This is a genomic window from Hubeiibacter jixunmingi (genome assembly GCF_041928215.1).
Classification (GTDB): domain Bacteria; phylum Pseudomonadota; class Gammaproteobacteria; order Pseudomonadales; family Moraxellaceae; genus Acinetobacter.
In genome coordinates this window covers 1-50994 of record NZ_JBHFHK010000010.1, presented here as the reverse complement: position 1 = coordinate 50994, position 50994 = coordinate 1, and the positions used below count along the sequence as shown (strand labels likewise).

Annotated in this window: 45 protein-coding genes, 1 tRNA gene and 1 pseudogene; 39 read left to right on the top strand and 8 right to left on the bottom strand. The window is 39.6% G+C overall.

Annotated features, from left to right (window positions below):
• The first annotated feature begins 249 nt into the window (after nt 1-249).
• From ACEYX7_RS02890 to ACEYX7_RS02855, 8 genes are all read left to right on the top strand, one after another.
• The gene (locus ACEYX7_RS02890; protein WP_374804472.1) at nt 250-984 is read left to right on the top strand and encodes a transferrin-binding protein-like solute binding protein; all 735 of its coding nucleotides are present in this window, start codon (nt 250-252) and stop codon (nt 982-984) included.
• A gap of 149 nt (nt 985-1133) precedes the next feature.
• Nucleotides 1134-2144, top strand: coding sequence for a surface lipoprotein assembly modifier (locus ACEYX7_RS02885; protein ID WP_374900188.1), 1011 nt, complete (start codon nt 1134-1136; stop codon nt 2142-2144).
• A complete protein-coding gene (locus tag ACEYX7_RS02880) occupies nt 2066-2470 on the top strand; it encodes a surface lipoprotein assembly modifier (protein ID WP_374804468.1) in 405 nt (134 codons plus the stop codon). Before ACEYX7_RS02885 ends, ACEYX7_RS02880 begins: the two co-directional genes overlap by 79 nt.
• Before the next feature lie 85 nt (nt 2471-2555).
• Nucleotides 2556-3542 carry a bifunctional riboflavin kinase/FAD synthetase gene (gene ribF, locus ACEYX7_RS02875; protein WP_374804466.1) on the top strand — a complete coding sequence of 329 codons (987 nt, stop codon included), beginning with the start codon at nt 2556-2558 and terminating at the stop codon, nt 3540-3542.
• A gap of 309 nt (nt 3543-3851) precedes the next feature.
• Nucleotides 3852-5690: a glutamine--fructose-6-phosphate transaminase (isomerizing) gene (gene glmS / locus ACEYX7_RS02870; RefSeq protein ID WP_374804474.1), complete on the top strand. Its 1839-nt coding sequence runs from the start codon at nt 3852-3854 to the stop codon at nt 5688-5690.
• Nucleotides 5691-5776: 86 nt separating this feature from the next.
• Nucleotides 5777-6376 (top strand): DUF1287 domain-containing protein, encoded by a 600-nt coding sequence (locus ACEYX7_RS02865; RefSeq protein WP_374806572.1) that lies wholly within the window; start codon nt 5777-5779, stop codon nt 6374-6376.
• Between the two features lie 120 nt (nt 6377-6496).
• On the top strand, nt 6497-7195 hold the full coding sequence (locus ACEYX7_RS02860) for an aspartate/glutamate racemase family protein (protein WP_374804462.1): 699 nt from the start codon (nt 6497-6499) through the stop codon (nt 7193-7195).
• Between the two features lie 16 nt (nt 7196-7211).
• On the top strand, nt 7212-7775 hold the full coding sequence (locus tag ACEYX7_RS02855; protein ID WP_374804460.1) for a hypothetical protein: 564 nt from the start codon (nt 7212-7214) through the stop codon (nt 7773-7775).
• Between the two features lie 127 nt (nt 7776-7902).
• Here ACEYX7_RS02855 and ACEYX7_RS02850 read toward each other — a convergent pair whose 3' ends face one another.
• Nucleotides 7903-8985: a zinc-dependent alcohol dehydrogenase family protein gene (locus ACEYX7_RS02850; RefSeq protein ID WP_374804458.1), complete on the bottom strand. Its 1083-nt coding sequence runs from the start codon at nt 8983-8985 to the stop codon at nt 7903-7905.
• Between the two features lie 536 nt (nt 8986-9521).
• Between ACEYX7_RS02850 and ACEYX7_RS02845 the strand changes: the two genes are divergently transcribed.
• From ACEYX7_RS02845 to gluQRS, 4 genes are all read left to right on the top strand, one after another.
• Complete coding sequence (locus ACEYX7_RS02845; RefSeq protein ID WP_374804456.1) at nt 9522-10130, top strand: NUDIX domain-containing protein; 609 nt, start codon at nt 9522-9524, stop codon at nt 10128-10130.
• Between the two features lie 37 nt (nt 10131-10167).
• Complete coding sequence (locus tag ACEYX7_RS02840; RefSeq protein ID WP_374804454.1) at nt 10168-10986, top strand: metallophosphoesterase; 819 nt, start codon at nt 10168-10170, stop codon at nt 10984-10986.
• A 154-nt stretch (nt 10987-11140) separates the two neighbouring features.
• Nucleotides 11141-11683: an RNA polymerase-binding protein DksA gene (dksA, locus tag ACEYX7_RS02835; protein WP_374804452.1), complete on the top strand. Its 543-nt coding sequence runs from the start codon at nt 11141-11143 to the stop codon at nt 11681-11683.
• 8 nt (nt 11684-11691) lie between these two features.
• Nucleotides 11692-12564 carry a tRNA glutamyl-Q(34) synthetase GluQRS gene (gluQRS, locus tag ACEYX7_RS02830; RefSeq protein WP_374804450.1) on the top strand — a complete coding sequence of 291 codons (873 nt, stop codon included), beginning with the start codon at nt 11692-11694 and terminating at the stop codon, nt 12562-12564.
• Nucleotides 12565-12807: 243 nt separating this feature from the next.
• Here gluQRS and ACEYX7_RS02825 read toward each other — a convergent pair.
• Nucleotides 12808-12883 (bottom strand) — tRNA-Gly (locus ACEYX7_RS02825).
• 198 nt (nt 12884-13081) lie between these two features.
• Here ACEYX7_RS02825 and ACEYX7_RS02820 point away from each other — a divergent pair.
• The 10 genes from ACEYX7_RS02820 to ACEYX7_RS02775 all read left to right on the top strand — a co-directional run bounded on the left by ACEYX7_RS02820 (nt 13082) and on the right by ACEYX7_RS02775 (nt 23910).
• Nucleotides 13082-13888, top strand: coding sequence for a M48 family metallopeptidase (locus tag ACEYX7_RS02820; protein ID WP_374806574.1), 807 nt, complete (start codon nt 13082-13084; stop codon nt 13886-13888).
• Nucleotides 13888-14199: a BolA family protein gene (locus ACEYX7_RS02815; protein ID WP_374804446.1), complete on the top strand. Its 312-nt coding sequence runs from the start codon at nt 13888-13890 to the stop codon at nt 14197-14199. Before ACEYX7_RS02820 ends, ACEYX7_RS02815 begins: the two co-directional genes overlap by 1 nt.
• A 118-nt stretch (nt 14200-14317) precedes the next feature.
• Nucleotides 14318-15595 carry a replication-associated recombination protein A gene (locus ACEYX7_RS02810; RefSeq protein ID WP_374804444.1) on the top strand — a complete coding sequence of 426 codons (1278 nt, stop codon included), beginning with the start codon at nt 14318-14320 and terminating at the stop codon, nt 15593-15595.
• Between the two features lie 125 nt (nt 15596-15720).
• The gene (locus ACEYX7_RS02805; protein WP_374804440.1) at nt 15721-18024 is read left to right on the top strand and encodes a hypothetical protein; all 2304 of its coding nucleotides are present in this window, start codon (nt 15721-15723) and stop codon (nt 18022-18024) included.
• Between the two features lie 121 nt (nt 18025-18145).
• Entirely contained in the window at nt 18146-19420 is a 1275-nt protein-coding gene (locus tag ACEYX7_RS02800; protein ID WP_374804438.1) for an ammonium transporter, read from the top strand.
• Nucleotides 19421-19576: 156 nt separating this feature from the next.
• On the top strand, nt 19577-20128 hold the full coding sequence (locus ACEYX7_RS02795; RefSeq protein ID WP_374804436.1) for a hypothetical protein: 552 nt from the start codon (nt 19577-19579) through the stop codon (nt 20126-20128).
• A 116-nt stretch (nt 20129-20244) separates the two neighbouring features.
• The gene (locus ACEYX7_RS02790; protein WP_374806575.1) at nt 20245-21729 is read left to right on the top strand and encodes a PepSY-associated TM helix domain-containing protein; all 1485 of its coding nucleotides are present in this window, start codon (nt 20245-20247) and stop codon (nt 21727-21729) included.
• A 167-nt stretch (nt 21730-21896) separates the two neighbouring features.
• Nucleotides 21897-22838 (top strand): glutathione synthase, encoded by a 942-nt coding sequence (gene gshB / locus ACEYX7_RS02785; protein WP_374805054.1) that lies wholly within the window; start codon nt 21897-21899, stop codon nt 22836-22838.
• Nucleotides 22835-23239, top strand: coding sequence for a hypothetical protein (locus ACEYX7_RS02780; protein WP_374805053.1), 405 nt, complete (start codon nt 22835-22837; stop codon nt 23237-23239). The genes gshB and ACEYX7_RS02780 overlap by 4 nt, the downstream gene beginning before the upstream one ends.
• A 56-nt stretch (nt 23240-23295) precedes the next feature.
• A complete protein-coding gene (locus tag ACEYX7_RS02775; protein WP_374805052.1) occupies nt 23296-23910 on the top strand; it encodes a LysE family translocator in 615 nt (204 codons plus the stop codon).
• A 111-nt stretch (nt 23911-24021) separates the two neighbouring features.
• Here ACEYX7_RS02775 and ACEYX7_RS02770 read toward each other — a convergent pair whose 3' ends face one another.
• Nucleotides 24022-24654 carry a DedA family protein gene (locus ACEYX7_RS02770; RefSeq protein ID WP_374805051.1) on the bottom strand — a complete coding sequence of 211 codons (633 nt, stop codon included), beginning with the start codon at nt 24652-24654 and terminating at the stop codon, nt 24022-24024.
• Nucleotides 24655-24822: 168 nt separating this feature from the next.
• Between ACEYX7_RS02770 and dtd the strand changes: the two genes are divergently transcribed.
• Both dtd and ACEYX7_RS02760 read left to right on the top strand, forming a co-directional pair.
• Nucleotides 24823-25260 carry a D-aminoacyl-tRNA deacylase gene (gene dtd / locus ACEYX7_RS02765; protein WP_374805050.1) on the top strand — a complete coding sequence of 146 codons (438 nt, stop codon included), beginning with the start codon at nt 24823-24825 and terminating at the stop codon, nt 25258-25260.
• A 156-nt stretch (nt 25261-25416) separates the two neighbouring features.
• Nucleotides 25417-26028, top strand: coding sequence for an OmpW/AlkL family protein (locus ACEYX7_RS02760; RefSeq protein ID WP_374805049.1), 612 nt, complete (start codon nt 25417-25419; stop codon nt 26026-26028).
• Nucleotides 26029-26249: 221 nt separating this feature from the next.
• Here ACEYX7_RS02760 and ACEYX7_RS02755 read toward each other — a convergent pair whose 3' ends face one another.
• Both ACEYX7_RS02755 and serB read right to left on the bottom strand, forming a co-directional pair.
• On the bottom strand, nt 26250-26573 hold the full coding sequence (locus ACEYX7_RS02755; RefSeq protein ID WP_374805048.1) for a hypothetical protein: 324 nt from the start codon (nt 26571-26573) through the stop codon (nt 26250-26252).
• Between the two features lie 308 nt (nt 26574-26881).
• Nucleotides 26882-27637: pseudogene (serB, locus tag ACEYX7_RS02750) on the bottom strand (phosphoserine phosphatase SerB); the annotation flags it as partial.
• A 532-nt stretch (nt 27638-28169) separates the two neighbouring features.
• Here serB and ACEYX7_RS02745 point away from each other — a divergent pair.
• The 13 genes from ACEYX7_RS02745 (at nt 28170) to ACEYX7_RS02685 (ending at nt 41926) form a co-directional block, all read left to right on the top strand.
• Complete coding sequence (locus ACEYX7_RS02745; protein ID WP_374806577.1) at nt 28170-29465, top strand: hypothetical protein; 1296 nt, start codon at nt 28170-28172, stop codon at nt 29463-29465.
• Between the two features lie 126 nt (nt 29466-29591).
• Entirely contained in the window at nt 29592-30722 is a 1131-nt protein-coding gene (gene ribBA, locus ACEYX7_RS02740; RefSeq protein ID WP_374805045.1) for a bifunctional 3,4-dihydroxy-2-butanone-4-phosphate synthase/GTP cyclohydrolase II, read from the top strand.
• 47 nt (nt 30723-30769) lie between these two features.
• Complete coding sequence (gene ribH / locus ACEYX7_RS02735) at nt 30770-31243, top strand: 6,7-dimethyl-8-ribityllumazine synthase (protein WP_374805044.1); 474 nt, start codon at nt 30770-30772, stop codon at nt 31241-31243.
• A gap of 50 nt (nt 31244-31293) precedes the next feature.
• Nucleotides 31294-31767, top strand: a complete 474-nt coding sequence (gene nusB, locus ACEYX7_RS02730; RefSeq protein ID WP_374805043.1) for a transcription antitermination factor NusB — start codon at nt 31294-31296, stop codon at nt 31765-31767.
• Between the two features lie 90 nt (nt 31768-31857).
• The gene (gene thiL / locus ACEYX7_RS02725) at nt 31858-32790 is read left to right on the top strand and encodes a thiamine-phosphate kinase (RefSeq protein WP_374900187.1); all 933 of its coding nucleotides are present in this window, start codon (nt 31858-31860) and stop codon (nt 32788-32790) included.
• Complete coding sequence (locus ACEYX7_RS02720) at nt 32791-33780, top strand: hypothetical protein (RefSeq protein WP_374805041.1); 990 nt, start codon at nt 32791-32793, stop codon at nt 33778-33780.
• A gap of 91 nt (nt 33781-33871) precedes the next feature.
• The gene (locus ACEYX7_RS02715) at nt 33872-34378 is read left to right on the top strand and encodes a hypothetical protein (RefSeq protein ID WP_374805040.1); all 507 of its coding nucleotides are present in this window, start codon (nt 33872-33874) and stop codon (nt 34376-34378) included.
• Between the two features lie 235 nt (nt 34379-34613).
• Nucleotides 34614-35213 (top strand): phosphatidylglycerophosphatase A family protein, encoded by a 600-nt coding sequence (locus ACEYX7_RS02710; RefSeq protein WP_374804881.1) that lies wholly within the window; start codon nt 34614-34616, stop codon nt 35211-35213.
• A 190-nt stretch (nt 35214-35403) separates the two neighbouring features.
• Nucleotides 35404-36771, top strand: coding sequence for a bifunctional UDP-N-acetylglucosamine diphosphorylase/glucosamine-1-phosphate N-acetyltransferase GlmU (gene glmU, locus ACEYX7_RS02705; RefSeq protein ID WP_374804882.1), 1368 nt, complete (start codon nt 35404-35406; stop codon nt 36769-36771).
• Nucleotides 36772-36911: 140 nt separating this feature from the next.
• Nucleotides 36912-37127 carry a hypothetical protein gene (locus ACEYX7_RS02700; protein WP_374804883.1) on the top strand — a complete coding sequence of 72 codons (216 nt, stop codon included), beginning with the start codon at nt 36912-36914 and terminating at the stop codon, nt 37125-37127.
• Nucleotide 37128: 1 nt separating this feature from the next.
• Nucleotides 37129-37482 carry a hypothetical protein gene (locus ACEYX7_RS02695; protein ID WP_374806579.1) on the top strand — a complete coding sequence of 118 codons (354 nt, stop codon included), beginning with the start codon at nt 37129-37131 and terminating at the stop codon, nt 37480-37482.
• Between the two features lie 85 nt (nt 37483-37567).
• Nucleotides 37568-39397, top strand: a complete 1830-nt coding sequence (locus ACEYX7_RS02690; protein WP_374804885.1) for an ATP-binding protein — start codon at nt 37568-37570, stop codon at nt 39395-39397.
• A gap of 228 nt (nt 39398-39625) precedes the next feature.
• Nucleotides 39626-41926: a heme biosynthesis protein HemY gene (locus tag ACEYX7_RS02685; protein WP_374806582.1), complete on the top strand. Its 2301-nt coding sequence runs from the start codon at nt 39626-39628 to the stop codon at nt 41924-41926.
• A gap of 312 nt (nt 41927-42238) precedes the next feature.
• Here ACEYX7_RS02685 and ACEYX7_RS02680 read toward each other — a convergent pair whose 3' ends face one another.
• Complete coding sequence (locus tag ACEYX7_RS02680) at nt 42239-45679, bottom strand: Rne/Rng family ribonuclease (protein WP_374806583.1); 3441 nt, start codon at nt 45677-45679, stop codon at nt 42239-42241.
• Between the two features lie 1088 nt (nt 45680-46767).
• Here ACEYX7_RS02680 and ACEYX7_RS02675 point away from each other — a divergent pair.
• Together ACEYX7_RS02675 and ACEYX7_RS02670 are read left to right on the top strand one after the other, a co-directional pair.
• Complete coding sequence (locus ACEYX7_RS02675) at nt 46768-47718, top strand: RluA family pseudouridine synthase (protein ID WP_374804888.1); 951 nt, start codon at nt 46768-46770, stop codon at nt 47716-47718.
• A gap of 38 nt (nt 47719-47756) precedes the next feature.
• Nucleotides 47757-48284 (top strand): hypothetical protein, encoded by a 528-nt coding sequence (locus ACEYX7_RS02670; RefSeq protein ID WP_374804889.1) that lies wholly within the window; start codon nt 47757-47759, stop codon nt 48282-48284.
• Nucleotides 48285-48533: 249 nt separating this feature from the next.
• Here the strand turns inward: ACEYX7_RS02670 and ACEYX7_RS02665 are convergent, their stop codons facing one another.
• Together ACEYX7_RS02665 and ACEYX7_RS02660 are read right to left on the bottom strand one after the other, a co-directional pair.
• Nucleotides 48534-49910 carry a glycerophosphodiester phosphodiesterase family protein gene (locus ACEYX7_RS02665; protein ID WP_374900185.1) on the bottom strand — a complete coding sequence of 459 codons (1377 nt, stop codon included), beginning with the start codon at nt 49908-49910 and terminating at the stop codon, nt 48534-48536.
• Nucleotides 49911-50410: 500 nt separating this feature from the next.
• Nucleotides 50411-50803 (bottom strand): hypothetical protein, encoded by a 393-nt coding sequence (locus ACEYX7_RS02660; protein WP_374804891.1) that lies wholly within the window; start codon nt 50801-50803, stop codon nt 50411-50413.
• Between the last annotated feature and the right edge of the window lie 191 nt (nt 50804-50994).

The following is a 50994-nucleotide window of genomic DNA, read 5'->3' as shown; positions in this document are numbered from 1 at the left end:
ATTGGCTGTCGCTAAAGCCCTTGATTGTTTCGTATCTCATCTTGTCATTATATCAAAACTTTCGCAAGAGGTCTAATGTAGATTTGGAATATTTAATGATAATCAGTTATGGCTTCTCTTTATCGGCAATCAACCGATGCAAGCAGCATATGAGCATCATTATAATAATTCTTAAGTTGGGTTTATTTTAGGAAATAATCATCAATTTTTGAAAGCATCAAAAATCATTTTTATCAAGGATTTAAATAAATGAAAACTCTAGCGATTAGTGCATTAACATTGGCTACAGCTCTACTTACTGCTTGTGGTGGCGGTTCAAGCACAACGAGTTCTACAACCACTGTGACCCAACCTCCTTTAGCTCCGCCTTCAACAGCACCTGCAAACACATCAATTCAAGGTCGCTCAGTGACTGTAGATGCAACCTCATTTGCACCGACATCTTCAGGTACTACAGCTGCTACATCAAATATCAATACTGTAGTGCTTAATGGTAAAAGTATTGACATCATTCCAACTGGTTTTACTATTGGTAGTCGTTTGGATTTGAACGCTGGCAATATGAATCGTCAAGTCATCAATAACTTGAGCAACGCACGTTGGGGCTTTGTACGTGAAGGTGACCGTAGCCAACCATCTTATTTTGTTGCACAAGGTAATGTAACGCCAGTATCTCAAATTCCTGGCTCTGGCACAGTGACTTATACAGGTAGTGCTTTGCACCAAGCTAAAGGTGCTGCACTTGCTGATGGTGATGCAACTTTATCAGTAAATTTTGGTAATAAGACACTTACAGGTAACATCAGTGCTGGTACGAGCACAGTTGCGTTAAATGCCAATATCACAGGCAATAGCTTTGCTGGTACAAGCTCTGCAGGTACAACAACTAACGGTTATTTCTACGGTAGCAATGCTGCAGAAGCTGCAGGGACTTATATCAACTCTGGTGCAGGTTATTCGGGTGCATTCGGTGTGAAAAAATAATTTTTGACATCAATCCCTAAAAGTAAAAGTAGCTTCAAATTAGAAGCTACTTTTCGTTTCTAAATCAATCATGGTAGATAAATTGATGGGTAAAATCCTTAAATCAACGGCTTTAATATTGATTGGTATTTCGTTTTATCATCCATCTTATGCTCAAGATAGCTTTTTTCAAAACTTACAAAATCAACAGCAACAGCATACCGACAGACTCGAAAGAAATTGCAACAACAAATACAAGTAATACTGCGATTCACGTTGATGCAAAAACATTATTAGCTCAGCCAGAATTACTACAGCAAGTTTTCTTTTCCAGTTTATATCAGCAGAATAGTGACGCTTTGATAGAGCTGTTGCCCCTATATCAGCAGTTGCCCGATGCGGATAAAATCAGTATTAAATATGCAAGAGCATTGATAGCACGCCAAGAAAAAAATTATAAAAAAGCGATCGATCTTTATCGTGATATCTTAAGTGAAAATGCAGATTTGAGTAATATCCGTATGCAACTGGCGATTGTTCTGTTAGATGATAAACAATTAGGCATTGCTGCAGAACAATTTTCAAAAGTTTTGGCAGATAAAAATACCCCTGATGCAGCACGACAAGATATCGAAAAATATATGTCATGGATAAAGCAGCAGTCAAAGTGGATGGTGAATACCCGTCTGCGTTATATTAATGATGAAAATATTAACCGTATTCCCAAACAACGACAGTATGGTTTTTGGCAATTGGACGCACCGCAGTCAGCTCAAGGCTTTGCCTATGGTTTTGCTTTAACGAAAAATCAAAATTTATTTGGCAATTGGTCATTACGCCCACAAGTTTATCTCGATGGTAAAAGCCACTGGAATAACCATACATTTGATGACATCACTGTGAGTACAAGTCTTGCATTAATCAATAGTGATGCAAAAAAAGAATGGTCTGTCGCTCCAATTTATGAAAAGCGTTGGTTTGCAACACAAGCTTTTTCAGACAAAGCATCTCTGCGTGGTCAGTTTTTTTACCGCTTGAATCCAACGCTATATAGTTCAAACTATATACAATATGGTGAAAAAAACATCAGTAACGATATTTTTTGGATGGACGTAGCCAACAGTTTGGTTCATCTTTACGCTATCTTGCTTCACCACAACAAGCACTACAAATCGGTATAGATGCTAGCATGGAAGATGCCAAAGATCCGAGCGAACGTTACAAACGTTATGGCACGTGGCTAACATGGGAGCAAGAATGGCAAAAAGGTATTTCTTCTGTTGCAAGTCTGGGTTATGCCGATAAACATTATCAGGGCTTAGATATTTTTCAAATCCAGCGTCATGATCAAGAATACTTTGCTCATTTGGCTTTGTGGCATCGTGCATTACATTGGCAAGGCTTGACGCCAAGATTAAATTTATTGTGGCAGAATAATCGGAGCAATCACTTTGCTTATAACTATCAAAATAAAGAAGCTTATATCGAACTGAGTAGAAGTTTTTAAGCTGTTTTTTGATAGATGCTGTAGTTTTGCTTAAGTTTTGTTTTTTATGGCATAATGGCTAAAAGTTTATCCTTTTATTTTTATCATGAATATTTATCGTCTTGATCCACAACAGCCTTTAAACTTACCGCCAAGTATCGTCACGATTGGCAATTTTGATGGTGTACATTTGGGTCATCAAGCGATGTTGGCACAGCTCAATCAAATTGCAAAGTATGAGAGTTTGCATCGTGCAGTGATGATTTTTGAGCCACAGCCTTTGGAGTTTTTTTTAAAGCATCAAGCACCACCACGTGTCAGTAATTTAAGAGAAAAAATTGTTGCTTTGAAAGACTATGGTGTGGACAGCGTAATTATTGCCAAATTTGATGAACGTTTTCGCAATCTCACCGCACAAGATTTTGCTAATATTTTAAAGCATCATTTAAATGCCAAAATTTTAATGCTTGGTGATGATTTTCATTTTGCCAAAAATCGTGAAGGCAATAGCGATTTTTTAAGACAATGTGGATTTGAAGTGCATAACTTGAACACGATAGATTGGGCTGAACAGCGTGTCAGCTCGACCCGTATTCGCCAAGTTTTACAGCACGGTGATTTTTCCCAAACCAAGCAATTATTAGGTCGCCCCTATCGCATGCAAGGACGTGTATTACATGGTGATAAAATCGGTCGCACGCTGGATTTTCCGACCATTAATGTCGCATTACAACGTCAAAAACCATGTCTGCATGGTATCTATGCGGTAGAAGTACAATGCTTGGACAGTGATATTTTCCAAGAACTCATTCAACAAGAGCAAGGCATTCAAGGTTATAGCAACAACAGTTTATTTGGTGCGGCACATGTCGGTACACGCCCCGCCATCGCCCAAGAGCAACCTGAATGGCGATTGGAAGTACATTTCCCTAAGTTAAAAGCTGACTTGTATGGACGTATGATGCAAGTGACTTTTTTACATTATTTACATGGTGAAAAAAATTATCCTAGCCTAGAAGCTTTAAAACAAGGTATCCAACAAGACGTACAGGATCTCATTGTTTATAGACAGACTACTTCTTCGCCTTTTTAAGATGATCAATACATTATGCTGATGAACAAAGCAAAACGCTTTATCTAAAATAATGATCAGCGTGCCTGATTTATAAATATATCTTTTTGTAAACTGAATTGTTTTTGAATAATTTAATGGCGATAATAACGACAGCCTTTCTAACGATTTGGGAAAGGCTTGGATTACATGGTTTGATTTAAACTATAGTAATCAAAAAGCATGCCAAGAAACTTTTTAAATAAAGAATCATTTTAAATATTTAAAGATGGATTTTTAATTTATGACTGTTTGTTGGCAAATTTTACTTTTGATACTAAGGAACAATTTATGTGCGGTATCGTTGGTGCAATTCGTGCACATCATAATGTAGTTGATTTTTTAACATCGGGTTTGACACGTTTGGAATATCGTGGTTACGATTCTTCAGGCATTGCAGTGCAAACCGAAACAGGTATTCGTCGTGTGCGTCGTGTAGGACGTGTAGCGTTGATGGAAGCCGCAGCCAAAGCAAAAAATGTCGTTGGCAATACAGGAATTGGTCATACACGTTGGGCGACACATGGTGGCGTCACTGAGCCAAATGCTCACCCGCATATTTCAGCAGGTCTGATTTCGGTGGTGCATAATGGTATTATTGAAAACTTTGAAGCTGAACGTACTCGTTTACAAGCTTTGGGTTATACGTTTGAATCACAAACTGACACCGAAGTGATTGCTCATAGCATTCATCATATTTATACACAAAATGGACACAAACTTTTTGAAGCAGTACAAAGTGCTTGTGCCAATTTTCATGGTGCTTATGCCATCGCCGTGATTGCCAATGACCAACCTAACCAAATGGTGGTCGCACGTATGGGCTGCCCATTGTTGATTGGTTTGGGTGAAGAAGAAGTTTTTATCGCATCAGATGTCTCTGCAGTGGTCGCATTTACTCGTAATATTATCTATTTGGAAGATGGTGATATTGCTCAATTAAGTACACAGGGCATTGATAAACTAATCGATAAACAAGGCAATGATGTTCAACGTGAATTAAAACAATCGAATATTTCTTTGGCATCATTGGAGCTTGGTCCTTATAGCCACTTTATGCAAAAAGAAATCTACGAGCAGCCTGTAGCAATCAGTGATACGGCTGAAATTTTCTTAGAAGGTGGTTTTATTCCAGAAAACTTTGGTGCTAAAGCACGTGAAATTTTTAATGAGATTACCAGCATCAAGATCTTGGCTTGTGGTACATCTTATTATTCGGCATTAACCGCAAAATATTGGCTAGAAAGTATCGCCAAAATCCGTACTGACGTTGAGATTGCCAGTGAATATCGTTATCGTGATGTGATCGCTGACCCGAAAGAATTGGTGATCACCATTTCACAATCAGGCGAAACCTTGGATACCATGGAAGCCTTAAAATTCGCACAAGCAAAAGGTCACAAATACAGCTTGTCGATTTGTAACGTCATGGAATCTGCCCTACCACGTGGTAGTGATTTGGTAATTTATACCCGTGCCGGTGCAGAAGTTGGCGTCGCATCAACCAAAGCTTTTACCACACAATTGGTGGCATTATTCGGTTTGACCGTGACCTTGGCACAGCTTAAGGGCGTGATCAGCCAAGAACAAATTGATGCCTACAGCACTGAGTTGCGTAGCTTACCAAACAGCATTCAACATGTCCTAAATCTTGAACCACAAATCAAAGCTTGGGCAAATAAATTTGCAGGTAAGCCAAGTGCTTTATTCTTGGGTCGTGGTATTCATTATCCAATCGCTTTGGAAGGGGCATTAAAGCTCAAAGAAATCACTTATATCCATGCTGAAGCTTATCCAGCAGGTGAGTTAAAACATGGTCCATTGGCATTGGTCGATGAAAATATGCCTGTAGTGATTATTGCACCAAAAGATGCTTTATTAGATAAAGTCAAAGCCAATATGCAAGAAGTCGGTGCGCGTGGTGGTGAATTATTTGTGTTTGCTGATTTGGATAGTGATTTTATCGAAGATGACAGCATTCATATTATCCGCACGCCACGTCATGCTGGGGTACTATCGCCAATTGTGCATACGGTACCTGTACAGTTGCTGTCTTATCATGTGGCATTGGCAAAAGGCACAGATGTCGATAAGCCACGTAATTTGGCAAAATCGGTCACTGTAGAATAACTGATTTATCTTAATAAAAATCAACTTATGGAAAGCACTGCAATCCAATTGTAGTGCTTTTTTAGTGGGCTAAAGCCGAATTAAATATGAAAAAAATTGCCATACTCAGTTGCTGTGTATTTCTCACCGCTTGCCAACCCGTCCAAACCAATGATCCTAATGCACCGCCTTTAGTCAAATCCACACGGCAACAAATTGGTGTGACGACCAGTTATGACCCCAGCTATCGCAAGCTGGATTTTCCAATGGGTGATGTACCTAAAGATACTGGCGTATGTGCTGATGTGATTATTCGGGCTTATCGCAATTTGGACGGCTCACAGCGTAAAGACTTACAACAACTTATTAATTCGGATATGAAAAAAGCATGGCAAGCTTATCCCAAACGTTGGGGATTGAAACAGCCCGATCCCAATATTGATCATCGTCGTGTGCCAAATTTGGAAGTATTTTTTAGTCGATACGGCAAAAGTTTATCTTTGAGCGATAAAAATAGTTTTCAAGCAGGAGATATTGTGACGTGGCGTATTCCACAGAATGGTGGTAAATTTCCACATATTGGTATTATTTCCGATAAAAAGACCATTTCGGGTACACCGCTGATTATTCATAATATTGGACGCGGTACAGAAGAAAGTGATATTTTATATCAATTTCCAATCAGTGGGCATTTTCGCTATGCTTAGTGCCATAGTAAAAGTGGCTTTGGTTACTTGATTGGCGTAAATGCATACCTTTGAGTGAAAAGGTGATTGATATGAGTAATGATGAATTCTATTTGTAGCAAGTCGAAAAAGGAAAAAACAATGACTTCAAAAACCCTAGGCATCTTAGGCGGTATGAGTACAGAAAGCACGATTAGTTATTATCAAGCCATTAATCGTGCAGTCAATCAGCGACTAGGTGGTAATCATGGAGCAAAATTGCTGATTGCAAATCTTGATTTTGCCGAAATTGTTGATTTGCAAAAATCGGGCGACTGGCATAGTGCAGGAACACTATTGGCTGATTATGCCAAACGTCTTCAAGGTGCAGGGGCGGACGGTATTTTAGTTGCTACTAATACGATGCACAAAGTCGCTCCACACGTACAGTCTGCGATTGATGTACCATTATTGCATCTACTTGAAGCCACAGCGACAAACATTCAGCAACAAGGTTTTGGCAAAGTCGGTCTATTAGGTACAATATTTACTATGTGCGATGGCTTTTATCAAGATTTTATGGCTAAACATAGTATTGAAATCATTGTGCCGAATAAAAAACAACGTGAAAATGTTCACAGTATTATTTATGATGAATTATGCGTGGGTAAAATTGATCCCCAATCACAACAAACATATTTGAAAATCATCCAAAATTTACATGAAGCAGGAGCAGAAGCAGTGATTTTGGGTTGTACGGAGGTTGGCTTGTTGGTCAAGCAAACAGATACCAATGTGGCATTGATTGACAGTACGCAACTGCATATTGACTATGCGGTAAATTGGTTATTAAATGAATAGGATTAAGGAGAAAACAATGACTGATTATCGTATTGCAACGAGTGCAGATATTGATGGCATCATGGCATTACAAAGTCTGTATCATGTTGATAGTATTAGTGAAAAAGACAAAGCAAATGGCTTTGTTACCACGTTATTTAGCAAAGAACAACTGAGTGACTTAATCGATAATCCTGACAATGCTTTGGTCATCGCTCTTAATGAACAAAATGTCGTTGTTGGATATGCGATGAATGCAGACTGGCATTATTGGTCACAGTGGACATTCTTTCAGCATATGATAGCGGATTTACCCAATGTGCAATTGGATGGTATTCAAGCGACCTTGGACAATTCTTTCCAATATGGTCCTGTATGTATTCATACGGATTATCGGGGTGGTGATGTTCTCAAAAACTTGTTTGACCGCTCATGTCAGCACATGGCAAAACGTTTTTTATTATTACTTACCTTTATCAATCACAAAAATCCACGTTCACATCATGCTCATGTCAATAAGTTAGGTCTGACAGTAATTAAAAATTTTGAATTTAATAGTAATCAATATTATTACCTAGGGTATAACATTGCCGAATTATGATGTATGTTGAGAGCTGTGACTCAAAAGAATTTCACAGCTTATCTGACATCATTCAATATGATGAGAACATAAGATTTATCACCATTAAACCTTGATTTAATGGCGATTTTTATACAGAAGTATGCTTTTAGTATTCAATCACGACTTTCATGGCTTTTTCTTGTGCCGCATGCTTGAACACATCGTAGGCTTTTTCGATTTCACTAAATTTGAAATGATGCGTTGCCAATTTTTCCATAGGCAACTTACTGCATTCACACGCTTTTAACAACATACCTGTGGTATTGGCGTTGACCAAACCTGTTGTGATGGTTAGATTTTTAATCCATAGATTTTGCAATTTAAAATCCACCGCTTGACCATGTACACCAACCACCGCAACATTGCCGCCCTCTTTGGCGACTGCTTGACAGATATCCCACGTTGCAGGAATACCTACCGCTTCCATAGCACAATCTACACCTCGCCCATCGGTGATCTCCAAAATACGCGCTACGGCATCTTCTTTTTCCGAGTTAATGATATGCGTTGCTCCCACACTCTTTGCCATGTGTAGGCGATTATCATCGACATCGACCATAATCATGGTTGCTGGTGAATACAATTGTGCCGTGAGCAATGCCCCCATACCAACAGGGCCTGCACCGACAATCGCAATCGCATCACCAGGTTTGACATCACCATATTGCACACCAATCTCATGTCCTGTAGGCAATGCATCAGACAAAAATACCGCCACGTCAGTATTGAGATTTTCAGGTAAATGATACAGCGAGTTATCCGCAAATGGTGTACGTACAAATTCAGCTTGTGTACCATCAATCATATAACCCATAATCCAACCACCTTGCTGGCGACAATGTGAATATAATTGCTTTTGACAATTTTCACAGGCACCACAGCGGCTGATACATGAAATAATGACTTTATCGCCTTTTTTAAAATTTTTTACTGCTGAACCTACTTCTTCAACGACACCAATCCCCTCATGCCCGAGAATACGCCCTTTCCATTCACCCGTTTTTTCACGTGCAGTCGCTTCGATTTCGGGGTTTTTACCTTTCCAAATACCTAAATCTGTCCCACAAATCGTGGTCTTGGTCATACGAATAATAGCATCTGTTGGTTCAAGAATTGTTGGAACAGGGCGGTCTTCAACTCGGATATCGTCTTTGCCGTAATAGGTCATGGCTTTCATGGTTTTCATCATTCTACGCTCTCTTCTGTTCGTTGAAAAATCATCAATAAAAATTATCAATATCAATGGGTAACGTTTCTCGCCACCATATTTAGACTAGCATATACGCTGTGAAATAAGTCATATTTTCATGTATTTACGGGTCTAAGATTATTTGTTTTGTTCATTCATTTTTATGTTAAAATATAATGCTATAACACCTTAATCATCTACTTATCGATACTATTGCTCACGTTTTTTAAAATTATTATTTTTCTGCTTTTTTTAGGGCTATTGTTTTGGTAGTCATTTTAAATATATCTTTATTTTGGCTAAATCATGCCAAAATGACTGCTAGTTATGTAAATAGCTATTGTAATGTTATAAATTAACATTATTTATTTTTGATTTCTAATTTTAGTATAATTAATTACAAATCAATTAATTAATATTTTTTTGACTCAAAAGATAAGATTTTTTATGTATTTTATCTCATAAAAAACTTGAGTAGATAAAATAGTCATGTAACAATAGTTTGACTAAAGTAGAATACCGCTTAAGAGTAAAAAATGTCTCCGCAGTCCCAGTTTGATTTACATGACGTAGAAGTGGTTTTTCGACAAGACTGCTATAAGGGTTTTGTGAAAGTTGAATGTGTGCAATTACGCCATCGTCTCTTTGCAGACCAATCATGGTCAGCACCGCTAAAGCGTGAAATTGTCAAACGCCGTAGAGCTGCTGGCGTATTGATCTGTGATGATACTTTGAAGCAATTTTTACTGATTGAGCAGTTTCGTGCTGGTGCTTTAAACCATCCTCAAACGCCTTGGCAATTCGAAATTGTCGCAGGTCTTATTGATGGTGATGAAACTGCCGAGCAATGCTTAGTGCGTGAAGCCAAAGAAGAAGCCAACTGCGATATACAAGATCTACAGCATATTTTTAGCTTTTATCCATCTAGTGGAGCGAGTGATGAAATTTATGATTTGTATATCGCACAAGCACATCTAGACGATGCTCAGGGTGTTTTTGGCGAAAAAACAGAGGGAGAAGACATTAAAGTACATATTTTTGATTTTGCTGACATCGATTTGTTACTCAACTCGGGGACGATAAGTAATGCTCCTTTGATCATTGCATTACAGCATTTAAAACAAAAATGCCATCAGCAATCTTAGTACTAGCACAACGTCTTCAATATATTAGAGTACAAATATGCACCATATCAACGTTACCCGCTCATCAAATCAAAAAATTATTCGTTTTGTACAACTTACTGACTGTCATTTGATGACTGACAGCGAAGCAACTTTTGGCGGTATTCAGCCCTATTATCATTTAAAAGCTGTTGTAGATGATATCCAACAAGATATGGATTTTGATTTTTTACTGGCAACGGGCGACTTAGCACAGCAAGCCACAGCTCAAGCTTATCAGCATTACTTTGATTTGATTTCTCCTTTAAATAAACCGCATTTTTGTATTCGTGGCAATCATGATGATTGTTTCGTCGATGACGAGCAATGTTGCCAAATTGACTGTGTCAATATTGGACATTGGCAGATTTTACTGCTCAACAGTCAAAAGTCAGCACACGCCTGCGGCGAGCTGAAAATTGAAGATCTTGAAAAACTGCATCAATGTTTGCAACATAATGCCCAACTTGCACAACCCAAACACATTATCATCACTTTACATCATCATGTCCTGCCCGTAGATTCAGCATGGCTTGATCAGCACATTCTGCTCAATGCCCAAGCATTTTTGGATATTATCAGCCCATTTAAACAAGTAAAATTAGTCTTGACAGGGCATGTGCATCAAGTCGCTGAAATACCTTATCAGCACTTTTCTATCATGAGTTGCCCTGCAACATCAGTACAATTTAAACCAAAACAAAAAGAATTCGCTTTTGATGATTTAGCACCAGGTTATCGTCGTTTTGAGTTATTTGATGATGGCAGTTATCAAAGCCAAGTCATTTATTTGTCACAGTTGATGGGTAAAATTGACCATCAAATCACTGAATATTGATACAATTAAATGCGTTTATGGGATTTGATAAGCTGATTGTGCAAATTAATACTATCATCTTAAAGAAAAAATCTATATGATAGTCTGCTTTTAAAACCAAGCGTGTTTTTTAATCTACACATTTTCTGGGTAGATCCAACTTAGGAATAAGATGATGGTCAACAAAACCGATGACATTACTGTGCAAGATGATTTGGTCGCTGAAAAATCACCAGTCAAACGCACTCGTAAAACAAAAGTAGAAAAAGCAACTGGCGTAGAAACAGCTGTGAAAGTCAATAACCAAAATTTATTTGGCTTTGAGCCATATCAAGAAAAGCCAGGTGAAATGTACATGTCTGATGCTCAGCTTGAGCATTTCAAAAACATTTTGACTGCATGGAAAAATGAACTTCTTGGTGAAATTGATCGTACGATTAACACGATGAAAGACGAAACCACTGCTCTGCCAGACGTGAACGACCGTGCCAGCCAAGAAGAAGAGTTTGCCATCGAATTGCGTACACGTGATCGTGAGCGTAAATTGATTTACAAAATCGACCAATCTTTGCAAAGTATCAAAGACGAAGACTACGGTTATTGCGAAACGTGTGGTGTAGAGATTGGTTTACGTCGCTTAGAAGCACGTCCAACTGCAACGCAATGTATCGACTGCAAGACGCTTGCTGAAATCAAAGAAAAGCAAAACAAAGGTTAATTTTCGATATGCAAACGTCCAACTATGTCGGGCGTTTTGCCCCTTCTCCAACAGGGCCTTTACATTTTGGCTCTTTGCTTACCGCTTTCGCTAGCTACTGTGATGCCAAAGCCAATGGCGGTGAGTGGCTGATCCGCATTGAAGATACAGATATCCCACGAATTGCGAAAGGTAGCACTTCCGATATTTTGGCATGTTTAGATGCATTTGCATTGCATTCCGATCGACCCATCATCTACCAAAGTCAACGTCTAGATATTTATCAAGATGTCATTGCACAATTAAAACAACAACATCTCGTCTACGCATGTCAATGTAGTCGCAAAATCCTTGGCTCAAACCATATTTACCAAGGAACATGCCGTCATCTTAATCTAGAATTTGAAAAACAAGCGATTCGACTCAAAGTCGATGATCAGCTGATTTGCTTTGATGATCGTTTACAAGGTCGTCAATGCAGTAATCTGCAACAGGATCTAGGCGATTTCATACTACAACGGCGTGATGGCATTGTCAGTTATCAATTGGCTGTTGTCGTAGATGATGCTCTACAGCATGTCACCGATGTCGTACGTGGTGCTGACCTATTAGACAACACCGCAAGACAAATTTGGCTAGGGCAACAATTAAACTATCCTAAGCTCAGCTATTTGCATCTACCCCTTGCAATGAATGTACACGGGCAAAAACTCTCAAAGCAGAATCTTGCACAAGCCTTAGATTTCAGCAATGCACCGTATTATTTAGCGAACATTGCACAAGTACTAGGGCAATTACCTTTGGATATCGATCATCCTGAGCAAATGCTCAAACAAGCAGTATCACAGTGGCAAGTTGAAAAAATAACTCAAAGTACGCAATTAGATGGTGTTTTTACCTAAACTTATTGCTTAATAAGATGCTCAATTATATTAAAGACCATATCAATACAGACAATATGCGGTTTAGATGAACTCCTCCATCACCACAACTATTTGAATTTAAAAAAATTATCGCTTATAAAAATTAAATTATGATTTTATTCGCTCGCAAGATGAAAAGCTATGCTTTTCATAGACTCGAACTCGTGTTTATTATTTTCTAAAATAAAAAAATCCAGCCTAAAAGACTGGATTTTTAAAATTTGGAGCGGGAAACGAGACTCGAACTCGCGACCCCAACCTTGGCAAGGTTGTGCTCTACCAACTGAGCTATTCCCGCATGGCGTGTATAATAGCTGATTTATAAAATAAGTCAAACTCTTTTTTCAATTTTTTTATTTTTTGTTTATTTATAAACCAACACATCACTTCGTCATTCTGAAACAAAAATTCATATTTTTACTGAATAGTAATTGAATTGTTGAGCTTTTTTCCGTTTTAATAACCAATACAAACATAAATATCGCAGGATATGCAAATGAAAAAACTAGGTTTGGCAATTTTGACCAGTAGTCTGGTACTGGTAGGCTGTAGCAGTAGCACCATGACCAGCACTACAGGCGTGGATCGCAAGCAACTTTTGTTGGTTTCTGACAGTGAAATCAATGCTTTGTCTGCTCAAAATTATCAAGAAACGTTAGCTGTCGCACGCCGTGCAGGGGTATTGAATACCAATCCCGCTCAACGTGCTAGATTACAACGTATTACCAATCGCTTAATTCCACAAGCTCGTGTTTTGCGTCCAGAATCTGCCAACTGGGCTTGGGAAGTCAATGTCATTCAAGATAATGAACTGAATGCCATGTGCGCGCCCGGCGGTAAGATTTTGTTTTACTCATGGCTTATCGATCGCTTAAGACTTACTGATGACGAAATCGCAGCGATTATGGGACATGAAATGGCACATGCCTTGCGTGACCATGGTCGTGAAAACGTTTCTCGTGCCTATGCACAGCAAGCAGGTTTGAGTATTTTGTCATCCGTTGCAGGACTTTCACAAGGTCAAACACAACTCGCAGGCTTAGTCGGTGAATTAGGCGTGAGCCTACCGAATAGCCGTACCCAAGAACGTGAAGCCGATGTACTCGGTTTAGAGTTAATGGCTCGTGGTGGTTATAATCCGAATGCAGCGGTGACGTTATGGCAAAAAATGATGGCAGCCGAAACCACACGTTCGCCACAATTTTTAAGTACCCATCCAAGCTCGGGCAATCGTGTACAAAGTATTCAAGCTTTGATTCCAACTGTGATGCCACTTTATCAACAAGCTATAGGTAGACGCTAATGCAGATTCAAAATCAACTTGAACAACGTTTGGCAAGTCTAACACCGTCAGTATTAGAAATTATCAATGAATCACGTGGACATGGTGGTTATTTTGAAGGCAAAGAAAGTCATTTTAAAGTAACGATTGTCAGTGATGCTTTTGTGGGTTTGCGTGCCGTGCAACGCCATCAAAAAGTCTATGCCTTGGCAGGAGACCTACTCGCCCCTGCCAAAATTCATGCTCTTGCTATTCATGCTTATACCCCTGATGAATGGACAGGACAAAGCCCAAACAGCCCAAAATGTATGGGCGGTTCACAGCAAGATTAATGTTTAAATTGAACAGAAATTGGTAATTGTAGAATTACCAATTTTTTTATTTTTATTTTAAGTTTTTTAATGATTATTCAGTATAATCAAAAATTCTCATTTTTAGCTTGAGTTTGTCATGTCTGAACAGATTATCCCCTTACCTGAACGTATTCGCCCACGCAGTTTGGATGATATTTTGGGGCAAGACCATCTTTTGGCTGAAGATGCACCGTTTCGACAAATGATCGACCAAGGGCATTTGCCATCGATTATTTTTTGGGGCCCACCAGGGGTAGGCAAAACCACATTGGCATCCCTATTGGCTCAAGCAGTAGATCGCCCTTTTATTAGTTTATCGGCACTCAATACTGGTGTGAAAGAATTACGCGAAGTCATCAATGATAGTGGCGATTTACTACCACCCGTACTTTTTATTGATGAAATTCATCGCTTTAATAAATCCCAACAAGATGCATTACTCGGTGCGGTGGAAAAAGGGCGTATTACTTTTATTGGTGCAACCACGGAAAATCCATCTTTTGAAGTGAATAGTGCTTTGCTGTCACGTTGTCAAGTTTATACGCTCAATGCCTTTGATGAAGATGCCACGATTGCCCTACTCAACCGTGCTTTAAAACAAGATAAAATTTTAAAAGAAAAATCCATTTATATTGATGAATATGATGCTTTATTACAATTTTCCGCAGGCGATGCCCGAAAAGCATTGAATTTATTAGATTTAATTGCCAGTACTTTTGCCGAAGATGGCGAACATCATATCAATAATGCCACGGTGGTCAAAGTCGCCCAACAAAATATCGCTCGTTATGACAAGGCAGGCGAACAGCATTATGATTTGATTTCAGCAATGATTAAATCCATTCGTGGTAGTGACCCCGATGCGGCATTGTATTGGCTAGCGAGAATGCTGAAAGGCGGCGAAGACCCTGTCTTTATCGCACGGCGTTTATTGATTTTGTCTTCCGAAGACATTGGCAATGCCGACCCGAATGCCTTATTGTTGGCAGGGGAATGTTTTCGCTCGGTACAAGCCATCGGTATGCCTGAATCACGCATTATTTTGGGGCAATGTGTGGTGTATTTGGCGACCACAGGCAAAAGTAACAGCACTTATTTAGCCATCAATAAAGCCATGCAATTGGCAGAACAAACCAGTCATTTGCCTGTGCCTTTACATTTGCGTAATGCCCCGACCAAGCTGATGCAACAACAAGGCTACGGTGTAGATTATCTTTATCCGCATGATTATCCAGAACATTTTGTACAGCAAAATTATATGCCAGATGAATTAATCGGTACAAAAATCTATCAGCGTGCCTTGAATAAACGCGAAGTTGAAGCCGATAAATTGCAACAGCGTCGTTGGCAAAGTAGCAAAGAAAACGAAAACTAACTGCTTCAATTCGCTTATGTGAAGATTGCTGATTTATTGTCGTGATTGCGTATTTTTTATCTCTTTGTTTTGTGTCATAATGCTCAGAATTTACAAAGACGACACAGGGTTGAAAGGAGAAAATAATGCGATTATCCCATTTATCTATTTGTTTATTCGGTTTAAGTTTGGCAGGTTGTGCCAGTGTTCAAAGCACATCAACAGCAACCAAAGACAACACACAACAGTTACAACAGCAAGCAACTTCGGCTCTCACTCAGATTTATCAACAGTATAATTATGATTATTCTGGGCGATGGAGTGCGAATTTACAGCTCAAGGATAATGTTGAAAGCAACCAAAACTTACAGCGTCAGCAGTTGGATTTATTGAAACAAAGTTTGGCAACGATTACCAATAATCAGCAGATCTTAGAAATACTCCAACCCGAAGTTCACAAAAATGCTTTTGCTTCTTCTGCTGCACTGTCTTTGGTCAATCATTATTGGATGAATAGTGCATTAAGTAATACCGAGTTCAGTTATGAAGGTACGGTAGATTTACGCAATAGAATGATTAGTCTAGATTTGGCGGCTGATCATTATGGTAGTAACTTCTCTAGCCAAGTGCGTTTTCCGATGTTACTAGATTTATCTAAAAAACGTCTTTATTTAAATAGTTTTGATCCACAAAAGGTTCATCCTAAAGCCCCTGCACAAGCCTACTATGTCGATTTTGCAGAATATTCTGACGTACTGAATAGTGTAGATTGGAAAGCTTTTTTGAATTATGTCAAAGCCGCAAATCAAATTTATTATGGCTATTTGTTAGAAGGTGAAACCGTTGCACAAGCCGATCTCACCAGTGCTGAACGTGCACAGGGTGCAGTGAAAAAAATCCGTCTGAATACGTCTATCGAACACTTGATGTTAAAAAGCTCTGCTTTTGAACTGGCAAACCAAAATTATTTGAAAAAAATATTCAATGCCGAAGTGTTGGCAAGTAAGTTAGAGGAAAAGTTAAAGGGCAAGGCTAAGCTAACCGAAGGTACAAACAGCGAAGAAGAATTTGAAAAGTTCTCTGCTGCTCTATTCTTATCTGATGATCAATTGACTGAGCAAGAAGCCAAGACGGTGGCTAATGATGCTGTCGAAATAGCAAAAGCTGCTGTCAATGATGCGGCAGAAGTCACACCAAGTAAAAAAGCAGCAAAGATTGATACCAGTATTTCTATGGTCAGCTGTGAGCAAGCGGTGCAACAAAAAGTACAATTCGGCAGTATGAGCGAATGTATTATGCAGTATGGTGATCGCTACTTTGCATTGGATGCAGAGCATGGCAAGAAAAAAGATCCTAAGGGCTTTTTGGCATTGATCGATGATATCAAAGATAAAGAAGGTTCATTTTACAAGAGTTTTGAGCGTGCTGATGCCACAGAACTGTTAGAGGGACAACAATGGTTTGATTTGATGAAGAAAAACCATTCTGTGATCAATGACATTTTACCAAAGCAAAAACATGATATGATTATGGATCTTACAGTGGACAGCCGTGGGCGTGTACTTCACAGTAATTTGCAAGTCAAGCTTGATGAAAAAATTAGTAATGACTTACAGCTTAATGGCACTATTGATTTCCAAGCTTTATACCATAACTATGGCTCAGCGAAAATCAATCCACGCACTACCAGCAATGCCAAACCGATAGAAGAGCATCCATTTGGCAAAATCGCTGCAAATGCGTATAAAGAATATACCGAAAAAGCCAAAGCTGCTGATAGCGATGAGATAGAGTATACTTTAGAACCTCGTGATGATATTCAGCGTGCAACAGATAAGATATATCAAGACAGCAAGTCTTATGAAAAAGCCTTTGCGACCGCATTCGTTGCGACCATCAACCGTGATTATCCACGACTTTTGGCATCTTATTCTGCACAAGATTGGCAAGAAATTGCCCTGATTCATGCGGTGGAATTTGGCGATAAATCGCTTTATCAACCTAATGCTCAGACTTTGGCAAACGTTGCAACATTGAAGCAAAAGCATGATTTGCAACAATCAGAAAAATTATTACAGTCAGTGGCGGTACTCAGTCGTAACTTTGCTGATGATGCGGTGAGCTACGAAGCAGAACATCCAAAAAGTGTAATTGATACAGCTGCTCTAACCAATCTTAGCCCTGAAGCGGCTTTTGCTCAAGTCTATCAAAGCAGTGTGTTAAAATGGTTTGGCGATATTGCGATTGAAGCCGATGATGCCGATAAACAAGCCTTGTCAAAATTGGCAGTTGCTTTGGCTAAAGCCCATATTGACAATCAACAAGGTACATTTAAACCAGAGCAGTTACGTGGCGTCCTTGGTGAAGGTATGAGCTATTTGTTGCACTATGATAGTTATCTCAAAGCAGTAAAAGCTTTGCGTGCTGTACAACAACACAAAACCGCTTAATTCAATCCAGTTTGAAGAGCCTATGTTTAGCATAGGCTTTTTTTATGAAAATTATCACTATGGCATGGTTTTTGCATTTTAGGTATTATAAATTTTTTCAAATACTTAGAGCGTAGCATCCATGAAGATAAAATCGCTAATCCTCACATTATTGCTGTCCATAAGCAGTTTGAGTTATGCAGAGGGCAATACTGCTGCCCTCGACACAGGGAATACCGCTTGGGTGATTGTAGCGACAGCTTTGGTGTTGCTGATGACGATACCGGGTTTGGCATTGTTTTATGCAGGTATGGTACGTAAGAAAAACGTGCTATCTACCATGGGACATAGTTTGACTTCTGCTGCTGTAGTCAGCGTGCTATGGGTGATAGTCGGTTATAGTTTGTCATTTTCTGAAGGTAATTTCTTTATTGGTGGTTTTGATAAATGGATGTTGCACCATATTCGACCAGATACTTTATTGAATGGTATTCCTGAGATTTTATTTGTTTTATTTCAAATGACTTTCGCCATTATTGCGGTAGCCATCATTAGTGGTGCAATCGCTGATCGTATGAAATTCAGTGCATGGATGTATTTTATTAGTGCATGGGTGGTTTTGGTTTATGCACCTGTATGTCATTGGATCTGGGGCGGTGGTTGGCTTGGTTCAAAAGGTGCGTTGGACTTTGCAGGCGGTACAGTCATTCATATCAATGCGGGTGTCGCAGGTCTAGTACTTGCCTATATGCTAGGTCAGCGTATGGGTTTGGGACGTGAAAGCATGGCACCACACAATTTAACACTTACCATTATCGGGGCGTGTTTCTTGTGGGTGGGCTGGTTTGGTTTTAATGGTGGTTCTGCTCTGGCTGCCAACGGTACAGCAGCCTATGCATTGATTAATACCCAATTGGCAGCGGCGGCAGCAACATTGGCTTGGCTATTGGTGGAGCGTATTCACCGTGGCAAAGGCTCGATCTTGGGTGCAGTGACAGGCTCGATTGCAGGTTTGGTGGTGATTACTCCTGCGGCAGGCTATGTCGATGTACAAGGTGCATTATTGATGGGTTTTATCGGTGGTGTGATTTGTTTCTATAGCGTGACCATTTTGAAATACAAACTAAAAATTGACGATGCCTTGGATGCTTTTGCTTTGCATGCGATTGGTGGTTTGGTTGGTGCAGTCTTAACGGGTTGGTTTGCCAGTGAACTCTTGATGGGCGACAATGCACCGCATACTATTTTCCATCAGTTATGGATTCAAGTAGAAGGCGTATTGGCAACCACGGTTTATTCTGCAATCTTGACTTTTGTGATTGCCAAAATCATTGATAAAACGGTTGGTCTGCGTGTGGATCGTGATGCAGAACGTGAAGGTCTGGATTTAAGTCAGCATGGCGAACGTGTAGAATAATTTTATCATCAATAAAATCGCCTAAGCTTGCTCAGCGGATGATTGATAGAAAAATCAAATGTTTGGCAGACTTAGGCGTTTTCATCAGAATTTCTCATATATTTTATTTTATATTCTCTTTATAATGCCTGCTGATTTTAAAGTCTGTACCACTTAATGCCAGCCAACGCCAAGCCATTTCGAACGTTACGTCGTGCGATGCTTCCCATGCCTATCATGTGCATGGCAATATTGCTTGCGTGCTTTGCTTGTTTTATGCATTTATCCACTTTACTATCGCCACTTTGGCTGAAAAATCCCAGTTTTGGACACGGTGTTTGTGTTTATTTACAGCCGATCGCTCAAGCTCATAATCAGCATATAATAAGTCATCTTGATCATGCTGACATGGTGGCTCATTCACATCAACAGATGTCGCCACATACACATCAACATGACAGTATGACGCAAGCCATACACAAAACTGATGATGTACAGCATGATTCATCACACGATGCCAGCTCACATGAATGTGACATTTGCAGTAGCATGTCTGCGTTTGCAATGGGCTATGATTTGCCTATAATTATAAAAAATGCGATGGCGATGTATAGCACGCAAATCGCTACACAATATAAATATATCAGCTTACTCTTTATTGAGTATCTTTTACCGCCGACTCGAGCACCGCCTGCATTTCATCATTTTATCTCAATTCGATTTTATTAAATTTTCAATATTAATTGAAATATTGATTATTTATTAAAATTTATCCTATTTTTTATTTTAAATATCAACAAGATAATTTTTAAAAAGATTATCTATGTATTGATATTGAGTATGTAATGATGAAATCTGACAATTCAACTTATTTTACCCTATGGCGGTGGCACTTCTATGCAGGCATGTTCGTTGCCCCATTTTTGATGCTTTTGGCGGCGACAGGTCTTGCCATGATTTTATTTGCCAATATTACAGGCAAAGATTTGGATCGCACCACAGTGGCAGTACAAGCCAACACGCAACCGATCGAACAACAAGCCCAAAATGCCTTACATGCTTTGGACAGCATGGGCGATGTTAGCAATGCCAAAGTCGTGCAATATATCGCACCACGCTCAGCAGATACCGTGGCTTTGTTCCGAGTGAAAGCTGAACAACATGGCGAAAAGCTAGATCAATTTGTATTGATTGATCCTTATACCGCACAAGTGGTGCAGCACTTCCCACGTCAAAGTAATTGGTATCATACTTTCGATAATATTCACGGTGATATATTACTGGGCAAAACAGGTGATTATCTACTTGAAACTGCGGCATCACTGACCATTCTATTGATCGTAACGGGTGTTTATTTGTGGTGGCATAGACGCCAGTCAGTCAAAGCCATGCTGATTCCAACACAAAATGAATCGGGTAAGCGTAGCTTATGGCGAGTGATTCACGCCACATTAGGCAGTTGGGTTGCAATTATTTTGCTGTTCTTCTGTATTACAGGTCTAGCGTGGGCAGGGATTTGGGGTGAAAAAATGGTGCAGGCATGGAATCAATTTCCTGCAGGCAAATGGGGTGTGGAACCGATGCCACAGTCTGTAATTGCCAATGCACAACCACAAGATACACCAGTACAACCGCACGTACATGGTACAGAAAATGACAGCACTCATGTCGCAAGTGTAACACATGGCGAAGTGTTGAATGATGGCAAGCACAAAGAAGTGCCATGGACACTAGAGCAGACCGCAATGCCAATGTCTAACACTGAACAAAAACAGCCTGTCGTACCAACACTCAGCAGTATTCAACAACAAGCTCAAAGTTTGGGTTTTGTCGGACGTTATCAGATTAATCAGCCTAAAGGCGAAACAGGTGTTTGGACAATTAGCCAAGATTCGATGAGCTATGATATGCCAAGCCCTACGGCTGACCGCACGGTACATATTGATCAATACTCTGGTGCAATCTTAGCGGACATTCATTTTACTGATTATAATTTGATGGGTAAATTTATGGCGGCTGGTATTGCCTTGCACATGGGAACATTGGGTTGGTGGAGCGTAACGGCAAACGTATTGTTTTGCTTGTCGGTGATTTTGATGTGTATCGCTGGCTATATCATGTGGTGGCAACGTCGCCCAAGCCAAGGTTTAAAAAGTTTAAATCCGCCTGCCAGTGGCAAAGCGATTAAGCTTTCAATACCTTTTGCTGTGATATTGTTGATACTCTCTGCATTGTTCCCTACTGCATTGATTGCGATTTTGGTCATTGCATTATTAGACTGGCTATTGATCAAAAGATTGGCTCTTTTGCAAAAATTGATTCAATCATAATGTCGATCGACTAAAGTAAAGTTCAGCCTTACCAATATTTTGCGAGTATTGGTATGGCTGAATAAGCCACATGGTATTGAACAGAAAAGTAACAAAACAAGTCATCACATTTATCCATGATTATTTAATGCTATAATCCAATTTATTTTGATAAATCAGGTTTGAAGATGCGTATATTGGTTGTAATGGATCCTATTGAACGGATTAATTTAAAAAAGGACTCCACCATTGCCATGCTATGGGCAGCAACACGTCGTGGGCATGAGCTATTTTATGCTTTGCAACAGGATTTATTTTTGGATCAAGGAAAGGCTTTTGGTACAATCCAACCTTTACAGGTTTTTGAAAAAACACAACAATATTATCATCTAGGTGAAAAATCAGTTTATTCTTTAGCGGATTTTGACATCATTTTGATGCGTAAAGATCCTCCTTTTGACATGAATTTTGTTTATACCACTTATATTTTGGAGCAAGCTGAACGTGAAGGTGCTTGGGTCATTAATCGCCCACAATCCTTGCGTGACTGCAATGAAAAATTATTTGCTACACAATTTCCACATCTACAAGTACCCACATTGGTCACATCACAATCACATCTGATTCGTGATTTTATCAAACAGCATGAAGACGTGATTGTTAAACCACTTGACGGCATGGGAGGTATAGGCATTTTTCGCTTATACAAAGATGGGGTCAATATCGGTTCGACTTTAGAAATGCTCACAGAAATGGGGCAACGCCCAATCATGGCACAGCGTTATATTCCTGAAATTGTCGATGGCGATAAACGTATTTTGATGATTGGTGGCAAGCCTGCACCATATTGTCTTGCACGCGTACCGCAACAAGGTGATATCCGTGGCAATTTGGCTGCGGGGGGTGTCGGCGAAGCACGTCCTTTAACTGAAAAGGATCGTGCAATTGCTGAAGAAGTTGCACCATTTTTATTAGAAAAAGGGCTGATCTTTGTTGGATTGGACGTGATTGGTGAATATGTCACTGAAATTAACGTGACCAGCCCAACATGCATCCGTGAAATTGACGATCAATTTGGTACGTCTCTTGCAGATGACTTATTTGATGTCTTAGAGAATGGTCGTATATGAAAAAAATTGCTTTCAGCGTCTTTATTGCTACGTTGATATTGACGGGTTGTGCAACGACTTCAGCTGTAAAGCCGAATTACGTCTCCCCTACGCTGTATCAAGATTCGAATTGCCAAAAACTTTATGCGGAATATCAACGTTTAGATGGCTATATTGAAGCGACCAGTAAATCTACTCGTCGTTCACCAATTGGTGTAGGTACTGGATTGGGTATCGGTTTTGGCAGTGGTGGTGCATGGGGCTTGTATCCAAGTATTTCCATTAACATGACGCCAAACATGTCAAGTAATCAAGATGCAGAACTAGCAGATCTGTACGGTCAAAAGATAGCGATTACCCAAGCAGCACATCTAAAACAATGTGTGAATTTTAAAGATATTGATCAAGTCGCCAAACCTTAGAAGTATGTTGTTTCACGTGGAACGCTATTTTTTTGCAAATCAGGGGTGTAAGTTTTATGTTGTGGGATAATACCTACGGTATTGTTTTATTTGCACTGACAGTGACTCTGATCCTGCCAGGACCAACTAATGCATTGATTGCTAGTGCAGCAAAGCATCACGGCATATGGGCTGCACTCAAACTTCTCCCTGCACAGCTACTGGGCTATCTGTATGGGATGGGTCTATGGTGGTTGTTTATCGGCTCAACGCAAACCCTATCACCTTATCTTATTGAAATTTTACATTTTCTGTCTACCATCTACATTATGTGGTTGGCATTTCGATTATGGAGAACTCGACAATTATACGAGTTTAGCCGTAAAAATAGTAAAATCAATGCAGCCACCACTTTCTATACCGCATTAAAAAATCCGAAGGCACTGCTCTTTACAATCGGTGTATTTCCCTTAAGCACGTGGTACGATTGGGAGCATTACCTTTTTTCGATGTTGCTTTTTAGTGTTGCCTTGATTCCTACTACCATTCTTTGGATGGTGTTTGGCAGACATCTGTTATCTGACAACGTGAAACAATTGCCTATTTATCGCTATTACCGTATTTATCGTATTTCTGCGGTGATTCTGATGTTTAGTATGTTGCCTATTGTGTTTCGCTATTATTGGCAATAGTTCATTTTAAGATTGAGCCCACCACTCTCGCCCAAAATGATTACACCCCAAAAGCCAAATTCAACTTTTGGGGTGTAATAAGTCGGTTTACTTTGGTTTTACAGCTTTATTTTACTGTTGCTTTTTGCTCATTTTTTCACGGATAAAACCAATTATGCCTGGCAAAATACTGATCACGATAATTGCCAAAATCAAATGTTTGAAGTTTTCTTGTACCACAGGTAAATTACCAAACATATAACCCAAGATCACAAATGAACTCACCCACAAAAAGCCACCGATCACGTTATAGCTTAAAAAATACTTATAATTCATTTGACTTACGCCTGCCACAAAAGGTGCAAAAGTACGTGCAAAAGGAATAAAGCGTGCAAAGATAATGGTTTTACCGCCGTGCTTTTCAAAGAAAGCTTGCGTCTTCAATAGATAATCTTTGCGAATCCAGCGTGAATTGGTATCAAAAACTTTTGGTCCAATATATTTACCGATATGATAATTTAGCGTATCACCAAGCACTGCTGCACTAAATAACAATGCAATCAAAACCCATGGATTCATTGCACCTTGTGCAGCCAATGCCCCTGCAGCAAATAGCAAACTGTCTCCTGGTAAAAAAGGCATCACCACAAAACCAGTTTCAACAAAGATAATTAAGAATAAAATCGCGTAAATCCATACGCCATATTGAATCGCAAACTCGACAAGATGCTTGTCGACATTCATAATAAAATCAATCAAAAACATAAAACTATCGGACTATAAGCAAAACTACGCTATGCTATCAGCTATCTGCTTTTTTTACAGTAACATTTGGTATAAAGCTTAGACAATTTTCGCCAAAAGTGAATTTTTTTGACATAATCTACAGGATTGGTCTTGTTTAATTTTTTTTGGATATATTGAGAACTGATTATGCGTGCTTTAATACAGCGTTGTACTTCTGCCAAAGTGACTGTCGATGGCGAATGTGTAGGTGAAATTGACCATGGTCTAGTTGTTTTTCTAGGTTTGGGGCAACAAGACAATTTAGACACAGCCAAGAATATGATCGACAAATTATTAAAGTATCGCTGTTTTAATGATGAGCAAGGAAAGATGGGCTGGAATGTGCAACAAGCTGATGGCGGTATTCTTTTGGTTTCACAATTTACCTTATATGCCAATACACAAAAAGGCTTACGCCCCGACTTTGCACCAGCGATGTCACCTACTGCGGCAAAAGAATTATATTTGCAAACTGTAGAATACCTGCAAAATCAATACGACAAGACAGCCACGGGTATTTTTGCTGCGGATATGCAAGTTGAGCTGACCAATGACGGCCCAGTCACTTTCATGCTAGAAATATAAATCCATAATAATTTTATAGGTTTAGTTACCAAAATTCACTTTTCATTAACAGCCGACTGCAAGTTGTAACAAATTATTACTTCAATAGGCAAAAAAGTTGTGTTTTAATCATTTCATCAAGAGGTTTCTCCCAACACATATGATGAGGTTTTTATCATGTTAAAACAAACTCTATTGGTCGCTGCTTTAGTTGGTTTATCTTCTGCTGCTTTTGCAGGTCCTGTAACTGTAAAGCTTGGTGCAAGTGTTGTAGATATCACTGGTAAAAGTGATTTAGCTAACGGTGCTGTCAAAAATGCTCAAGCAACTGATGTGGTTGCATTCACACCATCGATTGACTACCGCATTGGTGAAACACCATTCTCTGCTGAAATTTTATTGGCAAACCCAATGAAACATACTGTAAAAACAGACAGTGGCAATATTGCAAGCTTAAAACAACTTCCACCTACTTTGACTGTAAAATATAATTCACCTGAATATAAAGGCTTTAGTGGTTATGTCGGTGCAGGTGCAACCGTATTTACACCATGGGATGTAAAAGGTGAAGGTGCTTTGGCGAATGCTGAAGTGAAAGCAAAAACCGCTGTAGGTCCAGCAGCTCAAATCGGCGTAAACTTCAAACCTGATACCAGCAAAAATTGGGGCGTATTCGCTGACGCACGTTATGCCGACCTAAAAACTGATGTCCAAGTTGGCGGTCAAAGTGTAGGCAAATTAAAACTGAATCCTGTTGTCTATACTTTAGGTTATAGCGTGAACTTCTAATCGTTTCACCTCAACTTAAAAATAAAGAAGACGTAAATTGCGATTTACGTCTTCTTTTTATTTTGCCCAAATATGTAGAGTACATTTTATGTATCTCTTAGAACAAAAGATTGAATTAGGGAAAATGTCGTTTATGCGGTGAAATGTTGCAAGAATAAAAAGTAGAAATAAACGACATAATACTGCGGTGAAATATTGCACAAATATACAAAAATCAATGCTTAGCGTTGACCACGTGGGTATGATGACATCTCCAACGGCGTATGCTCAATACATGGTGGTGACTCAGCTTTGTCAAACCAATTCAAACGACTTGCCAAACCATACAGACCAAATAAAATCACCATACTGGAAATGAAATAGGCATAATTATTGCCGATATTCGTCACCATTTGTAATAACATTCGCCCAAGTTCAGCCAAAGTAACCAAACCAATGCCTAATAATAGATACAGCACGCCTTCACGATAGCGACTTGGCACGATAAACACCATTGCGCCACACACGGCACACATACTGAGTAAAGCTATAAATTCAATCGTCATGGGATTGCTCCTATCATTACAAAATCAGCAATGTAGCATGCTTATTTAAGCATCATAAAATGACGCTTTGATTACATAACATACTGCTTGTTGCCTTGAAAAACTATTATGGCGATTTGAAAATAAATTTAAAGCCCATCAGATATGGCTTGCGACAAACTGTGTCGTGTAAGTTTTAATAGAAAGATTATTTTATTCTTTTCCTTTTTAATCAATAATTTAAACATAAAAGGCATGAGAAGATTTATTTCTCATACCTTGTATCATATCTAAAATAAAATGGTGATCGATTTTGATTTTTTTCGATTTTACGATGCCATCAGCTGAACAATATCATCATCACTCAAGCCCAGCAAATATAAAATTCCTTCTAAGCCAACATTGGATACTGCATGTTGTGCTGTGGCTTTGACTTTTGGCTTGGCATGATAAGCAATACCTAGACCAGCCAATGCCAACATCGGCAAGTCATTTGCACCATCACCCACCGCAATCACTTGTTGCGGTTGAATTTGCATTTCATTGGCAAGTTGTTGTAATAATTCAGCTTTACGCTGTGCATCAACGATTTGACCTTGCACAATACCTGTCAATTTGCCATCGACAATATCTAAGTGATTGGCATAGACACGGCTCAAATTTAATTTGTTTTGCAAAAATTCAGCAAAATATTGAAAACCGCCCGATAAAATTACCGTTTGATAGCCTAATTTATTCAACACTTGCATCAATTGTTCTGCACCATCCATCAAACGCAAACGCTGTGCAATACGCTCTACCACATTGGCATCTAAGCCCTGAAGCAACGCCATACGTTGAGTAAAACTTTGTTGAAAATCAATCTCGCCACGCATAGCACTGGCAGTTATTTGTGCAACTTGCTCACCAATACCTGCTTCTATCGCCAACTCATCAATCACTTCATGTTGAATCAAGGTTGAATCCATATCAAAACACGCCAAGCGACGATGACGACGGAATACGTCATTGGCTTGTAATACCACATCAAAATTTTTATCTTGGCATAAATCCAACGCCAATTGTTTAAACTGCACAAGATCTAAATGCTCTGCATCCACATAATAGGCAATGGCTTGTATATGCGGATTATCCTGATGTGTTAAATGCTGTACTTGATGTAAAACAAAATTTTGCTGGATAAAATCATCAATACTTGCCAAATCAGCTTGATTAAAACGTGGTGCAAGTGCGGTCAAAACCCATTTTGATGATGCTTGATCGGGTGTAGAAGAATGATTTAAATCAGCAGTCATGATAAATTCCAAATAAGAATTAGAAAGATTTAATATTATTAAAGCCAATATGCTGGATTTTTGCAAAATAATTTTTTACTTTTTAAATGTTCGTTGATTTTATCGTAAAACATGATACAAAAATCATTGTAAAATAATCAGTAGATTGCAACAACTCGCAACAATCCATACTATTTTTAAAGATGAATTTATTTTATTTTTATGTGATAATCATTGCCTAAATTTTTTTGTATAAAATCAGCAGTGAAAAGCCCAGCGTGGCAAAATAAGCCGATGACTTTAAACACCAGATGATTGATTTTTTCGTATTGGAATATCGTTTGTGAACGCACCAAGACAAGGCCTGTTTGCCAGCCTACTCATTCTTAGTTTTATTTTGCACAGCATTCTGATTGTTGCGGCGACCCAATACTATTTGGACGATATGCGTGAAGTCCAAGGTGACTCTATCGCTGGTCAGTTGGTCAAAGACAGTGTCAATCAGCTTGATCCTGCCAATACCGTAGGTCTTGCACTCATTGCATCACGCTATGCGACTGACCCTGCCATTGCATCGTTACGTATTTTGGATAAAAATAATCAAACCTTGGCGACTGCTGGTAACAACAAAACTCGTGATGGCGAAATCTTCGTTCGTGATGCGGTGATCAATGATCAAAAAGTGGGTAAAGTCGAAATCGTTTTGATTAGCCCAAGCCTAGGTGAACAGCTCACCCGTCTGTGGTTGCCTATTTTATTGGTTGCATTTTTGCATTTGGGTTTGTGGGTGACGTATCGTTTGGTAGCGCGCCCTTCTCGCAGTGACTACATTGAGCAATTGCGTAAAGAGCAAGAAAAACATCATGAAATATTGTTGCTCAAAGATCAATTACTACAAACACAGGCAGAATTAAAAACAGCCAAATTACAAGCTGCTAACACTACTACACAAGCTCAAGCAAGCCAAACGAATAATTCTTTTGATATCCAACGTGCAACGAATGCGGTCAATAATCAAAAAACCGCAACGCAAGCACCGTTTGTTGAAAGTGATCATGTTTACTTACACGTGCAGTATGACGATCCAAAACAACTATTAGATACTTTAAGCCCAAGTAATAGTCAAAGCTTGTTTAATTTATCGCAAACCTTCTTGAATCAAGCTGTTGCTTTAAGTGAGCAATATTTTAAATTACCAAAGAACAGCTTGAAAATCATTAAGAACATGAGTGAGCAAGGTGCGGTAGTCAGAATTGATCGCAAAGATGCTGCAAGTGTACAAGCATTACTACAAGTCGCTACGGTTTATCAAATTTTATCTGAGCGTACCTATGCTCGCCTGCGTGAACAAAACCGTTTTGCACTTCATAGCCGCTGTGCAGTGAGTGAAGACGTTGCGATTATTCAGATGCCTGCCGAACAAGCCGCACAAGGGCTATTGCAATACATCAAAGGGCAAGACATCGCAGTATACTTATCCAAAGTGACTTTGCATGATATTCAACATCACTACACACTAAAACCATTACCACGCATGCCAAACAGTTTGACTCGTGAGGCACGTATATTGGCGAGCGTCAGCCAAGAATTGGCTGAAGTAGCACATCAGATGTGGCAAAAGATTTTTTATCAGCGTTGAGCATTATTGAAGTAGCGAAACACTGATAAAACGCTATGTTTTACAGATGGTGATTGCAATTTTTGCTAAAGTCCTTATCTTATAGCTTAATGCAATTTAAAAATGAAATGAAAGAAGGTGAACACCATGCCATTAAATACAGTTGAAGAATTGATTGCTGATATTCGTGCAGGTAAAATGGTCATTCTCATGGATGATGAAGACCGAGAAAACGAAGGCGACTTGGTGATGGCTGCGACACATGTTCGCCCAGAAGACATTAACTTTATGATTACCCATGCTCGTGGCTTGGTGTGTTTGACCTTGAGCCGTGAGCGTTGTCAGCAGTTGGCATTGCCATTGATGGTTAGCCAAAATGGTGCTCAACATGGCACCAATTTCACCATGTCGATTGAAGCGGCAGATGGCATTACTACGGGGATTTCTGCTGCAGAACGTGCACATACTATTCGTACAGCAGTGGCAGCCCATGCCAAGCCAAGTGACATCGTTCAACCTGGGCATATTTTCCCATTGATGGCTCAACCTGGTGGTGTATTGCACCGTGCAGGACATACTGAGGCAGGCTGTGACTTGTCACGTTTGGCAGGGCTTGAGCCAGCATCGGTGATTTGTGAAATCATCAAAGAAGATGGTGAAATGGCACGCCGTGCTGATTTGGAACAATTTGCCGCCAAACATGGCTTAAAGATTGGTACGATTGCCGATTTGATTCATTATCGTATGACCAATGAACAAACCATCGAACGTCTTGATCAGCAAACAGTTTCCACGGATTATGGTGATTTTGAATTGCATCGTTATCGTGAAATGGGCAGTCCAGATATCCATGTGGCATTGGTCAAAGGTGATCCAAGCCAAGGCGTGAGTACCGTGCGTGTACATGGTTTTAACCCAACGCGTGATTTATTGAAATTGCAAAAAAATGGCTCAAGCTCTTGGAATATCGACCACGCACTAAAAACCATTGCTGAAAGTGAACGTGGCGTGTTTTTGTGGATTGGTCAGCAGATGTCAGATTTAGGCTCAGCATTGTCACAACTTGATAACACTGCTGCGAAAAAATCCAATGCCGCATTGTCACAACAGTATCAAACCATTGGTGTCGGTGCACAGATTTTGCGTGATTTGGGCGTGCAACAAATGAAATTGCTCAGCTCACCGCTACGTTTTAATGCTTTATCAGGTTTTGATTTAGAAGTCGTGGAATATATTTCAGCCGATGGTAGTCGTTGTAACGATGTGCCAAGTGCTTAATTTTTAGTGATTTAATTGTTTAATGTCGGAATTTTTGGAGTAAGTCAATGACTGTACAACGTATCGAAGGTGTATTACACCAAGCCAACCAAGACAAATATGCGATTGTGGTAGGTCGTTTTAATAGTTTTGTGGTAGAACATCTATTAGAAGGTGCGATTGATGCACTAAAACGCCATGGTGTAGCAGAAGAAAACATCACTGTCGCTCATGCTCCAGGTGCATGGGAATTACCTTTGGTCGCGAAAAAATTTGCTCAAGCACAAAAGTTCGATGCGATTATCGTACTTGGTGCGGTGATTCGTGGCAGCACGCCACACTTTGACTTTGTGGCAGGTGAATGTGCCAAAGGTTTGGGTGTAGTGGCTTTGGATAGCACATTGCCTGTCATCAATGGTGTTTTGACCACAGACAGTATCGAGCAGGCGATTGAGCGTTCTGGTACAAAAGCAGGCAATAAAGGTGCTGAAGCTGCGGTAACAGCGATTGAAATGGTTAATTTGTTAAAAGCGATTGGCTAATTTTTTGATTTTTATTAAAATAAGCCGATTGCCAAACTAGAGAAAATACGATGACCGACCATAGCTATCAACGTGAACTTCAACGCACTTATGCTGCCAAACGCAAAGCGCGTCGTTTTGCGGTACAAGGTTTATACGAGTGGAAATTGAGTGGCAATCCAAGCCATGAAATTGAAGCACGTACCCGTGCCGAAAACGCCATGCATAAAGTAGATTTGAACTATTATCACGAATTATTAAGCCAAGTGATTGCTGAGCATGACAGTTTAGATGCATTGCTGAATGACGTACTCGACCGTAACACTGAACAATTAGATGCAGTGGAATTGGCGATTTTACGTTTGGGGACATATGAATTGCGTGAGCATATCGAAATCCCGTATCGTGTTGTGCTAGATGAAGCCATTGAATTGGCAAAACATTTTGGCGGTGCAGACAGCCACAAATACATCAATGGCGTACTCGACAAAGTCGCAAGCCAATTGCGTGCAGCTGAAAAAGCACAAGCCGTCGCTGAAAAATAAAAGTGATCTGACTTATTTTTCGATTCAAAAGAAGTGTGTAATCAGCGAAAGCGTTACGCACTTTTTTATTATTATTGATGGTAGTAAATCATGTCCGAATTTTCATTGATCAAACAATACTTCCAAAATGCAACCAACACACATACCTATACTGACGTTGGTATTGGTGATGATTGTGCAATAAGCAGTTTACCTGAGTCACAACAGTTGGTGAGCTGTGTTGATTTATTGGTGGCAGATCGACATTTTCCCTTGGATACTGATCCTTATGCGATTGGTTGGAAAAGCGTAGCGGTGAATTTATCCGACTTGGCTGCAATGGGTGCAACGCCGTATGCGATTTTATTGGGAGTGAGTTTACCCACAGCAGATAACGATTGGTTAAAAGCATTTAGTCAGGGCTTGGCAGATATCTGTCAGCAATTTTGCGTGCAATTAATCGGTGGTGATACCACAAAATCTGAAATGCTCACTATTTCTGTCACTGCTTTGGGTACAATTCCGCACGGTCAAGGCATTTTACGCAGTGGGGCAAAAGTCGGTGATGTGATTTGTGTCAGTGGTGAAATTGGCAATGCCAGTTTTGCGTTGCAACAAATTTTAAAACGTGAAAAAAATAGAACATTACAATCTGCACTTGATTTGCCTACGCCACAAGTTGAATTAGGACAAAAATTACATGGTTTCGCTCATAGTATGATCGATATTTCAGACGGTTTGGGACAAGATTTGGGACATATTTTGACTGCAAGTGACGTTGGGGCAAAATTATTTTTGGAAAAAATCCCAACCCACCCTATTTTACAATCTTTACCTAATCCTGAGAAATGGCAACATCAAATGAATGGCGGTGACGATTATCATTTATGTTTTACATTATCGCCTGAAAATTATGTGAAATTGAATACTGAATACCCAAATACCATTTTTGCGATCGGTGAAATTGTTACTGAACAAGGTTTGCAATTATTCAGTGATGGAGAAAAGGTTGATTTTAGTGTAAATGGTTGGCAGCATTTTTAAATGATAAATCAAATTTATGAACTTGATAATTTAAAGCAACTTGATGATTATTTAACGACTTTCGACAATCAAATCGCATTGAGAACAGAATTATTCCAGCAATTTTTACAGTATGCAGATTATAAAAGTGCAAGTGATTGGAATAAAGTCGTGCGACTGTGTGAAAGTTTGGCAATCGTAGGTTGGGGTGAGCATGAACCTTTAGAAGCAATGAAAGGAACATACTTTAATGGCAATCCTGAAACGTATTTGATTGATAAAAATGGTCAGCGACATTTTGTTGATGCCATTTGGTCAAAGCGTAAATTTGGCATAACTATGGAAGCAGGTAGAACATCTTATTTTCAAAGTTCAAACCAATTGAAAAATCAACAAACTATTTTGTGGGATTATCCAACAATCGAACATATCCAAGATATAAAATTATCAAAACAACAAAACTGGATTGCTAAGGCTCCTATTCACATCAAACAAGGTGTAATCAACTGTTATCCAAATTCCGATTTTTTAGCAGATGAATTGGTAAAATTACAACAATTGATAAATCAACAGATGCAACCGAATAAGTATGGAAATATGATTAATTTTATTGATTTTATACTTCACCTTAGTTATCCAAGCAGGGAAATAAACAGTATCTTTAGCTTTTGCCAGTGTAATTACATCATTAATGACAATTTAAAAAATAAGGATGAAGCCCATGAGTTCTTAAAGTCATTATACAATGATGATGAAATTCGTGAAAATAGTTATTATGCTTTTAATCGTTTTGAGTACGGCAAGTTTATGAAAAAAACTGGACGTATGCGTATAGATATTTATTTTGAAAAAGAATTCAGTGAGTTACACCATCAAGCACAGAAAGAAACTTTGACAAAATATTTTTTACTAGGCATAAGATATGTTGCGGAAAAATATCAGAAATTAGCTTATGACTTTAAGTTCATGATTGATGATTTTGAAGATGTGCTTAAAATATGGTTAAAGTAGTTATTGGGCTATTTTATTGAAAAGCATTTTTGCTTAACAGTTGGTAATGCTTTTTAATTTTATTAATAATTTAATTTTTTTGGAGAACATCATGCGTTATTTTGTTATGGCATTGGTAGCAAGCCTTTCGTTAACGGCTTGTGCCAAACAAGAGATTTCGATGAATAGTCGCATTGTGTCAAGCACCATGGTTTATAGCTCGCTAGCAGCTGAGATTGTACAGAAAAATATTCAAGGCGAAGCCAAAACATGTCTATTACAAGCAGATGGAATGCAATTGGCACAGCCTATGCAGAAGATTTTGTCGAAAATATTAGAAGCCCAAGAACTTAAGACAATTGATGAATTGTATGCCAAAAATGGTTTGGATCAACGTGTACTGGCATTTACCAAAGATTATATGTTTGCAGTGGTGAATAAACAGCCAAATCTACCAAAGCTGTCGCAACAAGATGCACAACAATTGGCGGAAATTAATAACCATCCGATTACCGCCAAATTCACTGAAAATGCTCCACAAAAAGAGATGAATAAGCTGATTGAAAAAATGCTCAAAGCAGAAAATGAACGCTGTCATATTGCCGATGATGGAAAATAAGCTGACTACAGATATGTTACAGGCTGAGTTTACGCGTTGTAATATCCCTGCAGATAAAAAATAAGTATATCTTATTTTAAGAACTGCTGAATGTTGTACGCAATATTCAGCAGTTTTTTTGTGCGGAAAAATGGGCTTTTTTGCAATGAATATTGTTTATGCTACAATATTTTATTTGCATGGTGATCTTTCATACATTAAAAAAAATTCTTAACCTTAGAGAACACAGCATATCATGACCCAACACAAACCCGATGTACGCAAAGCCAATCCTTGCCCGCCCTGCTCCACGGATGCTAAGACATTTGAAAAAATTATTTATTGGCTAGGCATTGGTTTAGGCTCAGGCTTGCCTAGACGTGCGGCAGGCACATGGGGAACAGTCGGTGGTTTGGCAGTTGGTATTATTGTATTTGTCACCTTGGGCTTATATGCAATCTTGGCATTTATTGCGGTGGGTTTACTCGTAGGTAATTATATTTGCGGTAAAACTTCAGATTTAATGCATGTACATGATGATCCACATATTGTTTTTGATGAGTGGGTGGGAATGTGGATTACGTTATTGCCTATGTTTTATCTATCACATCTCGATCCGCTCAAAACATTTCCACTGACTGATTTTTCTTTTTGGGCTAATGCATTGATTGCATTTAGTTTATTTCGTGCCTTTGACATTATTAAGCCTTTCCCAATCTCGTGGGCAGATAAACATGTCTCAGGTGGTTTTGGTATCATGTTGGATGATATCTTGGCAGGAATCATGGCAATGATTAGCCACGCAGGACTGATCGCTTTAATGGCGATTGCGATTTGCAGTAATCAAGTGTGTTGAATAATGCAGGTTAAGATAGATTTAAATTGAAAAATATAAAACAGCATCACCATGGTACGTCTTACAAACCCGAAATGCTTGAGTCAGCTTTCGTTTTCATAGCCTATATCGTTAAAATAGATAAAGTTTAACTTTCAAACAAATACTGCTAAAATAACGCTATTTTATGGCTTTATAGAAGTATTATTTCATGTCAAATCAAGATCTCAATGTGATGATTCTAGCAGCAGGCAAAGGCACACGGATGAAGTCTGCTCTACCTAAAGTATTACAACCTTTGGCGAAACAGCCTCTTTTATCGCACGTGATTAATACCGCAAAGCAATTGAATGCCAAAGACATTATTACTATTTTTGGACATGGTGGCGAACAAGTCAAACAACATTTTGCCAATGAAAAAATTACTTGGGTAGAACAAGCGGAGCAATTGGGTACGGGTCATGCAGTGAAAATGACTTTACCAGTCTTGGCGAAAAGTGGTTTATCCTTGATTTTGTCGGGTGATGTGCCGTTGGTACGTGCCGAAACGTTACAACAATTATTAGATGCTTGCCAAGAGACAGGCATTGGTATGATTACTTTAAACCTTGATAATCCAACAGGTTATGGTCGTATCGTGCGTAAAAATGGGGCGATTCAAGCCATTGTTGAGCATAAAGATGCTAGCGATGCACAGCGTCAAATCAAAGAAATTAACACAGGTATTTATTGTGTTAGTAATGAAAAATTGCATCAATGGTTGCCAAAACTTTCCAATAATAATGCCCAAGGCGAATATTATCTCACTGATATCGTGGCGATGGCTGTGGCGGAAGGCATGAGCATTGCATCAGTACAGCCAGAGTTCGCTTTTGAAGTAGAAGGCATCAACGACCGTGTACAATTGGCGACTTTAGAGCGTGTTTGGCAAAACCATCAAGCTGAACAATTGATGCGTCAAGGCGTGCATATTATCGACCCAAGTCGTTTTGATTTGCGTGGACGTTTGACAGTCGGGCAAGATGTTGAAATTGATATTAATGTGATTTTTGAAGGCGATTGCATGATTGGCGATAATGTTAAAATCGGTGCGGGCTGTATCATCAAAAATACCACCATTGCTAGCGGTACGGTGGTTCAGCCATATAGCTTATTTGATCATGCTATCGTGGGTGAAGATAATCAAATTGGACCTTTTACGCGTTTACGTCCAAAAGCAGTGACTGCAAAAGATGTACATATTGGTAATTTTGTCGAGCTAAAAAATACGCAAATGGGTGTGGCAAGCAAAGCCAATCATTTGGCATATTTGGGTGATGCAGAAATCGGTCAAGGCTGTAACATCGGTGCAGGAACCATTACTTGTAACTACGATGGGGCGAATAAATTCAAAACCACCATTCAAGATGGGGCGTTTATTGGTTCAAACAGTTCGTTGGTTGCACCGCTTAACGTCGGTAAAGGGGCGACTGTGGCAGCAGGTTCAGTGATTACCAAAAACGTTAAAGATGGTGCGTTGGCATTAGAACGTGCGCAACAAATTATCAAAGAAAATTACCCACGTCCGCAAAAGAAATAAGCTTTCAAAAGTTGGATTGATAAAAATGCCTAGCGAAATGTTAGGCATTTTTATGTTTTTAAAAAAAAATTTTTTTGCATTATTTAAACTTTAAGTTAAGATGACTATAGACAAACAAAAAATTGAACATGGATATAACAATGGCAAAAATCGTACTTAATCTTGTGACTGATGTGAAATCCCTCAAAATCGCACATCGTCATTATATGAATATGTTTTCAAAACAGGTTAAAAAACTTAATTTGATTTACGGATTTATATTTGGAATATTGGGGATAGTCGGAATAGCTATCTATAGTCACTATGCCACAGCATTGAAAGCGGAATTACTTACATCTGAATTGATTATTGGATAAAATGCAAAATATTTATATGGTTGCTTTTATCTTATGCGTATTCATTCTACCTGTGCTTTATCAGCAACTATATTTGCACGTGTACTACAAAGCTTTACTGCCTAATTTTACAGGTCAATTTTTTGCTGATGCGGAAATGATTCGTGTATCAGGTCTTGATAATCATCAATTGACCATGTCATGGCGATCTGTTGAACTTTTACATTTTGATGCCAAACATGAACTGGTGGTTATTGCCAGCAGAAATTTTTTTACCGTATTATCGAAACAATGTTTTGATGATTCGACACAACAACAGCAAATATTCCAACAATTACAAACATGGCATTTACAACATCAACAAGATAAAAAATAAGCCAAATCAAGCCTATAAAACGTAAAGATTTTATGCTTAAATAGAGTGATGGTTTTAACGTTTTTTAAAATAAATAAGGGTTTTTATGGACAATTTAATGGAGTTACGCCAAGCCAGTGTAGATTTAAATGGCTTGATGTCGGTACTCAGCCAACATTTGTACTCTACGCCAATGGTGGCGATTCGTGAATTGGTGCAAAACGCCCATGACTCTATCGTGCGTCGTCGTATGGAACAGCCCGATTGGCAAGGCACATCACGCATTGATATTATCCCCGATACAACAAATAATCTGATTCGTATTATTGATACCGGTGCAGGACTGACCGAATCAGAAATCCATCAATATTTGGCGACCGTGGGCGTGGGCTATACGCGTAAACTGCGTGAAGCACAACAAAATGCCCAAGCCATTGATGATACAGGCTTAATCGGGATGTTTGGCTTAGGTTTTTTGTCCGCATTTGTATTGGCAAAAAAAGTCACGGTATCGACCACATCTTATCAGCAACCTGATTTGGGCTTTTGTTATACATCGAGTAATGCCAAAAATTATACTGTGCATGCCATTCCTGCCCGAGAAGTCGGTACGGAAATTTTGATTGAATTGCACGATCAATATGACAATTTGACTTATCCGCAAAATTTAAATGAGATTTTGACGCATTATTGTGCTTTGTTGCCTGAGCCGATTTATATTGATGGACAAGAAAAAGCCATCAATCCTGAGCCGCCGCCATGGCGACATCAACAAGATATCCATCCAAGTCTAGCTCGTAAAAATGCTTTGGCATTTGCCGCACGTTTTGAGTCTAATTTTGAACCGATTTGTACCGTGGATATTCGACCGAATGCCGATTGTAAACTGCAAGGTATTTTGTGGATTCAAGATGGGGCGACCTATGGCACCAGTGACAATCGCCATCTTTCAGTTTTTGTGCGTGGTATGTTACTCGATGATAATGCCCGTGATTTGTTACCAAGTTGGGCAGGTTTTATCGGTGGGGTGATTGAGTCAAATCAGCTGACCCCAACCGCCAGCCGTGAAGATTTGCAACGTGACCAATACTATCAACAAGCCCAATATCATTTGAGTGAAATGCTGATTCAAGGTTTGGCTGAGATTGCCAAAACTCAACCCGAAGCATGGCGACGTGTGCTAAGACGCCATAATCAAGCCTTGCTCGGTGCGGCATTATGTGATGACCGTTTGATGACCTTGTTGATGGATAGCCTACAGATTGCCACATCACAAGGCGATATTTTGGCAAAACAATTGGTGCATCAAGGGGCAATGCATGTGGTACTGGACAGCAAAGCAGGCTTTGAAACCATGCTGTTCCGTGCTTTGGGTATTGCCGTTGCAGAAGGCAATCGTTATGCCGTCGTGCCATTTTTACGCCGTTATGCCAGTTATAAAGGCTTGAAATTGATTGAGTTAGGCACATCTTCGGGCAATCGTCAATTGTTCCAACGCCGTGTTATTGCCCCAGAATTATCGCAATGGCTGACAGAGCATTTATGTGAAAATGAAAATCTGATTGTTGCCAGTTTTGCCCCAGACAGTCTGCCTTTGGTGGTGGTGCAAGACCGTGAACAAGCCTTAAAAAAGCGTTTGGATGATGATGAAAAAGACAAGAAAATCTCACAAGCGGCATTGCAATTGGCACGACATTTTACGGCACAAATCGTCGATGAACAGCCTGCAAAACTGTATCTCAATATCGACAATGATGCGGTAAAGCAATTATTGCAACAAATTCAACACAGCCCTGAGCAGGCAAAAGTTGCGGTGCGTTTATTGAAAGCCATGAAAACCATTCTGTTTTCACAGCAACAGCAAGATGACAATACCGAGCAATTGCAACAAGCTTTGGGCGATTTAAATCAAAGTATTTTGGCATTGTTAAAATAATGCCTGATATTGATTGGACTTAAAATTTAATTTTTGAGTCAAATGATTGTCATGATGTATTGATATATTCATGGTTAAAAACACCGTATAAAACGTGCCGACAGGGTAGGTTTTATACTTAACAATGACTGCTAGCATATTGGTTGAGATTTTTGAAAGTGATGATTTTCAATAAAAAACTTAACCAATTGCCCGCTTAATTTTAAAATGTAATGAAAGGACAATGCGATGAATATTTGGCACTGGTTAGCCCAATTAGAAAGTGATTTGCACGATGCAGGTCAAGCCCATCAAGCCAAGATTATTGATGACTTATCTAGTCATGTGGCTGAATTGGAAGTGGAAAAATGTGAAGCCCTATTGCCCGAAGTCAAGGCATTGGCACATACTTTGGAAAATCCTTGGCTGAGTGTGTATATCGGTCACTGGGAAATGCGTAACCGACTAGGTAATAAAAAAGAAGGCGAAACTGCATTGGCAGATGTGGTGGAATTATTTGAATTTGCCAATCGTGATGATACGCAAGATTGTCCGCAGTCGATTTGTGTAACGCAAGATTTGAGTGCTTGTTATGGCAATATTGACGGCATTGGTTGGGCGAATGAACGGATTGCCGTGTGTGATGAAACCCTTGCCCGTATTGACCCGACATGGAATTGTTTTCAATGCTTAAACTGTGAAAAAGCCATTGCTTTACTTGATATCAAACAACCTGAACAAGCTTTAGCCCATCTGCAACACGTATCGCAACAATTGACGGATGCAGGTGAAGATATTGGTCCGGGGATTAAAGAGACTTTAAATGATGTGTCTTTGGCTTTGGGCAAATATGATGACGTGTTAAACAGTATTGAACAAGAAGAACAGCGTAAACGTGAATATCGTGAATGGAAAAATACCGTACAACCACGGACATTACGTAAAGTGCGTGCTTTGGTCGGATTAGGGCGTGATGATGATGCCTTAGATGCATTGCCGAATTTATCGAGTTTAAATGATGGTGATATCTTTGCTTGGTTGAAATCTATTCACCCTGTTTTGTTACGCCGTCCTGAATTGAATACATGGGAATTGGCTGAGCGTGTGCAACGTGGCTTAGACCATTTGTCCACATACCAAGCTCATCGCGATACCATTGAAATGGTGGCATTGAGCATTGAATTGGCGATTGCACGACAAGCCAAATGGGTTGCACAGCGTCAAATGAATATCGCTTTAAATCACTTGGACAAATTGCGTGTTGATGGTGGGGCAAGTGAATTATTGGCAACATTACAACAACAGATTGATGCCATGCCTGCGGTTGAATTACCTGTAGAAGCCAGTCAATTATACGCTTGGTTGGAACAACAAGGTGACGAAAATCCAGAACAAGAACGCAATCCTGAACAAGAATTGATATGGATTAGCCAAGCACGCCAAAGCCTGCCTGATGATGAATATTTGTTGCGTTTGCATGCCATTGCCTTGCGTGCCTGTGGTGCGGACAAAGATGCTGTGCCATTGTTAAAGCAATTTGTTGCCAAGCATCCTGACAGCAGTGTGCGGTTTATGTTGTTAGATTTACTATTAAATCAAATGGATAGCAATCATGCCATTGCCCAATTGGCAGAGCCTTATAAACATGATGATGAATTATTTTATCATTGGTGTCATGCTCGTTTGGCATATCAGCAAGACAACTGGACGCAAGCCGAGCAATCTTTAAAAGCATTATTGGTGCATAAAGATGATGCCATCAGTGCCCGTGATATGTTGGCACATAGCTTGATGCGACAACAAAAATTCGCTGATGCCGCGGAGCAATATTTGCGTTTAAGTGAATTGGACGGTGAAGATGTCAGCCATCAATGGGATTACATGGTGGCGAGCAGTGCTGAGCAAAATTGGCAAAACGTGCGGAAAATGGCATTATTGCTTGAGATTGAAATGCCTGAAGATGATGGACAGCGTCCTGATGAAAATTGGGGCATTGTGATTATTCGCTATATCGAAGATGGCGAAGCACGGGATTATTATGCCCGTCGTCTTGGACCTTGTCATGCCATGATTTTGGAAAATGCGGTACCAAAACATCCGCAACATGTGGCGGATGTGGTGGTATTTGATCCACGTTTGATTTATCCACGTCCAGAGTCGGAAGAAGAGCAAGAAAACTTTATTGCTAGTTATCACATGGTGCATTGTATCGAGCAGGGCAATTATCGCAATAGTGTGTTTATGGATGGCGTACATCCGACGGAACAGCAATTGGCTGATTTTAAAGAAAAATGTCAAGCCAAAGATTGGATCACTTGGATTCATAGCAATAGTGAATATCAAGTCACCGATAGTGAAGATGGGCAGGAATACGCAGGCATGATGATGACCATCGCTGTACCGCAACAGGTGTCACCATTGCAAATTCATCAATTTTTGTTAGAGCATACTGCGGATTGGCAACATGCAATGTGTTGGTATCGTTTGGCTGAAATGGCAGGGGCAGATACCGCCAAGCAAAAAGCGATTATTGAGCGTTATGGCTTATAATTAGGTCATAGCAAAAAAAATAAGCCCTTCGAGAAGGGCTTATTTTTTTCGGCACTCACTTAAACCTGTTTATCTTAGTAAAATCCATCGTGAACAGGCTCTTAGAGTCTGTTCACGATCAATTACGCATCAATATTTTGAAGTAAAATGGATTGAAATCATGGCTTTTCTGCTCAAAATGGCTAAATCTTGCTTTACTTCGTCAAAAGCTTGTCTGATAGAATGACTATCAGCCTGCCCTTTTTCCTTGTAAAGCTGACGATTTATCTGCTTTTGAGCTAGAAAAATTAATCATGAACAGGCTCTTGGTGATTATGCAGATGTTTTTTTCGGTGGACGACCGCGTGGACGACGTGGACGCATCGGCTTATCTTCCGCTTTGCCCGCTTTCGTTTCTACAGTCTTATCCACTTGTGCATCATCAGCTTGTTCACTGCCTACAGCCACTGTTTCAACATCTGCAACAGTTTCCGCCACGGCATCATTTTGTGTAGTGCTTACAGACTCTACAGCTTGAACTTCAGCTGTGTTTACCCCACTGGCATCATCTTGTTGCGATGGTACTTGTGTATCTCGCACTGGCGATTCAGCCTGTTCAGATGCATTTTCAGCAGTGATATTTTCAGCATTTGCCACTTGCTGTGCTTGACGACGCTTAGCACGTGGATCATTTGCCGCACGTTCACCGCTGTTGCTTGGTGTGAGTGGTAATAATTCCACTGGCTCTTGATTGGCAGGCTTGCTGACAATCACTGCATCACGTGTCACAGGTGCTTTATTGGCGACTGCGACTTGTGCGAATTGCTCCAAATATTTGCTTAACGCACGGCTAAAGGTGGTCACCAAGCCAAATTGCTCGAGCAAAATATTGATATCTTCACCATAGACATGGCATACCAAGCTACCTACGGTATGCTGTGCCAAGCTGGCATAAGCTTGTTCACTGATGCCTTGCTGTGCTGTATTATGCTGTTTTTTACCACGATTTAAACGTGGGTCATTGCTGGCACGTTGCACTGGCTCGCTATTTGCTGTTGCGACAGTTTGCTCTGTTTCAGGCTTTTTGCTTACCGTTTCAGGGGCGATCACTTCAGCTTTTACTTCGCTCACCAAAGGGGCGATCACTTCAGCATGAGCTTGTGGCTGTGCATGTTGCACTGGCTTAGGCTTATGCTGTACAGGAGCTTGCAACTGTACCACTTCTTGCTGTTCGGTATCAAAATTCAGCAATAACGCTGTATTTTGCACAGGTGCTTGTGGTGCATCAATTTGGCTGATTTGCACACCTTGAACTTGTACTGTATTTGGCTGTGTTGCATGTGGTGCTTTGTGGCGAGCAGGGCGTTGCTGTGTATTGCCATGTTGTTGATCATGAGCTACAGACTGAACAGCTTGTTGTCCTTGAGCCGGCTGTTGAGCGTTCTCATTTGGCATAGCAGTGTTTTGTGGTGCTTGTTCAAGCACGCTGTTATCACGCTGACGCATTGGACGTGGTGGGCGGTTTTGCTGACGGTCACGACGTGGTACGCCTTGCTCATCAGTGAGCTGTGCATCTTGACGCTTGTCAAATTTATCTTGACGGCGTTCTTTCGGCTCACGTTGCTCTTTATCCTTAAAGTCTTTGTCTTTATAGCCTTTTTCCTTAGGCTCTTTTTGCACACGCTCATTGACCATATCACGGCTATCTTTACGACGCTGTTGCTTTTCTTTATGGTCTTTACGACGTGCTTGACGCTCATCTAGCGTAGCTTGGCTTGGCTCACTTTGATAAGCATTTTTTGCTACAGCATCATTGGCATTATTTTGTACAGCTGCTGCTGATGCTTGGGATGGGCTAACAGCTAGCTCAATATCCACTTGTCCAAACTGACCACGGCTGATCGCACCTTGATTGACCAATTGTTCAATCGCCGTGGCGGCATCGTGTGCAGTATGTTGATGGTCTGAGGTTTTGGCTTGTTTTTGGATAAACAAGTTTTCTAACCATGCACATGGACTAGTTGTTGATTTAATAGGTTGTGCAGTAACGCTTGGCGTTGCTTGTACTGCTGCAACTTGGCTCTGCCCACCCGCTACATTTTGCACTGCTTGACGACGTTGTGTCTGTGGCTGTGCTTGTTGCATTGCAACATGATTTGCCTGATTTCTGCCTTGTGGTGCAGATTGTGGTTGCGTTGCAGGGCTGTTTACATTCGCCGCTGTTTGCATTTGCCAATCAGCTGATTCATAACCTAAATCTTTTTCACTTGAACGTGTCGCTTCGGTACGCTCATAGCTTGATGGGGCAAAACCTTCTGGATTAAATTTGATTTCATAATGTGGCGTTTCTAAATGTGGATGCGGTAAAACCGTGATACGCACATTAGAATTTTGTTCCAAATACACCAAGCTATGACGCTTTTCATTTAATAAGAATGCAGCGATTTCTACAGGCACTTCGACTTGCACTTCACCTTGACGATGTTGCAGAGCGATTTCTTCGATTTTACGCATAATCGATAATGACAATGAACGTAAATCACGCACCACACCCGTACCATGACAACGTGGGCAGACATAACCTGTTGATTCTTCTAAAGATGGACGCAAACGCTGACGGCTCATTTCCATCAAACCAAAACGGGATAATTGTCCAAATTGAATACGAGCACGATCGCTCTGTGTTGCTTCACGCAGTTTGGCTTCGACCATACGTTGATGACGGTCTTTGCCCATATCGATAAAGTCAATTACAATCAAACCGCCCATATCACGCAAACGCAATTGGCGTGCGATTTCTTCTGCCGCTTCAAGGTTGGTATTCAGTGCGGTTTCCTCCACATCGCTACCACGGGTTGATTTTGCTGAGTTGATGTCAATCGCAACCAAAGCTTCAGTTTGGTCAATCACGATTGAACCACCTGATGGCAATTTCACTTCACGCTCATAAGCCGTTTGGATTTGGCTTTCTACACCAAAATAAGCAAATAATGGCTCAGTCAATGTATAGGTTTTCAGTTTATCCAACTGATGTGGCATCACAGCTTTGATAAATTGATAGGCTTCGTTATAGGCATTTTCGCTATCAATCAAAATCTCGCCAATATCATCACGCAAATAATCACGAATGGCACGGGTGACTACACCAGCTTCTTGATGTACCAACATCGGTGCAGGACCAGAATGAGCGGTGGTTTGGATTTGTTGCCAAACTTGCAATAAATGTTGTAAATCTAAATGTAATTCTTCACGGCTACGACCAATACCCGCAGTACGTACAATCACGCTCATGCCTTGTGGCAAGTTTAAGCTCGCTAAAATTTCTTTGAGTTCTTCACGAGTATTGCCAGAGATTTGACGGCTAATACCACCGCCTTTAGGATTATTTGGCATCAATACCAAATAACGTCCTGCCAAAGAAATATAAGTGGATAATGCCGCACCTTTATTGCCACGCTCTTCTTTTTCGACTTGTACTAATAATTCTGTCCCTTCGCTAATCAGTTCACGCACATTGTTGGTATGACGTGGATCGGCACTGAAATAATTGCTGGCGATTTCTTTAATCGATAAAAAGCCTTGACGATTCGCACCGTATTCGACGAAAACCGCTTCTAGAGACGGCTCGACACGGGTAATGCGACCTTTATAAATATTAGATTTTTTTTGCTCACGCGTACGATTTTCAAGGTCGAAATCATACAAGCGATTATCTGTTACAAGTGCAACACGAATTTCTTCAGCGTGCGTTGCATTGATTAACATACGTTTCATGGGGCGATACCTATAGGTTCATTGCACCAATCCGCGGTAATCAGTATGTCCGTAATCTGCTTTTAGGTTTAAAGATTGATAAACCTAAAATACAATCGTTGATGTGCGTATTTTGGCAAGTAATTTCACCAAAATACGGCTTAGCGTGGCTATTACACTGGTCACATAAGGTATGGTAGGGGGTCGCTATACAGTCTCAATGCTTTGGCTTGATGGTCGTTTGAGTTTAGACCTCAAGGCTTGAGCTGATAAGATCCTTGCCGTGCCAACGTTGATGATTCCTTTTAATACAACCTCGTGTTGCTTTGATTTTTTCAGCAACACAATGGTCAATATTCAAACCCTATGGTTCAAAGCTTGACGGGACTTTACTCGCTGCTGGAATGTGACATCAGCAATCGGTTTTGGGTAAAGCTTGCCATTAAAAGCGAAAATATAACGTTGTGGCAAATCACCTACAATATCACGCTATGCAACCGAATATCGCTACAATCGTTGAGATTGACGGTTTTTGCGGTTACGCAGATTGGTTTTTGATGATAAAAACCAGTGATCAATCTTTACCAAAACTTTAGCTTTTAAAATTGGTATAAAGTTTTGATGACAGATTGATCGTAAAAAACAGCACAAAAAATTATCAATAAGATATATCAAATATCGGATTGAGCTTGATTTGTGGCTGTTTAACCGAGAAATTTTGCCTTATCGGTCAACGGCAGATTCTTCAAGGACCGTCGTATCATTTGTATTTTATACGCTACTACTCATATCGTAACAAAACGCAAACAACGGATAAAATTGCTTTTAAATACGAAATAACGCAATATTTAAAATAATGTCATCCAACAAAAGATTGATACAGGTATCCGTACCGCGAAATATAGCAAATCTCAATCACTCTGCATATACCGAATTTGTATTTTTGTAGATAAATGTGGATAAAGTTGTGGATGTCTGTCGGATTTTTGGCTGATTAGCCCACTTTATAAGGTAAAAAATAAAAATTTGCATTTTTTCGCAATAATCTAGCGTGATTAGATTACAATGGACACTAAGATTTTTTAACTTTTTTTCTTCACAGGCATAGCATGAGCAATAGCGATTTACCTTGGCAAAATGTCACTTGGTTTGATGTCACCGAGCATCAAGACGGGCAACGTATCGACAATTTTTTATTTAGCCGTTTAAAAGGCGTGCCAAAAAGTCGCATCTATCGTTTATTGCGTGAGGGTGAAGTGCGAGTGAATAAAAAACGTGTCAAAGCCGAAACACGTTTGAATACGGGCGATCAAATTCGTGTTGCACCGATTCGCTATCAAGTCGCTAGTGAAGAACAGACCGCACCGATTGGCGATAAAATCGCTAGCAATCTATTAAAACGTATCGTCTATGAAGATGAGGGCTTGATTGTGGTGAATAAACCATCAGGCTTAGCAGTGCATGGCGGTAGTGGTGTGGCGTATGGTTTGATTGAGGCATTACGTCAAGCGACTGGCAAAAAATATTTGGAATTGATTCACCGTATCGATCGTGATACATCGGGTCTGGTGATGATTTCCAAAAAGCGTAGTGTACTCAAAAAATTACAAGATGATTTGCGTGAACATCGTATCCAAAAGACCTATTTAGCTATTGTCAAAGGCAATGTAGAGCAAGATTATCAATTGATTGATGCACCGCTGCTGCGTTATGAATTAGCTAACGGTGAACGTCGTGTGCGTATCAGTAGAGAGGGTAAGCCGAGCCAAACTAAATGGCGTGTCAAACAACGTTTTATTGATGCTACACTGGTCGAGGCATCGCCATTAACAGGACGTACCCATCAAATCCGTGTACACGGCTTGAGTATTGGGCATCCACTTTTGGGCGATGATAAATATGGGCATCAAGTGGAATTTCAGCATGAAAAACAAGTGTCGATTAAACGCTTGTGTCTGCACGCTGCACGTTTGCAAATCCCTGATTATCCTGTGATTGAGGCGCCTTTGCCTGAAGATATGCAGGCTTTGGTTGCACAGTTGAAGTTGATTAAAGAATAATTTTTAATCCTAGATTGTCACAACAAGGAAGTTTCGTCATGAGCGAAAAAGTCAAAGTCAAATTGCACGAAAATATTCAATTCCCTGCATGTTGTGTGCACTGCTTGTCAGAAGACAATTTGCAACTTAAAAGTCTGACCAGTGGGCGTGTCGCATCGGTGGGTTTGGCTTTTGGGGGACTGAAATACAATAATGAAATCATGGATATACATTATCCAGTCTGCGATAAACACGCCAAAAAATCATTTTGGACTTATGTTTATACTCGACGTACTTTAGGGTTTCAGCTTTTTCGTGGTTTTACTTATTTTTATGGCTTACCATCACTATTGCTTATCTTATTGACGACTCTTAATTTGATCCTTGGCAAAGGTGGTACGGATATGCCAAGTGTTTTTATTGCCATACTTGTCATTGCAGCCATTTCTTTTATATTTCTTATTAAAGCCATGCTAACTTGCCCATTGAAAATGACATCACATCGGGAAAACACCATGACTTTGAAATTTAAAAATGAACAATATGCTGAAAAATTTAAACGCTTAAATCATCGATTTATCGAATAGTGATTTGATAAAAGAACAGTTACAAAAGAAGAAAAAGCCTTATATTATAAGGCTTTTATAGAGTTTAAAATTTAGTCAAAAGGTATCATTTTACAATTTCAACTTGATCCGACATAAGATTAGGATATGGCTTGTTGCTTTCAATTTTCCCAATATTAGGACATTTTGATCACACCAATCTTTTTTGAGCCTTGGATTTTCTCTCACAATCTTATGTCGAACTTGGCTACATTCCTTAAGTTTTAAAACTTAGCGATCATAGATTTGCATTGCTTCTTCTTTACTCGCTTTATACTGTTTTAGTGCTTTTAATGCAGTAGGTGTAAAGTCTGTGAACACACCATCAATACCAGCACGATAGTAAACTAAGTATTCTGCAACTGGATCACCTTTGTATAGACCTGCCAAACGAGAATTTTCATTACGGAATGTGTAGCCGTGAACAAATAAACCCGCTTTGTGTGCATCTTCAATTAAGCTTGTTGGAGTAACTCGAGTAACATCAGCAAGTTTACCAGTATAAGGCGTGCCATCAGGGTTGCTTGCTTTCCATGGAGAAACTACATGATATGCAATTTGTGGCTTCCAAGGTCCGATACCATCAGCATATTTTTTAATTTCTGCTAGACCTGCTGGCGTCAACATGCTGTCGAAGTAACGCAGATCCCCTTTTACTGTCCAGCTATAAGGACGACCATCAACAATGGTGTAGATACCACCATCATCATAGCTCATTTTGCCTGTTTTATAATCAATATCCACACCATCAATCAGTTGCACTGCTTTGGTTTTCAAGCCTTGTGCTCTGAGATATTTTAAATTTTCTGGATCAAAACTTTGTACGATTACTGGCGAATCAGTATTGTTTAAGTTGTTGTCTTTGAGCACTTTTAACAATGCATCTTCAAATGGACGAGTCCCTGCACAACCATTAGCAACAGCCTGTGCGTTATTCCAGTACGGGTTTTTGACTTCTGGATAAATATAAATAGTACGATTGTACTGTCTGCCTTTTGATTTGGCGACATTAATCAACTCTTGAAGACTCATCACAGGCCATCTGCCATTTTCATTGGTAGGACGGTCAGCCTTGTTGTCATAAGTTGTGCCACGTACCCATTGTCTTAATTCATCCATGGTAAAGTCACTGATAGACCAATCATTGACGTGTTCTTCACCATCAACGACCAATGATTTAAGCACAGATTTAGGGTCATTTGGATCAGTTAAATCTGTCAGATATTGTGCTGGACCATCAGCATCGCTACGCCAGTTTGGAACATTTACAAGCATGCCTGGTACTGTACGTTGTCGTGCAGCGACTTCTGAGTTCGTTTTGGCAACTTCTGCAATGTTGGTATTATCAGATAACCAAGCATTGTGTCGTAATGCGATTTGACAGTCTTTGGTCATATGCATATCAGTTTCTAGATAGCTACTGCCTACATCAGCCGCTGCTGCATAGGCAATAAGAGTTTGTTCAGGATATACGCCAGAGTAGCCACGATGAGAGATGACAATAGGTGTTTTTTTATCAAGTGTTGAAAAAGAGCTACTTTTATTCATCAATGCAATATCTGTGCTATTACAAGCAGTTAGAGCGAGACTGCCACAGACGATAGACAACAAGGTTTTTTCATACAGAGACTTCCTAGAAATTATTTTGATGACTTTTTGAGAATGAAACCAATCCAAAATATGTCAATTTCATCTTAATATGGCGTTATATCTTAAGTCAATATTTATAAATTACATAGATAGAGATAATTTCTCAATATTATATTTTTTAAGCAGACAAAATTTATTCAATTTGAATGGTTTTAAATATTATTTGCAAAGATAATGATTCAACGCAAGGGGTAAAGGATAAAAAAACACCACAGAAAAATAATTAAAAATAAATCTATCTAACTGATTCATATGAAATTAAACTAATTCACACAACATTAAACTGATTAAAAAGCGAACTTAAAATTAATAAAAGCAATTTCACAACTCATTAAAAATATAAGACAAGAATAAGTAGTACTTTCACCAATATAAAATAAACTTATCTGGTCAATTCATTCTTAAAATACAGCACAGAATAGGAAAAAGCTCAAATCTTGTCTTAGGCAATCACGCATTTAAGGCTTAGGTTCTTCAACAACACGGATAACAGTATTGGTCAGCAGGTTAAACAATACATAGCTATGATTTGCTTTAACCCATTGCTGATATTGTGATGGCTCACTTAACCCATTGATTGTTTTGTAGTCAATTGTCTTATCACGAAATTCTTCCGCCAAAATGGTTCCTGCCCTGACCACAGTTGTACTATCGTCAGTTTTTGTGCTTGTCGTCATGACATTTGGCGCAGTCTTGGCTTTTACACTCGCTGGGGCTGACCTTTGTGTAGTATAAATATCGTGATAAGGTGTGGTATTACTTGCATAGACTAACGATGCACCAAACATGGCTATTGCCATCACAGGGTACATGGCAAGTTTTTGGTAAGGTGTTTCGAATGTGTGCTTCATGTGCAGCCTGCTTCATCATTTATGATCTAAGTTTATACCAAATTGTAGTTTAAACAGTAGTGATTGCGGTGAATTTTACGCTATAAAAAGGTAAAAACAATGAATAAATTATGTTAGGACTTACGCAAAACCGTAATTTTTTTGCATAAGGGGAATAAACTATAGTAGCATAAGGCATGACAAAAAAACCA

Coding starts and splice junctions, on each gene's coding strand:
- ACEYX7_RS02890 (WP_374804472.1), top strand. CDS start 250: ATGAAAACTCTAGCGATTAGTGCATTAACATTGGCTACAGCTCTACTT.
- ACEYX7_RS02885 (WP_374900188.1), top strand. CDS start 1,134: ATGCTCAAGATAGCTTTTTTCAAAACTTACAAAATCAACAGCAACAGC.
- ribF (WP_374804466.1), top strand. CDS start 2,556: ATGAATATTTATCGTCTTGATCCACAACAGCCTTTAAACTTACCGCCA.
- glmS (WP_374804474.1), top strand. CDS start 3,852: ATGTGCGGTATCGTTGGTGCAATTCGTGCACATCATAATGTAGTTGAT.
- ACEYX7_RS02865 (WP_374806572.1), top strand. CDS start 5,777: ATGAAAAAAATTGCCATACTCAGTTGCTGTGTATTTCTCACCGCTTGC.
- ACEYX7_RS02860 (WP_374804462.1), top strand. CDS start 6,497: ATGACTTCAAAAACCCTAGGCATCTTAGGCGGTATGAGTACAGAAAGC.
- ACEYX7_RS02855 (WP_374804460.1), top strand. CDS start 7,212: ATGACTGATTATCGTATTGCAACGAGTGCAGATATTGATGGCATCATG.
- ACEYX7_RS02850 (WP_374804458.1), bottom strand. CDS start 8,985: ATGATGAAAACCATGAAAGCCATGACCTATTACGGCAAAGACGATATC.
- ACEYX7_RS02845 (WP_374804456.1), top strand. CDS start 9,522: ATGTCTCCGCAGTCCCAGTTTGATTTACATGACGTAGAAGTGGTTTTT.
- ACEYX7_RS02840 (WP_374804454.1), top strand. CDS start 10,168: ATGCACCATATCAACGTTACCCGCTCATCAAATCAAAAAATTATTCGT.
- dksA (WP_374804452.1), top strand. CDS start 11,141: ATGGTCAACAAAACCGATGACATTACTGTGCAAGATGATTTGGTCGCT.
- gluQRS (WP_374804450.1), top strand. CDS start 11,692: ATGCAAACGTCCAACTATGTCGGGCGTTTTGCCCCTTCTCCAACAGGG.
- ACEYX7_RS02820 (WP_374806574.1), top strand. CDS start 13,082: ATGAAAAAACTAGGTTTGGCAATTTTGACCAGTAGTCTGGTACTGGTA.
- ACEYX7_RS02815 (WP_374804446.1), top strand. CDS start 13,888: ATGCAGATTCAAAATCAACTTGAACAACGTTTGGCAAGTCTAACACCG.
- ACEYX7_RS02810 (WP_374804444.1), top strand. CDS start 14,318: ATGTCTGAACAGATTATCCCCTTACCTGAACGTATTCGCCCACGCAGT.
- ACEYX7_RS02805 (WP_374804440.1), top strand. CDS start 15,721: ATGCGATTATCCCATTTATCTATTTGTTTATTCGGTTTAAGTTTGGCA.
- ACEYX7_RS02800 (WP_374804438.1), top strand. CDS start 18,146: ATGAAGATAAAATCGCTAATCCTCACATTATTGCTGTCCATAAGCAGT.
- ACEYX7_RS02795 (WP_374804436.1), top strand. CDS start 19,577: ATGCCAGCCAACGCCAAGCCATTTCGAACGTTACGTCGTGCGATGCTT.
- ACEYX7_RS02790 (WP_374806575.1), top strand. CDS start 20,245: ATGATGAAATCTGACAATTCAACTTATTTTACCCTATGGCGGTGGCAC.
- gshB (WP_374805054.1), top strand. CDS start 21,897: ATGCGTATATTGGTTGTAATGGATCCTATTGAACGGATTAATTTAAAA.
- ACEYX7_RS02780 (WP_374805053.1), top strand. CDS start 22,835: ATGAAAAAAATTGCTTTCAGCGTCTTTATTGCTACGTTGATATTGACG.
- ACEYX7_RS02775 (WP_374805052.1), top strand. CDS start 23,296: ATGTTGTGGGATAATACCTACGGTATTGTTTTATTTGCACTGACAGTG.
- ACEYX7_RS02770 (WP_374805051.1), bottom strand. CDS start 24,654: ATGTTTTTGATTGATTTTATTATGAATGTCGACAAGCATCTTGTCGAG.
- dtd (WP_374805050.1), top strand. CDS start 24,823: ATGCGTGCTTTAATACAGCGTTGTACTTCTGCCAAAGTGACTGTCGAT.
- ACEYX7_RS02760 (WP_374805049.1), top strand. CDS start 25,417: ATGTTAAAACAAACTCTATTGGTCGCTGCTTTAGTTGGTTTATCTTCT.
- ACEYX7_RS02755 (WP_374805048.1), bottom strand. CDS start 26,573: ATGACGATTGAATTTATAGCTTTACTCAGTATGTGTGCCGTGTGTGGC.
- ribBA (WP_374805045.1), top strand. CDS start 29,592: ATGCCATTAAATACAGTTGAAGAATTGATTGCTGATATTCGTGCAGGT.
- ribH (WP_374805044.1), top strand. CDS start 30,770: ATGACTGTACAACGTATCGAAGGTGTATTACACCAAGCCAACCAAGAC.
- nusB (WP_374805043.1), top strand. CDS start 31,294: ATGACCGACCATAGCTATCAACGTGAACTTCAACGCACTTATGCTGCC.
- thiL (WP_374900187.1), top strand. CDS start 31,858: ATGTCCGAATTTTCATTGATCAAACAATACTTCCAAAATGCAACCAAC.
- ACEYX7_RS02720 (WP_374805041.1), top strand. CDS start 32,791: ATGATAAATCAAATTTATGAACTTGATAATTTAAAGCAACTTGATGAT.
- ACEYX7_RS02715 (WP_374805040.1), top strand. CDS start 33,872: ATGCGTTATTTTGTTATGGCATTGGTAGCAAGCCTTTCGTTAACGGCT.
- ACEYX7_RS02710 (WP_374804881.1), top strand. CDS start 34,614: ATGACCCAACACAAACCCGATGTACGCAAAGCCAATCCTTGCCCGCCC.
- glmU (WP_374804882.1), top strand. CDS start 35,404: ATGTCAAATCAAGATCTCAATGTGATGATTCTAGCAGCAGGCAAAGGC.
- ACEYX7_RS02700 (WP_374804883.1), top strand. CDS start 36,912: ATGGCAAAAATCGTACTTAATCTTGTGACTGATGTGAAATCCCTCAAA.
- ACEYX7_RS02695 (WP_374806579.1), top strand. CDS start 37,129: ATGCAAAATATTTATATGGTTGCTTTTATCTTATGCGTATTCATTCTA.
- ACEYX7_RS02690 (WP_374804885.1), top strand. CDS start 37,568: ATGGACAATTTAATGGAGTTACGCCAAGCCAGTGTAGATTTAAATGGC.
- ACEYX7_RS02685 (WP_374806582.1), top strand. CDS start 39,626: ATGAATATTTGGCACTGGTTAGCCCAATTAGAAAGTGATTTGCACGAT.
- ACEYX7_RS02680 (WP_374806583.1), bottom strand. CDS start 45,679: ATGAAACGTATGTTAATCAATGCAACGCACGCTGAAGAAATTCGTGTT.
- ACEYX7_RS02675 (WP_374804888.1), top strand. CDS start 46,768: ATGAGCAATAGCGATTTACCTTGGCAAAATGTCACTTGGTTTGATGTC.
- ACEYX7_RS02670 (WP_374804889.1), top strand. CDS start 47,757: ATGAGCGAAAAAGTCAAAGTCAAATTGCACGAAAATATTCAATTCCCT.
- ACEYX7_RS02660 (WP_374804891.1), bottom strand. CDS start 50,803: ATGAAGCACACATTCGAAACACCTTACCAAAAACTTGCCATGTACCCT.